The organism is Actinoplanes sp. NPDC089786 (genome assembly GCF_040684855.1).
Lineage (GTDB): Bacteria > Actinomycetota > Actinomycetes > Mycobacteriales > Micromonosporaceae > Actinoplanes.
Genome location: NZ_JBFBGU010000009.1, coordinates 230,687 through 284,515 on the forward strand (window position 1 = coordinate 230,687; position 53,829 = coordinate 284,515).

Below are 53,829 nucleotides of genomic sequence, written 5' to 3' on the forward strand. Positions count from 1 at the left end.
GGGCCGACACCTGCGACGATCTCGTCACACAGGGTGGCCAGGCGGGCGGATAGCGGTCCGGTCACGACGACTCGTCAGCCGAGCACACTGTCAGCAACAATGGCACAACTGTGGCGGGGGTGGTCCACACGCTCAACCGATCGCCTTTCTTACAGGAGTGGCCGGCGGCAGGGCGGGAACGCCCTGACCGCAGCACAGCCTACGAGGGGCGGCGAGCCGGGGGATCCCGTGTTCGTGCCACGACGGGGGAGGAGACAGGGTTGGCGGACCCTCAGGACCTGGCGGGCGACGCCGTCGCCGGTCTGCGCGCACCCGGCCTGGTGATCATCGCCGGGCCGCCGGGGGCGGGCCGCACCACCCACCTGCGCGCGGCCGCGGCGACCATGCCCGGGCCGGTGTTCGCCGGGGGCGGCCTGGCCATGCTGCGGACCGTGCCGGCCCTCGCGCTGTCCCGCGCCGTCCGCGCCCGCCTGCCCGGGCATGACGTGCACCTGCTGGCCGAGGCGGTCCGGTCCCGGGTCAAGGGCGGCCTGCTGGTGCTCGACGACCTGCAGTACGCCGACCCGGCCACCCTGGCCGCGCTGCCGCTGATCGCCCGGCACTGCCGGGTCCTGGCCGCTCTGCGCACCCCCCACCGCGTCGACCCGGCCGTGCTCGCGTCCGCGACCCGGCTCGACGTGCCACCCCTGGACCGGGCGGCCGCCACCGACCTGGCCCGCCGCGCCGGGGGGCAGCTCGACGAGCCGGCCCTGGCCGCGGTGGTCGACCGGGCCGGCGGCAACCCCCTCGCGATCTCGGCGCTGGCCCGGCAGGCCGGCGCGGGCCGCGGCGCGCCGGCGGCCGACATCGACCAGGTGGCGTACGCGATCGCGACCGCCCTGGCCGACCTGCCCCGGCCCGCCCGCACCGCCCTGGCCGCGCTCGGCCTGCTCGGCCGCCCCGCGCCGGCCGCCCTGCTCGGGCCCGGCGCGTCCGACCTGGTCACCGCCGGCCTGGTCGGGGACGCCGGCGACGGTCTGGTACCCACCTCCACCTACGTGGCCGAGACCGCGGCCGGGCTGCTCGACGCCGAGGCCCGCACCGACCTGCACCGCCGCCTGGCCGAACTCACCCCGCCGGCCGAGGCCGCCCGCCACCTGGCCGCCGCCGGCGACCCGGCCGGCGCGTTCCGGCGGGCCCTCGCCGCGGCCGACGCGACCGCCGGGGGCGACCGGGCCGAACTGCTGCTGTTCGCCTGCGACCTGCCGGTCGCCATCGATCCGCGGGTACGGGTGGCCGCCGCCGACGCCGCGCTCACCGCCGGCCGGCCCCGCGCCGCGGCCGCCGTGCTCGACACCGGCGAACCCCTCGGGGTCGACGCCGACGCGCTCCGCGGCGAGGCCCTGCTCCAGGCCGGGCTGCCCGCCCGGGCCCGCGACGCCGTCCGGCGGATCCCCGACGACGCCCCCGCCGGGGTGCTCGCCGCCCGCGACCGGGTGCTGCTGCTGGCCGACCTCGCCCTCGACCCGCCCGCCGCCCTCGACCGCGCCGGAGCCCTGGCCGCCACCGCGTCTCCGGGCCTGGCCGCCGCGGTCGCCGCCGTGCACGCCGTGCACCGCACCGACGGGTGGGCCACCGCGCTGGCCGCCGCCGCGGCCGACCTCGCCGACCGGCCCGCCGCCCGCGCCGCCGCGTGGCAGCTGGTGGAAACGCTCGCCGCCGACGGGCGGCTCACCGAGTCGGCGGCCGCCGCCCGCACCGCCGCCCAGACCTGCCGGGCCGACCTGGCCTACGGCTGGGAGACCCGGTTCCTGGCCGCCGCCGACTGGGCCCTGGCGTTGCACGGCGCGCCTCCGCTCGGCCCTGGGAACGCTCCCGGTGACCCCGACGAGGTGCAGCGCCGCGCCGCCAACCTCGCCGACCGGTCCCTGCCCGACGACGCCCGCGCCTACGCCACCGCCGCGGTGGCCCTGGTCGAGGCCGACACCGGCCTGCTCGCCGCGGCCCGCGCCCGCCTCGGCGACGCCCTCGACCATCCGGCCACCGGCTGGGTGTCCCGGGAGGCCGCCTGGCTCGACGGGCAACCCGACCGGGCCACGGCCGGCCCCGGCGGTCAGGGCCTGCTGGGCGGGCTGGCCGCGATCACGTCCCGCTGGGCCGGGCACGACCTCGGCGCCCGCGACGCCCCGCCCATCCCCGAACACGTGCCCGCCGCGGCCCGCCGCACCCTGCTCGCCTGGGCCACCGGCACCGGGTTCGCCGCCGCCGCCGACGCCTGGACCCCGACCGCCCTGCGCGAACAGATCCGCTGCCTGCTCGCCGCCGGCCTGCACGAGACCACCCCCGGCCGGGCCGTCGACGCGCTGCTGACCGCCGAGAAACTCGCCGACGCGGCCGGGCTGACCATCCTCGCCGGCCGGGCCCGCCGCGGCCTGCGCCGGCACAACGTGCAACGCGACGTGCGCAGCCCCCGCTCCGGCAGCAAACTCACCAACCGCGAGGCCGACGTGCTGCGCCTGGTCGCGGCGGGCGAACCGACCCGCCGGATAGCCGGGCAGCTGGGCATCTCGGCCGAGACCGTCGACACCCACATCCGCGCCGGCATGCGCAAGCTGGGCGCCCGGACCCGTACCGAAGCGGCCGCTCTCGCCTTCGCGAACGACCTAGGGGAGGTCAGCAGGTGACGCGACAGCCCGACGCGCCCCGCCACGTGGTGGCCTCCGGGGCCGACGCCGACGCCGTGCTGCGGCGCATGGTCCGCGACGGCTGGCAGGCCCAGGAGGGGTTCGCCCTGCCGCAACAGGCGTGGGACGCCCCCGACCGGCTCATCCTGCACGGCCGGATCACCGACCAGGACACCCTGCAACTCTGTGTGCTCGCCGCCGCCCGCGGCGCCGGCATCGTCGCGATCTGCGACGGCGAATCCCCCCTGGGCCGGGCCCTGGTCGACGACCTCACCCGGCTCGGCCCCGTGCAGCACGGCCCCGGCCCCGAACCCGGCGACGCGATCGCCGACCTCGTACCCGAACAACGCGCCCTGCTCGACCGCCTGGCCGCCGGCGACACCATCGCCGCGGCCGCCGCCGCCGAATACCTCAGCCTGCGCACCGCCAACCGCCGCATCGCCGAGGCCCGCGCCCTGTTCGGGGTCCGCACCACCCGCGAGGCCGTCCTGGCCTACCTGCGCCAGCGCGCCCAGCAGCGATGACGCCCGGTGCCTGACCGCGCCGGCTTCACCGAGGCCACCGAGCCGTTCCGGCGAGAGCTGTTCGCCCACTGCTACCGCATGCTCGGCTCCATCCAGGACGCCGAGGACGTGGTCCAGGAGACGTACCTGCGGGCCTGGCGGTCCTACGGCGGGTTCGCGGGGCGGTCGTCGGTCCGTACCTGGCTGCACCAGATCGCGACCAACCGCTGCCTGACCGAGCTGACCCGGCCGGCCCGGCGGGTGCTGCCGTCCGGCCTCGGCGGCCCCGAACCCGATCCCGACGCGGCCCTGCGGGCCGGCGGGACCGACGTGAGGTGGCTGGAGCCGGTTCCCGACGCGATGGTGCTGCCGGACCGGGCCGACCCCGCAACCATCGTCGCGGCACGGGCCACGGTGCGGCTGGCACTGGTCGCCAGCCTGCAACACCTCCCGCCGCGGCAGCGGGCGGTGCTGCTCCTGCGTGACGTCCTGAAGTTCCCCGCCGGCGACGTCGCGGTCATGCTCGGCACCACGACGGCCTCGGTCAAGAGCGCGCTGCAACGCGCCCGGGCCCGTCTCGGCGACCTCGCGCTGACCGACGGGCAGATCACCGAACCGGCGGCGCCGCGCGCCCGGGAAATCCTCGACCGGTACATCGCGGCGTTCGAGAACGCCGACGCCGCCGCGCTGGAGGAGCTCCTGCTGCGCGACGCCACCCTGGAGGCGACGCCGCTGCGCACCTGGTTCGCCGGCCGCGGCGTCTGCGTCCCGTTCCTGCGCCGCCACCTGCTGGGCTCGCCCGGCGACTGGCGGATGCTGCCGACCAGCGCCAACGGGCAGCCGGCCGCCGCCGTGCACCGCCGCGACCAGCACGGCGACCTCCGGGCGTACGGAATCTGCGTGCTCACCGTCACCGGCGCGGGCATCCAGAAGATCACCTCCTTCGGTGATCCGGCCCTGGTCGATTCCTTTCCCGCGCTCGCCGGGTCTTCCTGGGTGTAACACTCACCCAGCCGAAGGAAACGATCCGTCATGACCCACCCCGCCACCATGCGCGCCCTGCGGCAGACGTCCCTGAACGGCCCCCAGGGCCTGCACCTGACCACCGACGCCCCGGTTCCGTGCCCGGGCCCCGGCCAGATCCTGATCCGGGTGACCGCGGCCGGGATCAACTTCGCCGACCTCCAGCAGGCCACCGGCGTCTTCGGCGGCGGCCCGACACCGCCGTACGTGGCGGGCATCGAAGGCGCCGGCGAGATCGTCTCCGCCGGCGCCGGGGTGACCGGCCTGCACCCCGGCGCCCACGTCATCGGGGCCGGCATCGGTGGTGGCGCCTTCGCCGAGTACATGGTGCTGCCCGCGGCCTCGGCCGTGCCCGTGCCGGCGGGCTGGGCCGACGAGCAGGCGCTGGGCCTGGTCGTGAGCTGGCCGACCGCGCTGGCCGCGCTCAGACCGCTGGGCCGGGTCGACGCCGGGCAGACGGTGCTGATCCACGCCGCGGCCGGTGGGACCGGCCAGGTCGCGGTCACGATGGCCAAGCACTACGGCGCGACGGTGATCGCCGCGGCCTCGCCGGAGAAGCACGACCTGGTCCGCGGCCTGGGCGCCGACCACGTTGTCGACTCCCGCGGCGCCGACCTGGCCGGCGAGGTGCGGCGGCTGACCGGCGGCGAGGGCGCCGACCTGGTCCTGGAGTCGGCCGGCGGACCCACCCTGACGGCCAGCCTGGCGTCGGCCAAGCGGGTCACCGGCCGGGTCGTGGTCTACGGGCTGGCCGGCGGGGAAGCGCCGGTCACCAACGCCGACCTGGTCTACCGGCACCAGGTGCACCTCATCGGCCTGAACATCGGCACCCTGATCCAGGCCGCGCCGTCGATCTTCGGTGCGGTGATGGGTGAGCTGTCCGGCCTCCTCGCGGCCGGGGTGCTGGGCCCCGGCCGGCCCACCACGTATCCGCTCGCCGACGGCCGCGAGGCGCTGAGCGCCCTGGCCGCGCGGTCCACGGTCGGCAAGCTGGCCCTGCGGCCCTGACCGGCGGCGCTCACCCGGCCGACGCGATCCCGGCGAAACGGGCGGCCAGCCGGGCGAACGCGGCGGCCAGGCTGGGCCACGACCAGGAACCGTCGGTGAGCCGGCACCGCCCGTCGTCGAGCGCCTCGACGATGCCGTCACGGGTGTAGCGGGCCACCTCGGCGGCGGGCCGGTCCAGGATCACCGTGCCCCGGCACGGCCACCGGCCCGACCCGTCCGGTGAGCCACGGAAGACGCCGGTGACGAAGGTGGCCACGTCGCCGCCGGGCAGCTCCCGCGGGGCGAAACGCGGCCCGTTCGGGGTGCGCAGGGCCATCCGGTCGGCGCGGAACGTCCGCCAGCCGGCCTGGTCGAGATCCCAGGCGACCACGTACCAGCGGCCGTCCCAGGTCACCACGTGATGGGGCTCGGCCCGGCGGGGCGGGCGATCCGGGCCGGCGCCGTAGCCGAACCGCAGAACCTCACGGGCGTGCACGGCGGCGCTGACCGCCAGCAGCACCTCACCGTCGACACCGGCCGCCGCCGCCGGGCCGCGGGGCCGTTCGACCGCCGTGACCTGAAGGGCGTTCACCCGGTGCCGCAACCGCGACGGCATCACCTGCCGCACCGTGTGCAGCGCCCGCGCCGCCGCCTCCCCGGTCCCGTTGCCCGGGGTGGTGGCCGCGATCTGCAACGCCACGGTCAGCGCGACGGCCTGCTCGTCGTCGAACAGCAACGGCGGCAGCTCGGTGCCCGCGCCGAGCCGGTAACCGCCGTCCGGGCCCTTCACCGCGTTGATGGGGTAGCCCAGCTCCCGCAGCCGATCCACATCCCGCCGCACCGTGCGGAGGCTGATGCCGAGCCGCTCGGCGAGCAGCATCCCCGGCCAGTCCCGCCGCGTCTGCAGCAACGACAACAGCGCCAGCAGTCGGGCGGAAGTCTTCGGCACGACCCGATCCTGCCCCACGAAGGTGTCAGTCCCTGGCACCTACCGCCGACCGGAGCAGATCACGGTGATCGCGGGTCCAGTCGTGGGCGGCACGGACCACGTCCACCGTCCCCAGCTCACGGAGCCGGACCATCGCGGGCTCCCCGGCCCCGGCCGCGGCCTCGATGCCACGCCAGCACCGGTCCTGCCACCACAGCACCGTGTCGATCAGGGCGGACCGGTCGGCCAGGCCGTAGGCGTCGGCGATGACCCGCACCAGCCGGCCCGCCGCCGCGGCGTCCGCGACACCGGGACCCAGCCCCACGTACTGCCAGCACACGTGGGCCACGTCGTGGATCCGCTCGCCCGGCCCGGCGATGTCCCAGTCGATGAACGCCACCGGGAACAGCCGCCCGCCCGTCTCCCGGTAGACCGTGTTCCTCGGCGACAGGTCGTTGTGGCACACCACCTCGTGACGGCCGGCGAGCTCCGTGCCCGCGGTCAGGTCGTGGAACCGGCGCACCAGCCTGGCCACCGCGGCCAGGCCCCGTTCCGACCGGATCGACGGCGGCTCGTCGTTCGGGCGCCACGGCACGACCCCGTCGACGAAACCGAGCACCTCGCGGCCCCGGTCATCGGTTCCCAGGAACCGCGGCGCGCCGTCCCACCCGTGCTCCTCGAAGTGGCGCAGCAGCCCGCGGACGAACTCCGGATCGCGCGGCGGCGGCTTGCGCACCGTGCCGCCGGCCAGCACCGCGTCGCTGACAAAACCCCCGGGCAACGGCTGTTCCGACTCGTACGGCTGCGGCACCCGGACACCGTACCGCCGGGCCCGGCCCCGGAAAATCCGATGGACGCCGATCACTATGATTCGGCCCCGTGGAAGCTCTGCTGATCAACGGCACCGTGGGGTCGGGCAAGACGTCCACGGCCGACGCGCTCGGTGACCTGCTGGCCGGCGACGAGGTGCCACACGCGGTCATCGACATGGACTGGCTCCGGCGGGCGTGGCCCAGCCCGCCCGGCGACCCGTTCCGCAGCGACCTGGCGCTGCGGAACCTGGCCGCCGTCGCCGCGAACTTCCGCGAGGCCGGAGCACGACGCCTCGTGGTGGCGGGCGTCATCGAGGAGCGGGACGAACGCGACGACTACCAGGCGGCGCTGGGCCTGCCGCTGCGGGTGTGCCGGCTGCGGGTCGACCTGGCCACCGTCCGCGACCGGCTGATCCGCCGGCACACCGGCGACGACGCGGGGCTGCGCTGGCACCTGGACCGGTCGGGAGAGCTCGACGCGATTCTCGAACGGGCCGGCACCGAGGACTTCGTCGTCGACGCCGGTGACCGCCCGGTCGCCGGCGTCGCGGCGGCGATCAGGAAGGCGGCGGGCTGGTGACCATGGACTGGGTCGAGGAGTTCTACTCGCGGACCGGCGCCTGGTGGGGCGGGGCGGAAGCCGTGGTCAGCGACGACGACCGGGAACGCGCCGGCCGCATCCGCGCCCACACCGGCGACGGGCCACGCAAGGTGCTCGAGCTCGGATCGGGCTACGGCGGCGCGGCCGTCGCCACCGCCCTGGCCGGGCACGACGTCACCGCGGTCGAGCTCGGCGCCCGCGCCGACCACACCCCGCGCCTGGCCGGCGAGAACGGGGTCCGGGTGACGCTGGTGCGCGGCGACTTCTACACCACCGACCCGGGCGGCCCGTTCGACGTCGTCGCCTACTGGGACGGCTTCGGCGTCGGCGCCGACGACGACCAGCGGCGCCTGCTCACCCGCATCGCCGGCTGGCTGACACCCGGCGGCGTCGCCCTGATCGACGTCTACAACCCGTTCGACTGGGCCGCCCAGCACGGCGTCCGCGAGCACCGCGACGCCCGGCCCGGCGACGGCTACCCGCACGAGCTGGACCGGCTGTTCACCTTCGACCAGCGCGCCTGCGTCGCCACCGACACCTGGTGGGAGACCGCCCGCCCGGACCGGCGTTACAGCCAGCGGCTGCGCTGCTACACCCGGGCCGACCTGGCCCTGCTGCTCACCGGCACCGGACTGACCCTGCACGGCACCCACCACGACGACGATGACAGCTGGAGCTACCTGGCCGTCATGGGCGCCGCCGCACCCTAGTCATGTCCACCGGCCGGGTCCGGTCCACGAACGCCGGCGTCCGCATCTCACCGGCCCGCAACGGCGCCAGCGCCGCGTCGATGCCCTCCACGATCAGCCGCGTCGCCCGCTGCACCTGAGCCCCCGACGGGCCGGACACCCCGGACAGGTCGACCGGCTCCCCGAACCGCACCTGAACCACCGGGCGACGCGTCACCGCGTACGCCAAAGAACGCAGCAGGCGGCGCGGAGCCACATACGGCATCACGGCGTGGGTGCCCCACTGCGCCACCGGCACCACCGGCGCCCCGGACAACGCCGCCATCCGCGCCACCCCGGTCTTCCCACGCTCCGGCCACATCCACGGATCCAGCCCGATGCGCCCCTCCGGATACACCAGCACCGTCGAGTTCGCCTTCAACGCCGCCGCGGCCGCCGGCAACGCCTCGGCCACCCGCGCCGTACGCCGATCGACCCGGATGTGCCCGCACGCCCGCATGATCGACCCCAGCACCGGCGCCCGGAACACCCCACCGGTCGCCATGAACCGCGGCGCCACGCCCGCCCGCGCACACGCCGCCATCATCACCACCGGGTCGATCGGGCTCACATGATTGACCGCCAGGATCACCGGACCCACCGGCGCCGGCCCCGACACCCGCAACCGGCACAACGGAAACACCAGCGCCCGCGCGAAATGCAGCAGGAACCGCCACAACAGCGGCGCCCGCCAGACCGGCTCGCTCACCCCGCGTCGCGCAGCTCCGCGAGCCGCGACTCGATCTCGGCCAGCTGCGCCCGCAACCGGTCCGCCTCCTGCTCGGCCTCCTTACGCTCGGCGGACACGATCAGCTCGACCGCCTCCTGCACACCCGGCACATCCACCAGCGACACCATCCGCATCGCCTCAACCGGCTTGATCACATAAGGCTTCGCCAGCACCTTCGCCCCCTGCGCGGCCGACACCAGCCACTCACCCTCGGCGTACGCCAACGTCACCGTCAGACCCGCCGGGGCCTTCGCCTTGGCCGCCCGCGTCGCCTTCCGCGGAGCCGGAACCGTCTCAGTCACCACCTCAGCTTCCCGCGCCGGAGCGGGCGGGTCGGGCCGACGCGCGGGCGCCTCCTGCAGAATCGGCGGCCCCTGCGGGCCGGCCGGCTCGGGAGCCTTCTTCCGCGGCGCCGGCGTCGCACCCTTCGGCGCGATCCCCAGATCGGCGGGGGAGAACGGCAACTCGTCGCGCCCGAACTTCACCACCACATAGTCATCCGACTCCGCCGGATCGGTCAGCCCCACCACCTGACCCAGCTGACCCGCGATCTGCCCCGCCGACTCGGTGAACACCACCTTCGGCTTCCGGCCCGCCGCCAGCCCCTCACGGACCACCCGGACATCGTCCTCCGACAGACCCATACCGCCTCCAGTTTCGTACGCCTGTTCCAACGCGCTATGTTCTACCACCCGGCTACGACAAACCCGGGGACCGGGCCGTCACGCAGTACTCGCGCCCCGCCGGATCCCGCAACGTCGTCCACTGACCGGGCACCCGCCGCACCACCGAAGCGCCCAGCCCCACATGCCGCGCCACCGTCGCCGCCACATCCTCGGCGGCGAAATCCAGATGCATACCGGCCGCCGGCCCGCCCGTACGCTGCATCAACACCCGAAGCGCAAGCCCCTCACCGCGCTCCAGCACCTCGAACTCCGGCAAATCGGACGGCCGCCGCGTGAAGCCGGTCAGCGACGCCCAGAACTCCGCCTCACGCTCGAACAACGCCTCAGGGACGTCGAGACACATCTGATCCACCAGCGCCCCGCCAACCGGCCCCGGCCGCACAAACCGCTCACTGGCCGGCACCACACAGAACGGCAACCCGGCAGGGGAGCGGTACACCGACAGATCCCCCTCGGCCAACACCAGCCGGCCACCCGGCGGCACCACCGGCGACCCGTGCAGATCCAGATGACACGACGCCGGCCCGGGGGAGGAGGTCACCTGCACCCGCAGATAAGCATCCCCATCAGCCGGAACCAGCGTCGCGAACCGCCCACCACCGCGCCGCGCCGACAACGACGACCCGGTCACCGCACACCAGAAATCCTCCGCCGACCGATCCTGCGCATCGAGAAACCCGGTCAGCCACCGCACCCCGCCCATGCCACCCTCTCCGTCGTGAAGATGCACGCCGGACAAGCCGACATCCCCGCCACCACCGTCGCCGCGCTCGTCGCCCACCAGCTCCCGCACTGGCGCGACCGGCCCATCACCCCGGTCACCTCACACGGCACCGTCAACGCCCTCTACCGCCTCGGCGACGACATCGTCCTCCGCTTCCCCCTGCAGCCCGTCACCCACCCCGAACCGCTGCGCCGCGAACAGGACCACGCCCGCCGCCTGCAACCCCACGTCCCGGTCGCCCTCCCCACGCCACTCGCGCTCGGCGAGCCAGGGGAGGGGTACGAAGGCTACTGGACCGCGTACACCTGGATCGACGGACGCACCGCGACCACCCACGACATCGACCCCACCCACCTGGCCGAGGTCGTCCGAGCGATCCACCGCGTCGACACCAAGGGGGAGACCTGGAACGGCCACTCCCGCGGCGGCCCGCTCCACGACCAGGACGAATGGGTACGCCACAGCCTCGACCAGAGCCGCCACCTCACCGACACCGCCCGCCTCGCCGACATCTGGCGGACCAGCCTGGCCGCCGCCGCCCACCCCGGACCCGACGTCTGGATCCACGCCGACCTGATGCCCGGCAACCTGATCGTCCGCGACCACCACCTGCACGCCGTCATCGACCTCGGCGCCGTCTGCGCCGGCGACCCCGCCGTCGACCACATGCCCGCCTGGAACCTCTTCGACCACGCCGAACGCCGAACCTTCCGCGACGCGCTCGGCGCCGACGACGACGCCTGGCACCGCGGCCGCGGCTGGGCCCTGGTCCAGGCCATCGGCGCCCTCTGGTACTACGCCGACACGAACCCCGTCATGGCCGCCACCAGCCGTACCACCCTGAACGCGCTCCTGGAGCGGTAAAAGATCGACCATCCTCCAGGTCGATAATCTATATTATGTCAACCTGCTCCCGGGAGCGGCCCCCTGAGGCACACTGACCGCATGGCGATCGATCACGAAGCGGCCGAACGCGGCGACAAACGCCTGGAGGCCCTGGCCGACCCCTACCTGCAGCGCCCCGGCGTCGACTGGGGCCGCATGTTCTCCACCACCGGCCTGCGCGTCCGCGGCAAGATCTTCGGCCTCGTCAACCACGCCGGCAACCTCATGGTCAAGATCCCCGCCACCCGAGCCGACACCCTCGAATCCACCGGCGCCGCCACCCGCATGACCATGGCCGGCAAGATCATGCGCGAATGGGTCGAAATGCCCTACGACGCCGGCGAGGAAGCCTGGCGCACCCTCCTCGACGAGGCCTACACCTACCTGGAAGAGATAACACCGAGGTCGTAGCCGGGCGGTCGGTACAGACCGCAGCTCCCGCCGAGGGTCGGCTCGCCTCCGGCGACGCCGTGCCCACTCACCCTCCCGCGCGATCCCACCCCGTCCCGCCGCCGGTGTCATACCGCCTCGCTACCACCCCGACCGGCCGCCGGCCCTGGGACCCCGCTGACGGCCGAACCGGGTCAGCCGGCCGCCTGGATCAACCTCGACCACCCGTGGGAGAACTGCTTTCCCCGACGACCAGCCCCGCATCCGCCAGCACGCGCAGTGGCTCGCCACATCCGAACGACCACCACGCTCCCGCGACCGACTCACCTGAACCGGCCCGGCGGGCAACCGCCACCACACTCGCGCGATTGACCCGCCTGACCCGCACGCTCGCGCCGAACTCACCTGACCGGCAAGGCGGGCGCCGACCAGAGGCTGCCCCAGAACGCTCGCTACGCCTCGGCTTATCTGATCCAAGGCCCGTCGGCCCCCAGTGCCGACAAACCCAGGATGCCGAACGGGCCGCCGCGTGCAGAACGGCCGCCGTGGTGAACGCGCGCGCAGTCGACGACGAGCCGAAGTCGATCTTGATTTCCGCGCGCGCACCGCCACCGCCCCCACCCCTCTGGGTGGGCGTGACTGTAGCCCGCAAATGTGACGTTCTCGATCGTTATCCACAGGCGCGCACAAGCGCCACCTCACTTGACGCAAAGTAACCACCCGACGACAAGACAAATTCGAGCGCCAGTACTGGCAGTAAAGCGCACAAATAGTGCATAATATGTCTTATGCAGCAGGAACCGGTCATCACGCTTGTCGAGGAGTTCCTAGCCGCCCGCGCGGTCCGCAAGCCGTCCGTGCACACGCTTCAGGCGTACCGCCGCGATCTCACCCTGGTCCTCGCCCACCTGCCGAACGTGAATCGGATTGACGACCTCTCCCCCCGCCTGCTGCGTTCGGGTTTCGCGAAGTTCGCCGCCACCCGCGCCCCCGCTTCCGTCTACCGGGCCTGGTCGAGCTGGAACGCGTTCTTCACATTCCTGGTGACCGAGGGCGTGGTGGCGGGCAACCCGATGTCGGCGGTCGACAAGCCGCGGGTGGCGCTGCCCTCCCCCAAGCCGTTGCGTGGCGAGGACACCCCGGAGCAGTTGCTCACCGCGGTGGCCGTCCCCGATCAGCGTCAGCGCAACCCGTGGCCGGAGCGGGACCTGGTGGTGATCGCGCTGGCGTTGTGTGCGGGGCTGCGGTTGTCCGAGCTGCTGGGGCTGCGGACGGGAAGCTTCGTGGGGCGCCCGGGTGAGCGGCGGGTCGAGGTGGCCGGTAAGGGTGGCCGGCCGCGTACGGTGCCGATCGAGCCGGAGCTGGACGCGGTGATCGAGGCGTACCTGGCGAGCCGCGCCTTGAGGGCCACCCGCACCGAGAAAGCCCTGTTGGTGGACCACGAGGGCGAGGCGCTGAAGCGGGGCGGGTTGCAGTATCTGGTGTCGTCGGCCTACCGGCGGGCGGGTGTCAACGATCGGGTCCCCCGTGGTGCTCAGCTGCATGCTTTGCGTCATACGTTCGCGACGCGGCTGGCTGAGGACGGGGCGAACGCGTCGGAGATCATGCGGTTGCTGGGGCACGCGTCCTTGACCACGTCGCAGAACTACATCGAGGTGACGGCGGCGCAGCAGCGCGCGGCCGTCCGGGCGAACCGGACGAACCGCGCGCTGAACGGGCTGACCGGAAAAGCAACGGGCTGACCGGAAAAGCAACAGGCTGACTGGTTTAGCGATGGGCTGACCGGTAAGAGCAGGGCCCTGAGCTACGCGACCGCGAGCTTGACCTCGATGTTGCCGCGGGTGGCGTTGCTGTAGGGGCAGACCTGGTGGGCCTGCTCGAGCAGTTCCTGGGCCTTGGCCGGGTCGACGTTGGGCAGTTCGGCCTCGATGGCGGCGTTGAGGATGAAGCCGGGGGTGCCGTCGGGCTTGGGGCCGATGCCGACGTCGACGGTGATGGCGGTGTCGGTGAGGTCGACGTTGTGCTTGCGCGCGACGAGTTTGAGGGCGCCGTGGAAGCAGGCGGCGTAGCCGGCGGCGAAGAGCTGTTCGGGGTTGGTGAGAGCGCCGCCGGGTCCGCCCATCTCCTTGGGCACGGCCAGGTCGAGGTCGAGGACGCCGTCGCTGGATCGGGTGTGTCCGGAGCGGCCGTCGCCGGTGGCGGTGGCGGATGCGGTGTAGAGCGCGGACATGGGTGCCCCTTTCAGATGGTGAGGGTGCGTGCGGAACTGCTGATGCGGCTCAGCAGGTGGTGCAGCAGGGTGGCTTCGTCGAGGGTGATGCCGAGGTCGCCGAGGGCGCAGGCCAGCCGGTGCGGAAGGTCGCGGGCGCGTTCCTTCAACGAGTCGCCGAGTGAGGTGCTGGTGATGGTCACGGTGCGTTCGTCGGTGGTGCCGCGGGTGCGGGTGACCAGGCCGGCGGTTTCGAGGCGCTTGAGGAGGGGCGAGAGGGTGCCGCTGTCGAGGCGCAGGGCGTCGCCGAGGTCGCGGACGGTGACGCTCCCCCGCTTCCAGATGACGACCAGGGCGATGAACTGGGGGTAGGTGAGGCCGAGGTCGTCGAGGGCCGGACGGTAGGCCGAGGTGATGGCGCGGGAGGCGTTGTAGAGCTCGAAGCAGAGCATCTGTTCCAGTCCGGTGTCGGCCACGCCGGAAACGATAGCCCACAATCAAGTTGTGCACAACCAAAGAGCGATTTGGGTACGGCGGCCACTCCGTGTGATCATGCCTTGGTGCCAGAAGTACGTTTTGTGCAGCTCTCCCCCGCTGCCATGACCGCCCTGATCCACGGTGACCTGGTGGCCGCCGGCGCCGCCGCCGGAACGCCGCTGTCGCAGTTCCTGGCCGACGAGGCCTGGCTGTGGCGGGTGCGGCGCGACGACATCAGCAAGAACCCGGCGGCCGCCGAATGGGTGGCGCGGGCGGCGCTGGACGCGGAGACCGGCCAGGTGGTCGGGCACGGCGGCTTCCACGGTCCGCCGGACGAGAACGGGACCGTGGAGATCGCGTACTCGGTGGATCCGGCCTTCTGGCGGCGGGGTTACGCGACCGCGATGGCCCGGTCGCTGATCGCCCGGGCCGCGCGCGACGATCGGGTACGTGCGGTGCGGGCCAGCGTCCGCCCGGACAACCGGGGCTCCCTGGCGACGATCGCGAAGTTCGGCTTCCGCAAGATCGGTGAGCAGTGGGACCCGGAGGACGGCCTGGAGCATGTCTTCCTGAAGACCCTGGACGACTAGGGACCAGGTCTCAGAGGCAGGCGTCAGAGGCCGGGCTGCCGCACGTTGACCAGCAGCGGGCGGTGGTCGGAGATGCCGGCGTGCGGGTTGCGCACGTCGACGACCTCGCCGAGCCGGCCGCCGCCGCGCGGGTCGAGCAGGATGTGGTCGAGCTGCGCCTTCGGCGAGGGGCTGGGGTACGTGGGGAGCTTGGCCAGGCTCCGCCAGCCGGTGAACGCTCGGACCGGCCCGCCGGGCATGTTCAGGTCGCCGATCAGCAGCCGGGGCGCGGGTAGCGCGCGCAGGGCGCGGACGGCGTGGCGGAGCTGGCGGACGTTCCAGCCGGGCACGAACGACAGGTGGGTGTTGCCGACGGTGAGCGGGCCGGCGGGGGTGTCGATGACGGCGGCGATCAGCACCCGGGGCTCGTCCTTGAGCAGGATGGGGCCGCGGCCGGGGATCCAGACCGGGGAGCGGACCGGGGCGCCGGGCAGCCGGGTGATCTGCCATTGGCTCACCGGCCAGCGGCTGATCAGGGCGATGCCGTAGAGGGGGTGGGCGTCGTCCTCCTCGCTGCGCCAGGGCCGCCAGGTCTCCCCCGGGGTGCCGGCGACCGCGGCGGCGAAGCGGTGGGTGGGTGCGCCGAGGGCCTCGGCGGCGATGGCGGTGAGGTCGAGCAGGCCGCTGCGGGGCTGGGCGCGGTCGACCTCCTGGAGGGCGAGGATGTCGGCGTCGAGGTCGGCGACCGAGGCGGCGACGCGTTCGGCGTGCACCTCGCCGTCGCTGAGGGATCGCCCGTTCAGCAGGTTGAAGGTCGCGACGCGCACGGGTGCGACCCTATCGGCGGCGGTGATCGCGAAGATCACGGGTGGTATGAATGCCCCATGAGCGACGACCTGAGCGGCCTGATCGCCCGGCTGGAGGAGCAGGAGCAGCGGCTCGTCCTGCCCCGCTTCGAGCACGCGGACGCGTGGTCGCTGGGCTCGCTGCTGGTGGAGCTGGCGACCGGGCGGGGGCTGCCGGTGACGATCGACATCCGGCGGGGTCGTCAGCAGCTGTTCCACGCGGCGCTGGCCGGGACGGTGGCCGACAACGACGAGTGGATCGCCCGGAAGGTGCGGGTGGTGGAGCGCTACGGGGCGTCGTCGTTCCTGGTCGGCCGGCGGCTGGCCGCCAAGGGTCAGGACCTGGACGCCGGGATGGGTGTTGATCCGGCCGAGTACGCCGCGCATGGTGGCGCGTTCCCGGTGCGGGTGCCCGGTGCGGGGGTGGTGGGTGTGGTGACGGTGTCGGGTCTGCCTCAGGCCGACGACCACGCGCTGGTGGTCGAGGCGTTCGAGGAGTGGCTCAGGCGGCGCGGGTGATCTGCACGCCGGTGATGTCGGTGACGGCCAGGCGCGAGGCCATGGTGCTGCGGCCGGCGATCTGGGCGGCGTAGGCGGCGCGGCGGCGGGCGACCACGCCGTCCTTGCCGGTGGCGTGTTCCTGCTGCTCCATGTGCGTGGCCAGGCCGTTCTTGAGCAGGGCGAGGGCTTCGGTACGCAGCTGCGAGACGCGTGACTCGGTGACGCCCAGCTCGGCGGCGACCTCGGACAACGGCCGCTCCTGCAGGAACGACGCCTCGACGACGAAGCGCAGGCGCTCCGGCAGCACGGCGACGGCGTCGTGCAGGTAGCCGATGCGCTCGCGGTGCAGCAGCATCTCCTCGGGGTTGAGGGACGACTCGGTGACCATGTCCTCGGCGGTGCCGGTGGTGAAGCCCTGCAGGGACAGCACGGCGGCGCGCTGCACGTCGTCGTCGGCGGCGACGAGCTCGCTGACACCGACGCCGAGCAGTTCGGCCAGCTCGGGCTGGGTCGGGGTGCGGCCGAGCTTGGCGCTCAGCTCCTGGCGGGCGGTCTCGGCGCGGCGGGCGCGGGAGCGGACCGAGCGGGTGGCCCAGTCCATCGAGCGCAGCTCGTCGAGCATGGCGCCGCGGACGCGCATGGCGGCGAAGCGGCCGAACGGGATGCCCCGGGTCTGGTCGAAGCCCTGGGCGGCGGTGACCAGCGCGGCGTAGCCGGCCGAGGCGAGGTCGTCGCGGTGCACGTGGGCGGGCACCTTGAAGAGCATCTCGCGGACCATGTGCCCGACCAGCGCCATGTTGTCGCGGATCAGGCTCTCCTGGGCGCGGGTGACGGTGTTGGCTGCGGTCATGGCTGGTTCCCCCTCGTCGTCGTCGCCGCTTACCGGCTGACGGGAGGGAACTTTTCGTTGCGGAGGGTGCAGCTAGTGGTCACTCACGGTTGCTGACTGGTTGTAACCAAAAAAGCGGGTCAGAACTTCTTCAGCTGAGCAACCAGCCGTTATCGAGGGCCAGGCGGACGGCTTCGGCGCGGGTCCGGGCGCCGGTCTTGCCGATCGCCGACGACAGGTGGTTGCGCACCGTGCCCTCGGACAGCGACAGGTCCCGGGCGATGTCGGCCACCGTGCCGCCGTCGCGGGCCGCGCGCAGCACGTCGGTCTCCCGCTCGGTCAGCGGCGAGTCGCCCTGGGCCAGGGACTGGGCGGCCAGCGCGGGGTCGACCACCCGCAGGCCCTCGTGGACCCGGCGCACCGCGTCGGCCAGCTGCCGGGCCGGGGTGTCCTTCACGATGAACCCGCTGGCCCCGGCGGCCATCGCCTGTCTCAGGTAGCCGGCCCGCCCGAACGTGGTCACCATCAGCACCCGGCAGCCCGGGGCGGCGGTGCGCAGGGCCCGGGCCGCGGCCACGCCGTCCAGGCCGGGCATCTCCACGTCCAGCAGCGCCACGTCGGCGCCCTGGGCCAGCGCGGCGTCGACCACCTCGTCGCCGCGGCCGACCTCGGCCACCACCTTCAGGTCGGGCTCCATGTCCAGCAGAGCCGCCATCGCGCCCCGGACCAGGGCCTGATCGTCGGCGAGGAGCAGACGGATCATGAGGGCACCTCCACCCGTACCCGGAAGCCGGGTCTGTCCTCGCGGGCGCCCACGGTGAGCGTCCCGCCCAGCTGTTCGGCCCGCCGGCGCAGGCCGGGAAGGCCCTGCCCGTCGGACGCGGGATGGACCGGGCCCACCCCGTCGTCGAGGATCTCCACGCTGTCCGGGCCGAGCCGCACCTCGGCCCGGGTGGCCTTGGCGTGCCGGACGATGTTGGTGACCGCCTCCCGGATCGTCCAGGCGAACAGCTCCCGCACCCGGGTCGGCACCTCGTCGGCCGCACCCGGCAGCGCGGCGTCGACGTTGGCGGCGGCCAGGGCCTCCCGGGCGGCGGCGATCTCCCCGGGCAGCGAGATGCCGCGTACCCCCAGGGCGGTGGAGCGGACGTCGGCGAGCGCGTCGCGGGCCAGGCTCTCCAGGTCGCGCAGCTCGGAGCGGGCCTTGTCCAGGTCGACGTCGAGCAGCCGCTGGGCCAGCTCGGCCTTCACGGTCACCACGGTCAGCGAGTGGCCCAGGATGTCGTGCAGGTCGCGGGCGATGCGGTTGCGTTCGTTCTGCACGGCCAGCTCGGCCAGTTCCTCCTGGGTGGCGGCCAGCCGGCGCTGCCGTTCGGCCGCCAGCCGGATCCCGAAGCTGGCCAGGCCGCCGAGCAGCGCGGCCAGCCCGTACCCGTTGTCCTCCCAGCCGGTGGTCAGCCGGGCCAGCAGTTCCGTGCCGACCACCAGGACCACGACGAACGGCCCGCCCTGGGCGATCGGCAGGGCCATCGCCGCGGTGGCGGCGATGTAGGTGACGCAGGGCAGGGCGTGGAAGCCGGCGGCCGGGATCTGCAGCGCGAACAGCGCCAGCATGGCCAGCAGCACCAGCCAGGCCCGGGTCGTGACCCGCCGGCCGCCGGCCCAGACCGCGCCGGTGCTGTCGTGCTCGCTCAGGCGCAGCCGGCGCAGCAGGGAGACGCCGCCCAGGTAGGCCGCCGCGAACCCGGCCAGGGCGGCCAGGCCCAGGTCACGGGCCCAGCCGTCCGGGCTTCGCCACAACGCGGTGAGGTTCTCGTTGAGGTAGAACAACCACGCGGCCGCGAAGATCCAGCCGTGCCGCCAAGGCCTCATGGATGTGAACCTAGTACCCGATCAGACCCGGGCGGTGTCGCGGCGGAACCGCCAGATCGCGCCGCCGGCGAACACCGCGGTCCAGGCGATCACGTTGAGCGCGGCGATCCACAGGTTCCCGTCGTGCACGAGCGGGTAGCGGGCGATCTCGCCGACGCCGTACACCGGGGTGAACTTGGCGATCGTGGCGAAGGTGTGGCCGAAGGTGTCGACCGGGGCGAACAGCCCGCCCGCGAAGGACAGCACGGCCAGGGCCGGCCCGAGGATCTGCATGACGTTCTCGCTGGGCAGCAGGTATCCCATGAACAACCCGAACGCCCCGAACACCAGGGAGCACACCCAGGCCAGCAGGCCGCACTCGATCCAGGCGTGCAGGGGCAGCTCGGCGCCGGCGAAGGCGCCGACCACCATGGCGACGGTCACCGAGATCGCGCCGATGACCATCGCCAGGCTCAGCTTGGTGGCGATGTAGGCGATCGGCTTGAGCGGGGTCAGCCGCAGCTGCCGCGACCAGCCGGCCGCGCGTTCCAGCGACACCATCGCGCCGCCGCTGGTGGCGGCCAGCATGGCGCCGTACACGGCCATGCTGACCAGGATGTACCCGGTGACGTTGCCCTCGCCGGCGCGCTGGGTCCTCAGGTCGCCGCTGGTGCCGAAGAGCAGGAAGAACACCGCCGGCAGGATCAGCGTGAAGATCACCGTGCGGCGGTTGCGGGCCATCCGGCGCAGCTCGAGCGCCAGCAGCCGGGGCGAGAAGCCGCCCAGGGCGGGCAGCGAACGCTCTTGCACAACAGTCATGACGACGCCTCCTCGGAGGTCAGGGTGAGGAACGCCTCTTCCAGGTTGCGGGAGGTGATCTCCAGGTCCCGGGCGGCGGTCTCGGTCAGCAGGTGCCGCGCGACCGGGTCGGTGTCCTTGGCCTGCACGTGGATCTGGTCGCCGCGCACCTCGGCGGTCTCCACCCCGGGCAGCGCCAGCAGCTGCTCGCGGGTCGCGCCGGGCAGGGTCGCGCGCAGCGTGCGCCCGGCGGCCAGGGCTTTCACCTCGGCCGCGGTGCCGTCGGCAACCACCCGGCCGCGGCGGACGAAGACGATCCGGTCGGCGTACGCGTCGGCCTCGTCCAGGTAGTGGGTGGCGAAGATGACGGTTCGCCCGCCGCTCGCGTCCTGGCGGATGGCCTGCCAGAAGTCGTGCCGGCCGGAGACGTCCATGCCGGTGGTCGGCTCGTCCAGGATCAGCAGCTCGGGGTCGGGCAGCAGGGCCATCGCGAACCGCAGGCGCTGCTGCTCGCCGCCGGAGCACTTGCCGACCAGCCGCTTGCCGATCTCGGTCAGGCCGGCGCGGTCCAGCGCGGCGTCGACGTCGGCGCGGCCCCGGCCGAACAGCACCGCGGTCAGCCGTACCGTCTCCTCGACGGTGTAGTCCTTGAGCAGGCCGCCGGTCTGCATGACGGCGGAGACGAGACCGAGCGCCACCGCGTCCTGCGGCGCGCGCCCGTAGACGCTGACCCGGCCCGAGTCCGGGCGGGACAGGCCGAGCAGCATGTCGATGGTGGTCGTCTTGCCGGCCCCGTTCGGTCCGAGCAGCGCCACCACCTCACCGGGGCGGATGGTCAGGTTCACCCCGTCGACCGCGGTGACCGCCCCGTATCGTTTGACGACGCCGTCCATGTCGACGGCCCGAGCAACCGGTGTTGCCGTAATGGTCATGCCCTCACTGTGGAGCGTGACGCGCGCCCGGAAGAGGGTCACGCGTCACGTCCCACCCATGACAAATGTCAGTTCTGCTCGTCGACCTTGTCCGGGCCCCGCACGCCGAGGGTGTGCAGCGGCCCGTCGTCGGTCTCCTCGGCCAGCAGCGCCAGCACCAGGTGGCCGGAGCCGACGCCCTCCTGGCCCAGCCGCAGCGCCTCCCGGAACGACAGCTCCAGGACCTTCTTGGCGTGCGCGTCGAACGGGATGAGCGCGGGCAGGTCGTCCACCCGGCCGGGCACGGTGATCTGCTCGCGGCTGACGCCGGCCGCGGCCAGCAGCCCGCCGCCCTGCGAACCCGGGTCGGCCAGCAGCGCGAGGATGAGGTGGGCGGGCACGATTTCGGCGTGCCCGCCCTTCCGGGCCTCCTCCTGCGCGCCGACCACGGCGCGGCGGGCCGCGTCGGAGTACCGGCTGAACTGCTGGGCCGGGTCGACGTCCTTGGCGACGAACCGTTTCTGCGCCGCCTGCTTGGACACGCCCATGCTGGCGCCGATCTCGGTCCAGGACGCGCCGGAGCGGCGGGCCTGGTCGACGAAGTGCCCGATCAGATGGTCGGCCAGGTCGCCGAGGTGGTCGCCGAGGATGACGGCGCCGGACAGCCGCTCCAGCGGCGATTCGTGGTTGGTGCTGACGGCCGTGATCAGGTCGTCCAGCCGTACCGGAGGATGGGTCTGGGTCATGCCGTCAACCATAGGTTGACGAAACATCGGCGTCAACCCGAAGTTGACGGCGCCCAGTGGTCGAACGACGCCTCCACCACGCCCTCACCACGGGTCACCCCCGGCACCAGCCGGCGCAGGTCGACCACCCGGGCCGCCGGCACGTGGGCCGACACCACACAGATCGGCCCCTCGAACGACGTCGCCAGCGGCACCCCGCGCACCTGGCCCACCACCGGCAGCACCGCGGTCAGCGTGTCCGCCGGGATCTCCAGCCGCACCGCGTCCACCGGCTCACACACCCGCGTCCCCGCGTCCCGCAACGCCGCCGCCAGCACCAGCGGCGTCAGGTTGCGGAAGTCGCCGGCCGTGCTCGACATGCTCTTGTCGAACGTGGCGTGGCTGTGCGACTGCCGCGCCCAGTAACCCGCGTGCGTCATGAAGATCGCCACGTCGGTCACCGCCCAGCCGTGCGGCCCCCGTTCCAGGGCCTTCGGGATCGTCTCCTCGACCGCGCGGAAGAACGAGTACGGCATCGACCCCAGCTCCACCTCCAGCCCGAACGTCACCCCGGCCCCGGGCGGCAACGGCTCCACCCGCAGGCCCACGGTGGCCAGATACGGATTCGGGTCAACGGCGATCATCCGGTACGCCGCTCCGCTCCCGGCCGGCCGCTCGATGCAGATCGTCGAGGTGTCCCGGAAGGTGACCGCGATCCCGTACTCCTCGGCCAGGGTCGCCTCGATCACCTCCTTCTGCACCTCGCCGTAGAGCGACACCGTGTCGTCGGCCCGCAACCCGATCAGCGGATCCTGCTCGGCCAGCTGGGCCAGCGCCTGGTGCAACGCCGTCCGGTCCCGGTCGTCGACCGGCTCGACCACCGCGGACAACGTGGGCGGAGAGAACGAACGTTCCTTCTCTCCGCCGGGAAGGGGAACGACGCCGACCGGGTCGCCGATCCGCGCCCGGGACAGGCCTCTGGCCACCGCGATCTGCCCGGCCCCGACCTCAGCCGCGCCGTTTACGCCGAACACGTCCAGGCCGGTGACCCGGTCCTCGCCGACCCGCTCCCGCACCCGCAGGACACCGCCGAACATCCGGACGTAGGCGAGTTTCTCCCCGGACGGGCCGCGCTCCACCTTGAACACCGTCCCCGACCGCGCCCCGCCCGGGTCACCGCCGGCCGCGGGCAGCAGCGTGACGATGCCGTCGATCAGCTCATCGACGCCGGCGCCGGTGATCGCCGAGCCGAAGAAGACCGGGTGCACGGCGCCGGCCCGGGTCTGCTCGCACAGAGCCGGCCACAGATCCGGGGCGGCGCCGCCGTTCACGAACGCTTCCAGCAGGGCGTCGTCGTGCTCGGCGAGCACGTCCAGCGGCGGGTCGATCGCGGTCACGCTCGCTTCCCGCGTACCCAACGCCTTGACCGCCGTGACCGGCACCCCGGCCGGAGTGAGCCGCTGAGCGATCTCCCGCAGCAGATCGTCGTCGCGCGCGCCGCGCCGGTCGACCTTGTTCACGAAGATCAGGTACGGCAGGCCGAGACGGTGCAGCGTGCGGGCCAGCACCCGGGTCTGCGCCTGCACCCCCTCGACGGCCGACACCACCAGCACCACACCGTCGAGCACGCCGAGAACCCGCTCCACCTCGGCGATGAAGTCGGGGTGACCGGGCGTGTCGATCAGGTTGACGCTCGTGTCGCCAAGGCGGAACGACACCACCGCGGCCTTGATGGTGATGCCGCGGCGACGTTCCAGGGCGAGCGAGTCGGTGCGGGTGCTGCCCGCGTCGACGCTGCCGATCTCGTCGATGACACCGGCGGCGTGCAGCAGCCGCTCGGTGAGGCTGGTCTTACCGGCGTCGACGTGCGCGAGGATGCCGAGGTTGAGCGAAGTCAAGCGAACAGTCCCTGTCGTAGGCGGAGATACCTTCCGGGGTAGACAGAGAAGTCGCTCGCATGACAGCGATGGTTGCCCGGCCACCATCGGCCGGGCAACCCATTTACGCGCCGCGCTCGGCCGCGGAGCGCTCCACGCAGAACTCGTTGCCGGCCGGGTCGGTCAACGTCACCCATCCGGTGCCGTCCGGCTTGCGGTGGTCCTCGAACAGCTTGGCGCCCAGCGCGATCAGCCGGTCCACCTCCTCGTCGCGGGTGCCACCCGGCTGCACGTCCAGGTGGACCCGGTTCTTGATGGTCTTGGCCTCGGGCACCCGGACGAACAGCAGCCCCGGCGCGCCCTCGACCATCGCCTCGTCGTCGCCGGGCTCGTCGTCGGCGCCCAGCGGCGACCCCACCACCTGGCTCCAGAACCGCGCCAGCTCGTACGGCTCGTAGGGCGGCGCGACGTCGATCGTGATGTGACGAACCACAGAAGTCATACCGGCCATTGTGTCGCCGGACGGTTCAGCGGATGAACCGGACCTCGGGAAACGCCGGGCTGGGCCGCTCGAGCAGCCGCTGCCGGCGGCCACGCAGGTGCAGATCGAAGAACGCGAGGGGGTACGCCTGCTGGATGCGCGTGGCGTGGCCCGCGTCGAGAGTGCCGATCCACTCGATCAGCTCCTCGTCGCTCATCCCGGTGATCCTCGCCAGCTGCGTGAGCAGCGTCGGATTGTCACAGTAGGAACCGTGCGCCGCCCCGCACGCGTGCATGGTCAGCCGCCACCCGCGCAGCAGCGACCACAGGGTGTCGACCGGCTCCGTGCCGCGGACGGACTCCGCGGTCATCAGCATGAACGGCCGGTCGATGGCCGTGGGCCGCGGCTGCGACTCCATCGGGCCGTCCAGGCTGAGCCCCGCCCGTACCCGCCGGTCGATGTTCATCACCAGCGCGGCCGAGGTCCCGCCCTTCGACCAGCCGGCGATGCCGACCCGGCGCAGATCCAGCGCCGCGGCCGAGACCGGGCCGAGGGCCAGGTCCTCGACGCGGTCGAGCACGAGCACCATGTCGTGGGCCGAGTCCCACGGCGTGAACGACCCCTCGTCCGGCACGGAGAGCCGGCCGCCGGGGAACTCGGTGTAGGCGTCGCCGGTGTGATCCACCGTGACCACCACATAGCCGTGGCTGACCAGCTCCTGCACCATGGTCGTGGCCTCACCGCGGTGACCGTCGTTGCCGTGCGAGTAGAGGATCACCGGGTGCCGGCCGGCCGCGACCGGAGCACCGAGCCGGCCGGCCGTGACCGGCGCCAGCGCGACATCCGGGTCGAACCCGACGGCTCCCAGCAGGGCCCGGGTCGGCGCCGGGAGCAGCCACTCGGCCCGCCGCCGATGCGAGACCCGGGCCGGATACCAGACACTGGCCATCAGCTCACGGGCGCCGGTCAGGTGCCACGGCACGACGCCGATCGGGTGCGGCCCGGTCGGCCGGGGCAGCCGGAGCCGCGGCGGCGCGGCCAGCGCGGGCCCGGCGCCCAGCGGCACCGCCGCCCCGGCGGCCAGCGCGGCGGCAAGCAGGCTTCGACGGGTGATCATCGGTCCTCCCGGGTGGTCTCGACACGTGCGATCAGTTGCTTGAGCTGGCCGATCTCCTCGGCCAGGGCGGCGTCGCCGGCGCCGGTCAGGGTGATCCAGGTGCGGCCGCGTCTGCCCTCGTAACCCTTCTCCAGGTTCACCAGGCCGGCCGCCTCCAGCACGCTCAGGTGCTTCGACAGGTTCCCGGCGGTCAGGTCGAGCTGCGTACGCAGATAGCCGAACTCCACCTTACGAGCCTCGTGCGCGATGGTCAGGATGCCCAGCCGCACCCGCTGGTGCACCACCTCGTCGAGGCCGTTGGCCGGGTGGGCGTCGGACGCCGGGGTCGGCGCGGTCATCGCCGCCGCCGGGCGACCGCGAACCCGATCCCGCCGAGCAGCAGGACGGTGCCGTTGATGATCTGCTGAGGCAGGAACTCGGTGCGGATGTTCGAGTGCATCTGCCAGCCGAAGTCGACCGGCACCAGCGCCACCGCCAGGTAGGCGAGCGTGAACACCAGCAGGGCCACGTTGCGTTCCAGCCAGGCCAGCACCAGCAGCGCCAGCCCGATGACGCCCCACGGCGCGATCAGCCGGTCGAGGAACAGCACCCAGCCCGGCGTCGGGTCCAGCGACACGGGCGGGTCGGGCAGGTTGGCCCGCACCACGAACCACGTCACCGTGAACAGCACGGTCAGGACCGCGCCGGTGATCACGTACGGCATGACGCGAGCGCCCACCCCCCGCGTGCGGGCGACCCGGACATAAAGAAGGGCGATGATCGCGTACGCGATCAGCAGCGCCACCGGCCAGAAGAACAGCACGCCCTGGCGGTCGAACGAGCACGACCCGCTCGGGTCGTTGTTGACGCAGTCCACCTTCATGCCGAACACGTCGAAGGGGATCGCCAGGAACGTCACGCCCGCCAGCACCAGCAACGCGACCCAGGTCACGCGCTGATCGAGACGGACCTTGCGCGCGAGGTCGCGCGTGTCAGCCAGCAGCCGGCGGGGATCCCCGCCGGCCGGAACCGAATCAGTGGTCATGCCAATAGGTTTCCACAGCAAACCGATTGGCGCTAGTGCGGCCCGTAAACTGGATCGCATGTCGTGGACCGCGGACCAGCTCGACCTGATCGGCCGCAGCGACGAGCTGGAGATCCTCACCCGCCGCTGGACCCCGATCTGGGCGGTCACCACCGCCGGCCAGGTCTACGTGCGCACCTGGCACGCCCGCGACACCGGCTGGTACGGCCACGCCGTGCGCACCGGCCGGGCCCGCATCCGGGTCCCCGGCCTGGAGACCGACGTGACGGTGGCGGCCACGACCGAACGCCGCGCCGAGATCGACGGCGCCTACCGCGACAAGTACGCCCGCTACGGCACCGGCGCCGTCGGCCCGATGGTGGCCGACGCGGCCGCCGCCTCGACGCTGCTCCTGAGTCCCGCCGGCGCGGCCGGCGCGAGGTGACGCGCCGGCGTGCCGGAAAATCGACCCGTGACGACGACTCCTTCCCCCTCCCTGCACTACTACGTGGTCCACGACCGGGCCGGCGAACCGGACGGGTTGCTGGCCGAGGAGTTTCTGCTCGCCGTCGACCACTCCTCCGCGGGGCTGTTGAGCGGTTTCTGGAGCCGGCGAGAGAGCGGCTGGCGCGACGGCGCGGACACCAGCCGGCGCCTGCGCCTCGACGCCGACCTGCGGGCCCGGGCGGTCACGGTCGGCCGGGAGGCGGCGGCGGAGCTCCATCGAAGCGTGTGTGGTGTCGATCTGCCGGATGAGGCCGCGTTGCGGGCGTGCTTCGGCGACCTTCCTGCTCCGTCGCCGCCCCCTCTGCGTCTGAGCGGGCCGGAAGCCACCCCGGGATTCCGCGAGACCCGCGTCTATCGGATCCTGTTCGTCAACGAGCTGACCGGCGACGGCCTTGAGGCGCTCAGCAGCGCGTGGCAGATGCCGGTCACCGGTGACCTTGCCGATCCCGAGGTTCGAGTCCTGGGCGCGGTGCGTCGCCAGGTGGCCGGTGACGCCTTCCGCTGGGATCTGCGCCGAGTCGCCGCCGGCGCCGCCTGGGGCCTGGACGTGACCTGCGATCTGGCGGGCGAACGCGACGAGGCGGTCGGCGTGCTGCTGTCCGGCCTGACGTCGCAGATGCGGCAGCAGGGGCTGATCCCCGTCACCATCGACCGATTCCGCTGAGGCGTTCAGCCCACCGCGTCCCCCGCACTCACGCGAGACACGCGTCACGGCCCGGGGAATCGCCTGGCTCGCGGGCCGCCACGCCGTCCCGGTGTCGCGGTTGGGGACCACGTCGCTCGTACCCAACGAATCAAGGGTGATCGCTGTCCAGGCCCGATGTCAGCGGTCGGCGAGCTCCCGCCCGGCGGTCACGGCGGCCTCGTGCGCGGCCTTCTTGAGCAGCTCGGCGGCCTCCAGGAACGGATCCATGGCCGGGGTGACGCCGGCCAGGGTCAGCTCCCGCTCGATCAGCGTCAGCTCGGCGCCCCACACGTCCTCGACGATGCGGCGCAGGTACGCGGTGTTGTGGTCCCAGCCCTCACGGGGCGTGCCCGGGCCGTAGCCTCCGCCCCTGGTGGTCAGCACGATCGCCGGGCGGCCGTCGAGCAGCCGCTCGCTGGGCGACTCGGCGCCGGCCAGGACCAGGTCGACCCAGGTCTTCACGTGCTGCGAGACGCCCCAGTTGTAGAGCGGCAGGGCGAGGATCGCGGCGTCGGCGTCGCGCAGCTCGGCGGCCACCGTACGGGCCAGGTTCTGCGCCGTGCGCTGCTCGTCGGTCTTCGACTCATCGGGGGTGAAGTTGGCGCCGATCGCGGTGGCCCAGGCGTCGGACGGCAGCGGCTCGGTGCCCAGGTGGCGGCGGACGAAGGTGGTGTCCGCCCGGACGGCGGTGAACTCGGCCTCGGCGAGGTCGGCGAGCTCGCTGCTGGCCGAGCGGGGACCCTGGATGCTGGCGTCGATACGCAGAACGGACATCGGTGGTTACTCCCACGGATAGGGGGCTTGAATGTTCAATCCCAGAGTGCTCCTGTCTGCGTTGAATGTTCAAGTCCCCCGTAGAATGACCTCTGTGACGAGTCCCACCCAGCGGGTCGAATGGCTGACCGACGACGAACGCCACGCCTGGATGATGCTGGCGGGCGTCCTGATGAACCTGCCCCCGGCGATCGACGCCCAGCTCAAACGCGACTCCGGGCTCAACTTCTTCGAGTACTCGATCCTGGTCGCGCTGTCCCGCCCGATGAACCGCACCCTGCAGATGTCGATGCTGGCCCAGACCGCCGGCGGCTCCCTGTCCCGGCTGTCGCACGCGGTCAGCCGGATGGAGAAGCAGGGCTGGGTCCGCCGCCGGGTGAACAACGACGCCGAGGTCCGCTGCGTCGAGGCCGTGCTCACCGACGAGGGCATGGAACTGCTGCGCTCGGCCGCGCCCGGGCACGTCACCGAGGCCCGCCGCCTGGTCTTCGACGCGCTCAGCCCCGAGCAGGTCGGCCAGCTCTTCGAGATCGGCCGGGCCCTGCTCGGCCAGGCCAACCCGGACGGCTGCGGGGCGATGGAACGAGTGATCGCCGAAGGTTACTGAGCAAGCATGTCGAGATCGCGTGGACAGCTTCGTCCCTGGGGTGTCAGACCGAGAGATCGAGAGGACCACGACATGAAGTACCTGCTGATCGTCGACTACCGGCCCGGCGTCGACGACACCCCGATGGAGCAGTGGAAACCGGCCGAGGTGCAGGCGCACATGGACTACTACCAGGCGCTGAACAAGCAACTGCTGGAGAACGGCGAGCTCGTCGGCGGCTTCGCCCTGCGGCCGCCGGACACCGCGAAGACCGTCACCTCCGACGGCCGGACGCCCGACGTGGTCACCGACGGCATCTACCCCGAGACCAAGGAGATCCTGGCCGGCTTCCAGACCGTCGACGTGGAGTCCGAGGAACGCGCGATCGAGATCGCCAAGCTCGTCTCCCAGGTCCCCGGCCCCGGCGGCGTCCCGCTCGGCCAGCCGATCGTCGTGCGCCAGGTGATGCACGAGTTCGCCGAGGAATGAGCGACGCCACGATCGAGGACCTGCTGCGTACGAACGCGCCGCAGGTCCTCGCGGTCCTCGCCCGCCGCTACGGCGACTTCGCGGCCGCCGAGGACGCCACCCAGGAAGCGCTGATCGCCGCCGCGAAACACTGGCCGGCCGACGGCGTGCCGGACAACCCGCGCGGCTGGCTCATCCAGACCGGCGCCCGCAAGCTGCTCGACCAGATCCGCAACGAGCAGGCCCGCCGCCGCCGCGAAGACCTGGCCGCTGTCAACGACCTGCCCGGCGTTCCCGTCCAGCACGACGACACGCTGGCACTGCTGCTCATGTGCTGCCACCCCGCGCTCACCCCGGCGTCGGCGATCGCGCTGACCCTGCGCGCGGTCGGCGGGCTGAGCACGGCCGAGATCGCCCGCGCGTTCCTCGTCCCCGAGACCACCATGGGCCAGCGCATCAGCCGCGCCAAACAACGGGTCAAGGACACCGGCGCGGTCTTCGCCGAACCCGCGGCCGAGGAGCGGGAGGCCCGGCTGCGGCAGGTCCGGCACGTGCTCTACCTGATCTTCAACGAGGGGTACGCGGCCAGCACCGGAACCGCCGTCCACCGCGCCGACCTCGCCGCCGAGGCCATCCGCCTGGCCCGCCTGCTCCCGCCCGACGCCGAATCGGGCGGCCTGCTCGCCCTCATGCTGCTCACCGACGCCCGCCGCCCGGCCCGCACCGACGCCTCCGGCGGCCTGGTCCCGCTCGACGAACAGGACCGCAGCCGCTGGGACCGGGCCCGCATCGCCGAGGGCACCGCGCTGCTCAACCGCGTCGCCGGCACCGCCGCCCCGGGCGAATACCAGGTCCAGGCCGCCATCGCCGCCCTGCACGACCGCGCCCCCACCGCCGAGGACACCGACTGGCCCCAGATCGAGGCCCTGTACTCGATGCTCGACGACACCAACCCGGTCGTCGCCCTCAACCGGGCCATCGCCGCCGCCATGATCCACGGCCCGCAGCATGGCCTCGACCTGATCGCGGGCCTGACCCTGCCCGGCCACCGCCTCGCCGCCGCCCGCGCCCACCTGCACGAACGGGCCGGGCACCGGGACGCCGCCCTGTCCCACTACAAGCAGGCGGCCGAGCTGACGACCAGCATCGCCGAGCGCGACTACCTGATCCTGCGCGCGTCCCGCCTGCGCCACCAGAACTAGCAGCGCAGCCGCGGCCAGGCACCCATCGGGCCCACCGTAATCAACCACGCTCGATAAAGTCGCCCCATGCCGACCTACACCGGCGCCGACGGGGCGCACCTGCACTTCGACGACACCCAGCCCGGCTCGGCCGAACCGGTCATCGTGCTGGCCGGCGGCGCCGCGCTCGACCCCGGCTACCTCGGCGACCTGGGCGGGCTCTCGGTCCGGCTGATCATCCCCCACCTGCGCGGCACGGGCTCGTCACCGCTCTCCGGCGACGCCTCCTTCTGGGGCCAGGCTTCGGATGTCGAGGCCCTGCGGGTGCGGCTCGGGCTCCAGCGGGTGGTCCTGCTGGGCCATTCGGCGGGTACGCGGCTCGCGCTCGCCTACGCCGTGCAGTACCCCGACCGGGTCAGCGCCCTGGTGCTGGTCACACCACCGGCCTGGCACCTGGTCGACGTACCCGAAGACATGCCCGGCCTGATCGCCGCCCGCGCCGGCGACGACGTGTTCGCCGCGGCGCTCGCCCACCGCGAAGCCGGGCCCCGCTCGCCGGAGGACTTCCAGGACTGGACGCTGCGCACCGCGCCGGTCGCCTACGCCGCATGGGGGCCGGCCGAGCAGGCCCACGCCGCCGGCATGATCGCGAACTACCCCGCCAACCGGGCCTACTTCAGCGTCGACGCGCCCGACGACTGGGCCACCAGGCTCGCCGCCGTGACCGCGCCGGTGCTGGTCGTGGCTGGCGCCCACGACTGCTCGACGGGCGCGGCCCAGCCGGTGGCCCTGGCCGACCTGTTCCCCCACGGCGAAGCCGTGACCATCGACAAGTCCGGCCACTTCCCGTGGGTCGAACAGCCCGCCTCGTTCCGGGCCGCCGTCGACCCGTGGCTGCAACGCGCCGTCACCGCGTCCTGGTACTGGGACTTCGGCGTCCGCCAGGCCCGCGGCGAATCGCCCACCTACGAGCGGCTGTCCTACGCCGTGGCCGCCGACCCGACGGTGCTCGACCTGCTCACCTCGCTGCCCGAACCCAAACGGCAACCCAACCTGCTGTACGGCGTGGTCCGCCTGCTCGGCGGCCCGGTCGACGAGGTGGCCGAATTCCGCGACTTCGTGGTCACCCACTGGGACAAGATCGCCGCCGAGATGCGTACCCGGGCGACCCAGACCAACGAGGCCGGCCGCACCGCCCTGCTGCTGCCCCTGCTCGCCGCGCTGCCCCAGCCGATCGCCCTGATCGAGGTCGGCGCCTCCGCCGGCCTCAACCTCTACCCCGACCGGTACGCCTACCAGTACAACGACGAACCCGTCATCGGCGCCGGCGCCCCACTGCTCACCTGCGCCGCCACCGGCCTGACCCCGCCCACCACCCGGCCCGACGTGGTCTGGCGCGCCGGCCTCGACCTCAACCCCCTCGACGTCACCGACCCCGCCGACGTGGCCTGGCTCGACGCCCTGATCTGGCCCGAACACGCCGACCGCCGCGCCCGCCTGCACGCCGCCGTCGAGGTGGCCCGGGCCGACCCACCCCATCTGACAAGAGGCGACCTGCTCACCGACCTGCCCGCCCTGGTGTCCCAAGCTCCCGCCGGCGCCACCGTGGTCGTCCTCCACTCGGCGGTGCTCTACCAGGTCCCCCAGCCGGCCCGCGACCGTTTCCTGGCCCTGGTCCGCTCGCTGCCCGTCCGCTGGATCTCCATCGAGTCCACCGGCACCCTGCCCTTCGACGACCTGCCCGCCGGCCCCGACAACCTGGCCTACAACGTGCTCGCCCTCGACGGCCACGCCGTCGCATGGACCCACGGCCACGGCCGCGCGCTCACCTGGTTCGGTCCCGCCCCCGAGGTCATCGCAGCCGCGGCAGCACCGCCGGCCGGCCCGCCGGCCGCTCCCGCACCACGGGGTCGCTGACCAGCTCCACCGCCCACATGGAGAGCTCGGCGCGGTCGGCGGGTTCGTGCCGGCGCGCGGACCATGGTCGACGCGAGCGGGCGCGGTCACCGCGGCAAGATCGGCAGCGAGGTCGTCACCGCACTCTCCAGAACCTCCAACAAGAAGAGCCACGCCCTGGTGTCCGGAACCCGCTCATCGGCCCACCGCCGCCGCGTCGCCTCGTCCCCGGGCAGCAGCAGGGTCCCGATCGCCGTCCGCGCCTCCTCGACGTCCACCGTTCTCCCCGCCTGTGGATAGTTCACAACCCCGCCACATCCAAGCGCTACATTCCCGACCCACCCATCCGGGGCGGGGGTGGCGGCGGACACGCGTGTCGATCTTGAAATTTCGCCACGCCGATGACACTGCCGACGCGCTGGTCACGGCCGTCGTCGAGTGCCTCGGCCGGCTCGGTGTCACTCCGGCGATCCGCCAGACGCCGCGGCAGCCGGAGCACCCAGGCAGAGCTGGTGATTACCGTCGGGCGCGGAGACATCCCGGCCGTACCCTCGACGACGGGGCCCTGAGCCAAACTGGCCGGGCGGTCGGCGGCTGGTGGAACCGCGAGGACGATGCCGGCCCCGGCCGCCCGGGGCCGCCCGGGCCGGCATCGACGCCAAGGTCACCACCAAGAACAGCTGACCGCTAGAGTGCGGCGTCATGGCCGAGGGGCAGATCAATCCGGGCAGCGGCCGGCGGGTACGGGCGACGTACATCGTCATCGGCGCCGGCACGCTGATCGCGACGGCGTTCATGTTCTCGCTCCCGGTCTACTTCTCCGCCACCGATCCCGCCGACGCGTCACCGTCCATTGTGGCTCTGGGCATCGCGGCCGCCTCGGTCACGCTGGCGTTCCTGCTGGCGGCGGTGGTCCAGGGCGTGCTGGCGGTCGGGAACGACCGGGTGGACCTGCCGCGGGTACGCGCCTCGGCCCGGATCGCCCGGATCGGCGGCTACATCGGCTGGTGTGGCGCGCCGACGCCTCTGGTGCTGGGCACGCTTCTGTACTTCGTCGCCGACGACGGTTTCGGTGTCATGCTCGGCCTGATCTGCACCGTCTGCTGCCTGATCCCGGCCTGGGTCAGCGGCACCACGTTCCGCCTGGCGACCCGTCTGTCACACGCCCGCCCGACATGACCAGCACCCGGTCGGCGATGCGGATCGTGGACGGCCGGTGGGCGATGATCAGGGCGGTACGCCCGGCCAGCACGGTCCGCATGGCGTCGTGGATCTGCCGCTCGGCCGGGATGTCGAGCGAGGACGTCGCCTCGTCGAGGATCACCACCGACGGGTCGGCGACCAGCACCCGGGCCAGCGCGAGCAGCTGCCGTTGCCCGGCCGACAGGCGACCGCCGCCCCCGGCCAGGCGGGTGTCGTAGCCGTCGGGCAGGCCGGTGACGAACCGGTCGGCGCCGACGGCGGTCGCGGCCGCCTCGACGCCGGCCCGGCCGACCCCGGGACGGCCGAGGGCGATGTTCTCGGCCACGGTCGCGGTGAACAGGAACGCCTCCTGGGGCATCATCACCACGTTGCCGCGGAGGTCGCCGGTGGCCAGGTCGCGCAGATCGGCCTCGTCCAGCAGGACCCGGCCGCCGGTCGGGTCGTAGAGCCGGGCCACCAGCTTGACCAGCGTGGACTTGCCGGATCCGGTGGCGCCGACGAGCGCGACGATCTGCCCGGCCGGAATCACCAGGTCGAGCCCGGGCAGCACGGCCGGGCCGTCGCGGTAGCCGAAGCGGACCCGGTCGAAGCGCACCGTGCGACCCCGCTGCCCGGCGGGACGTTCCGGCAACCGGGCCGGGTGGATGGGGTCCTGGACGGTGGGTCGCCGGTCCAGGATGCCGGCGATCGCGCGCAGGGACGCCGAGGCCGACTGGTACGCGTCCAGCACCCCGCCGAGCCGGAGCGGTTCGTCGTAGAGACGGCGCAGGTTCAGCACCACCGCGGCGAACACGCCCAGCTCGACTCCGCCGGCGGCGACCCGGTAGGCGCCCCACAGCACCAGTCCGGCGACGGCGACGTTGGCGACCAGCCGGGAGGCGGTGACGTAGCGGGCCATCTCCAGGCCGGCCCTGCCGTTGAGGCGCTCGTGGTCGCCGTTGAGGCCGGCGAAGGCCGTACCGTTGGCCCTCTCCTGTCGCAGGGCCTGGACGGCGCGGATCCCGGCGAACGTCTCGGCGGCCTTGGCGGTGACCGCGGCGAGGGCCTCCGACCGGCGGGTGTAGACCGGCGCCGAGCGACGCCGGAAGGTACGCATCGTCGCGTACAGCGGCACGATGACGGCCAGCGCCGCCGCGCCCACCGGCGCGTCCAGGTAGAGCAGGGTGGCGGTGATGGTCACGGTGGACAGGCCCGCCGTCACGATCTGCCCCGCGCTGCCGTCCAGCAGCTCGCGCAGGGCGTCGACGTCGCTGGTGGCGCGTGAGGTGAGCCGCCCCGAGGTGTAGCGCTCGTGAAAATCAAGATCAAGATCCTGCGCGTGTACGAAGATCAGGCACCGGAGGTCGGCCAGCACATCCTGGCCGACGCGGGCCGAGAGCCGGACGAACCCGTACTGGGCGGCCCCGGACACCGCCGCACACAACAGGTACCCGGCCGCGACGGCGACCAGCGGGCCGGCGTCATGCGCGCGCAGGGCCGGCACGGCCCGATCGAAGGCGTACGCCACCAGCAACGGCCCGGCCAGCAGCGCGCCCTGCCGCATCAGCAGGACGGCCGCGGCCACCCCGACGCGCCGGGCGTGCGGCCTCAGCAGGGACCCGAGCAGCGCCCGCGCCGTCACCGCCCCGCCACCGGCGTCATCAGGGCCGCGTACTCGGCGTTGGTCCTCAGCAGCTCGGCATGACTTCCGGTGGCGGCGATCCGGCCGCCGGACAGCAGCGCCACCCGGTCGGCGAGCAGCACGGTCGACGGCCGGTGGGCCACGATCAGGGCCGTCGTGGTGGCCAGCACCCGGCGGAGCGCGGCCTCGATCAGCGCCTCGGTGCCGAGGTCGAGGGCCGAGAGCGGATCGTCGAGGACGAGCAGACGAGGCCGGGCGGCGACCGCGCGGGCCAGGGCCAGCCGTTGCCGCTGCCCGCCCGACAGGGTCAGTCCCTGTTCGCCGAGCCGGGTGTCGGCGCCATCCGGCAACGCGTGCACGAACTCGTCGGCCCGAGCGATGCGCAGCGCCCGCTCGAGCTCGGCCCGGTCGGGTGTGCCCGTACCCATCAGAACGTTGTCGGCGACGGTGCCCGTGAACAGGGTGGGTTCCTGGAACGCGACGGCGACCAGCCCGCGCAGCCGGTCGCGGGGCATGGTGGCGATGTCGGTCCCGTCGAGGGTGATCCGCCCCGAGTCCGGCTCGAACAGGCGCGGCACCAGCGCCACCACGGTGCTCTTGCCGCTGCCCGTGGCACCGGCCAGGGCCACGCTCTCGCCCGGCTCGATCCGCAGGCTGAACCCGTCGAGCGTGGCCGGACCGCCGGCGTGGCGGAACCCGATCCGGTCGAACACCAGCCCCGCCGGCGACCGGTCCTCCCGGTGCGAAGGCCCGTCCCGTGGTGGGTCGGCGGCCGCGGGCGTGTCCATGACCTCCAGGTAGCGATCGGCCGCGGCGGCCGCCTCGGCGCCGGCCGCGAGCAGCCCGCCGGTGGAGTCCACCGACGGTTTCACCGCCAGGGCGATGGCCACGACCGCCAGCAGCGTCCCCGCCGACACCGTGCCCTCGGCCACCCGCACCACGCCCAGCACCAGCGCCGCTGCCATGGCGACGTCGGGCAGCACGGACAACAGCATCGACACCAGCGCCAGCCGACGAGCCTGGCCCAGCTCGGTCTCCCGGAGCCGGTCGGCCAGCCGCCGGAACCGGCGCGCCTGCTCACGGTGGAGCCCCAGCCCTTTGACGACCCGAATCCCCAGAATCGACTCCCGCACGGCGGTGGCCACCTCACCACCCTGGTCCTGCGCCCGCCGAGCCTCCGCGGCATAGCGGGCCTCCAGCCGGGCGCCCACCACCAGCAGCACCGGGACCGGCGCCAGCAGCACCAGACCCAGCAGCCAGTGCTGAGCCGGCAGAAGCACCGCCCCGACCACCAGCGTCACCGCGTCGACCACCAGGAACGGCAACGCCCCGGCCAGAAACCCGTGCAGCAGCCGCAGGTCGGTCGTGGCCCGCGACAACAGCTGCCCGGACGACCACTTCTCGTGTACGCCCACCGGCAACCGCTGCACCCGCCGATACAGCGCCTGCCGCATCTCCGCTTCCACTCCGGCCAGCGGACGTGCCACCGCCGCACCCCGAAGATCCCGGCCTCGGCCACCCCGAGCACCAGCAGCACCCCACCGCCCAGCCACACCCCGCGCGGTTCCCGGTGCGCCACCGGCCCGTCCGCGATCCACTTCAGCACCAGCGGCATGACCAGCCCCAGAACCGACGCGACCGCGGACAGAACAGTCGCCGCGCCCAGGCGCCCACCAACCGGCCGCACCCACGGCCACAGCCGCCCCAGCGACCGCACCACCGACCGAGCACCCATGATCCGCATCAGCCGCACACGCTAGAAGCCGCCGCCCTCCGGCACACCCCAATAACGTCGTAGCCGGCTCGTAGCGTGGACTCATGCAGGAGACCAAGCTCTGCCCCCGCTGCCGGAAACAGCGTGACCTGAAGGACTTCGCCGGGAAGGCCGGCCTGCTCAAGTCCTGTCGCCCATGCCTGGATCTCGCCGTGACAACCAACCGCCGACGCCGGGAACGGATCGGCGCCGTCGGTGTCCGCGCCGCCAATCTGAGGGACAAGTACGGCATCACGGCCGAGGACTACGACGCCCTGCGGCTGGCCCAGGGATATCGGTGTGCGATCTGTGGACGGCACGAGGACGAGATCCCGGCCAGCGGCGCCGGCCGGCCTCGCCGCGACGGTCAACCCGCCGCGCCGGCGTTCAGATTGGTGGTTGACCACTGCCACGCGACGCGCCGGGTTCGCGGCCTTCTCTGTGCCGGCTGCAACGCCGCGATCGGGCACTTCCGCGACAGCGAAGTCACCCTGCTCGCTGCGATCGCCTATCTGCGCAACTCCTGAACCATTTCCTACCTACTCGTGGGGAAACCACATAGCGGTCATTATGGTGCGTGGGCGTTATGTCGGTTTCTGGGATTAACGGATTACTAGTAATAGCAATCCAGCAATCCGGGCGTGTCAGCAATCGGCCTGGGTCTTGTGTGGAGGAACGCCGCGCGGATGGCTCGGATCGCTTATGACGGACAGGACGCCGCCGCGTTCGCGGACACCCGGCATCTGGCCGCGGCCGCCCTTGACTCGTGGCTCGCCGCGGATCAAGCGGATCAACAAGGTCCGGCTGTACCGGCCGGCCGCCGGTGACCCCGATGCGTACCCGCGGCTCGGCCCGGCGTTGTCGCGGCCGATCCGGTGGGACATCATCGCCGAGCAATACGACCAGATGATCAAGTACGCGACCGCGATCCGGGCTGGCACCGCGAGCACGGAAGCGATCCTGCGCCGCTTCACCCGCGTCAACGCGATCCACCCCACCTACCAGGCGATGATCGAGGTGGGCCGGGCGCAGCGCACCATCTTCGTTGCCCGTTACCTGCGCGACCGCGACCTGCAACGCGAGATCAACGAGGGCCTCAACGTCGTCGAGTCCTGGAACCGGGCCAACAGCGTCATCTCCTACGGCAAGGGCGGCGACATCGCCACCAACCGCCGCGACGAGCAGGAACTGTCGGTGCTGTGTCTGCGGGTGCTGCAGGCCGCCTTGGTCTATATCAACACCCTGATGGTCCAGGATGTCCTCGCCGACGACGAATGGGCTGCCCAGCTCACCGACGCCGACCGGCGCGGATTGACCCCGTTGTTTTGGACGCATGTCACCCCGTACGGGGAGGTGAAGCTGGACATGAGTAGCCGTCTGTCGCTGCGTATCTGACGAGTAACGCCGATGGCCTCGGTGGGGTGCACCCGGTCCTCTTCCACTTCGGTGTTGGAGGTGTCGGGCAAGGTGATGGCCGGTCGGTGGTGCTTACGCCGTACGGGTGGCGGTGAAGGGGATCGTCATCATCGCCGCTTTCGCTTTGCCGGACATGGTGTTGTTCTCCACCGTGGCCGTGCACTTGATCTTCAGTTTGAAGGGCGAGGTGAGGTGGGCGGTGTAGGTGAGTTCGCCGTTGTCGATGCGGCCGTCCTGGATCGGGGTGCCGTCGTAGGTGCCGGTGACCGCGGTCCCGTCGGTGGTCAGGATCAGGGGCGCGGTGCGTTCGCCGCTGCCGGTGGTGAAGGTCATGGTCCAGGTGCCGTCGATGGTGTTCATGTCGGTGGTGCCTTCCTCGGTGCGGTTGGGGCCGGGGATCTGGTCGACGGTGGCGACCCACTGGGTCAGCGCGTCGGTCAGCGTCGTGGGCGTGAAGGGGGTCGCGGTCGGCTTGATCCAGGCGATGTAGCCGTCGGGGCGCACGAGGGCGGCTTCGAAGGGTGGGATGTCGCCGAAGACGGGGACGTGCCAGAGGCCGCCGCGTTCGTCGGGCGCGTACTCGGCGGTCACGTGTTTGATCCGGCCGGCCCAGGGGGCGAGGGTGTCGGCGATGCCGTCGACGCCAAGATCGATCAGGACCGGGCGCGCGTCGTGCAGCAGGGTGAAGATGTCGGTGCCGCCGGTGAGGGTCAGATCGGGTATGCGTCGCCCGAGCAGGGGGTGGTACTCGCCGAGCGGGTAGCGCAGCGTCAGGCCGCTGAGCCCACCGGCGAGTTGCAGGGTGGCCTCCGGTGCCGCGAACAGGTCGCTGAAGATCTCCCGTACGGCTTCGCGGCGGCGGCCGGGTTTGAGGACTTCGGTCTGCGCCATCGACCACTTGAGGGCGTTGGCGCCGGCCGGGTGCCGTTCGTCGTGGTAGGTGTCGAGCAGGCTGTCGGGTGCGTCGCCGCGCAGGACGGCGGCAAGCTTCCAGCCGAGGTTCACCGCGTCCTGGATGCCGAGGTTCAGTCCCTGGCCGCCGACGGGGGTGTGGATGTGGGCGGCGTCGCCGGCGAGGAAGACCCGGTTGTCCCGGTACGTGGCGGCGTGGCGGTAGCCGTCGGACCAGCGCGACATCCAGCGCGCCCCCCGCAGGCCGTAGTCGGTGCCGAAGGCGTAGATCATCGCCTTACGGATTTCGTCGAGGGTGGTCGGCTGGTCGGGGTGCTGCGGCGGTGTCTGGCGCATCACCGACAGCCGGATCCAGTCCGGTTCGGTGCGCGAGATCTGGTAGAAGCCGACCCGGTCGTTGTAGCCGAACCCCTGGTCCGGCGGGCGGACGAGGTCCAGGTCGCCGACCACCCACCAGGTCTCGCCGGGCAGGCCGGGAAAGTCGATGCCGCTGCTCTTACGGACGGTGCTGCGTCCGCCGTCGCAGCCGATCAGGTAGGCCGTGTGGATCTGTTCGTGTCGGCCCGCCGAGAGCAGCTGCACCTCGACGCCGTCCTGGTCCTGCTTGATGCCGGTCACCTCGGTGGACCACTGGATCCGCGTGCCGAGTTCGACGGCGCGCTCGGCGAGGATCCGCTCAGTCTGGTGCTGAGGCAGGATCAAGGCGTCCGGCCAGTCCGGGTCGATGCTCTGCGGGTCGAGCAGGATGCCGGAGAACATGACGCCGGACAGCGGCTTGCCCACGGCGCGGAACGTGTCGGCCAGGCCCCGTTGGGCGAGGACCTCCATGCTGCGCGCGTTGATACCGGGGGCGCGTGACTCACCGACCGTGCCGGCCGGCCGTCGTTCCACGACGAGCACTTCAATGCCACCGAGCCGCAGTTCGGCGGCGAGCATCAGTCCGACCGGACCGGCGCCGGCGATGACCACCTGGGCAGTGTTGTTCATATCGGTCACCCTTCGATTGCCGTTCAACTTCATAGGATCCAATGTAAACATAACAAGCATAGGATGCGATGTAAAGTCAGGGCATGACTTCACCTACGCCCAAGGCGTCGCCGAGCCTGTCCCAGTCGATGAACCGGGTGGCCCGTGCGCTGGCCCGGCACGGCGACGCGGCCCTGCGGCCCCTGGGGCTGCGATTCGCCCAGATCCCGGTGTTCGTGCTGCTGAAGACGCGGACGGAAATGACCCAGAAGGCGCTGGCCGACGCGGCCGGCATCGAGCAGCCGTCGATGGCCCAGCTGCTGGCGCGGATGGAACGCGACGGGCTGATCGCCTATCGGCCGCACCCGACGGACGCGCGCAGCCGCACGATCATCCTCACCGACCCCGGCGACCACCGGATCGGCGAGGGAAGCGAGCGGCTGAAGGAGCTCGAACGCCGGGCCGTCGAGGGGCTCAGCGAGCGGGAGGTCAAAACCCTCAAGGGGTTGCTCGCCCGGGTGCTGGAGAACCTGGAACGCTGACTCGGTGGTTACATAGGATCCGATGCTTATTAACATCGGATCCTATGCAGTTACACCGTGAGTCAGTAGAGGACGGCGGCCATGAACGCTAAGACTTCCACCATCGACGGCACCTGGGCGATCACCTTCGCCATCCCCAGAGGGGAACGCTCGCTCCTGCTGACCGTCGCCACCGACGGCGAGACGGCCGCCGGCACCCACGACGGCGTTCCCATCCTCGACGGACGCGTCGTCGGGAACGAGCTCACCTACACCGCCCGGCTCACCCAGCCCTTCGCAATCGAGATCAGCGCCAGGGCGACAGTCACAGGCGACACCATGACCGGCGAAGCGCAGGCACCCCGCGGATCAGTCACTTTCAGCGCAACTCGGACGGCGTAGTCATGTCCAACTACGTCATCGTCCGCAAGTAACCCCTACCGATCGAGGAAGTGCGGGAGAAGGTAACGACGAACCCGAGAATGTTCTGCGGTGGACGGTCATTGGCTGAGGCGCCGACCAGACACTACGTGCCTGGAGTCGTCGTCATCCTCAAGAAACCAACGTTTCTTGAAGATCGTCAAGCGGACCGCCAAACCCGCCGCCGAATCGTCAAAAACTCCTTCAAAAAATCGGCGATTCAACAACGTTCTCACCACCGTTTTCTGACACGATTCCGGCGTGACGACGCTCGACTCCGCCGACCTGCTCCCGCCAGCACCGGAACACCCGACCGAAATCCGCATCGGCTACGCCCGGGTCTCCACCGGCGGGCAGAAGCTCGAGCGACAGCTTGACGCCCTACGCGCGGCCGGGTGCCGGCGGATCTTCGCCGAGAAGCAATCGGGACGTGACACCGACCGCCCGGAGCTGACCGCGTGCCTGGCATTCCTCACGGTCGGCGACACCCTAGTGGTCCCGTCCTTGGACCGACTGTCGCGCTCGCTGGCTGACCTGATCACCACCATTGGGGAGCTGCGCCGCCGCGACGTCGAGTTCACCTCCCTGCACGAGAACCTCGATACAACCACCCCCGGTGGGCGGCTGGTCTTCCACGTCTTCGCTGCGCTGGCCGAGTTCATCCGCGAGCTGATCGTCTCGGGCACCCGAGAGGGCCTAGCCGCCGCGCGGGCACGCGGGCGCGTCGGCGGGCGTCCCAGTGTCGTCAACGCCGAGATCATCCGGGCCGCCCGGGACATGCTGCCGAACCCGGACGCCAGCGTGACCGCGATCGCGAAGCTGCTCGGCGTCAGCCCCGGCACCCTCTACAACCACATCCCCGACCTACGCGAACTCCGCGCCGCCGGCCGCGCCCGCACACAACTGCCCACGACACGAACCGCCTCGCGGTAGTTCACCGCCGTTTGCGGCTGGTGACACGTTTCTTACCGGCACCCCCGATCCGTAGACATCGTCGCCCGGCCCGGCCGCGCCGGCACCGTCGTGGGAGGTTCAGGCCATGGCCGAGCAGGGAATTTGGTGGCGGTGGTGGCCAGTGTTGGCGAGGCGGCGTACGGCGGTGATGAGTTCGTCGCTGGTGAACGGTTTGAGCAGGACACCGCAGACGTGGATATCGGCGGTACGCGGGTCGCCGGGTTGCAGGGCGCCGCTGAGGATGACCACCGGGGTGTCGGCGAGGGTCGGGTCCTCGCGGATGGCCTGGCATAGCTGCAGGCCGTTGAGGTGTGGCATGTCCAGGTCGGTGAGGATCACATCAGGCCGGTTCTGGCGGGCAGTGTCCAGGGCGGCGTGGCCGTCAGGGGCGGTGAGGACGTGGAATCCGGCGCGGTCGAACAGCCGCTGCAGGACGGCGCGGACGTCGTCGTTGTCCTCGGCGATGAGGATCGTGGTCATCATGGGGCCTTCCTGCGGTGACGCCCCGGGACGGGCATGTCCGTCTCAGCGTTCACCGGTGGGCGCCGGCGCACGGGTACAGCAACCGAAAGACACCCGATCGGCACCCTCTGTCCTGCTCGGCACCAGGTGACGAGTGGCCGTGTCGAGGTCACCATCAACCGCGATGCTGAGCACTTCGTTGACTCGAGCGCAGATACGCACCAGGCAGGGCACCGGCGTACCCGTCGCATCGTCTCTCGGTGTAGCGATCGTCATGGCGACGTGTGCCTGTACGAATGCATCGTGGCCCACAGCACCTTCCCGTCCCGGGTGGACATGGCTCCCCAGGCCGCGGACAGCGTGCCGACGATCAGCAGCCCATCCCCGCCCCCGCCGTGTGGCGGGACTGAAGTGGAAGGCCGAAGGTGCCGCAGTTGTGAACTGCCGTCCCGGACCGAAATGTGCAGTCCGCTGCGGCGTCGCCAAACGGTGACGGTCAGGTCTGTACCAGCGTGCTGCACGGCGTTGGTCACCAGTTCTGAGATGACCAACCGGCTCGGGTGCCGCAACTCCGGAAAGCTCCACGCCTCACACGCGACATCGATCAGGTCGCGTGCCGATCTCGCGGCGCCCGGCCCTGGCGAAAGCCGGGTCAACTGCAACCGGTCGGTCAGCGGGCGCCGGCTGACGACAGCCGTGTAGGCCTCGCTCATGGCCGTGTACAGGGGGACTGTGCGAGGCAGTCCGAGCCTGTGCAGCCGCCGCGGCAGTGGTCCTGACCCGGGGATAACGAGGGCGATCTGCACGGGCGGTTGCATGCTCGCAGCTGCCTTGTCGGCGACCAGCCACAGCGCAGCGCTGTCGGCGTGACGATCGTCCAACCTGTGCAAGCTCACGATGACGGCCGAGGGGTGCTCGACGAGACACTTCTGCAGGACGATGTAGGTGTCCGAGGCCAAACGCCTGGTCCATTGGCCGAACACGACCATCTCGGTCACTGCGGTATCGACGTTGTACGTGACGAACACGCCCGAGCCGGCCGCCTCCGCGCCGTTGTCAAGCAGGTACGGAGGATGCACCTCCATCGCAGTCCTTCTCCCGAATCGGCTCCCGTCGTCGCTGGGCCCTCTGGGAGTGTGGATTGTCCGCAGCAGCGGGTCAACGCTGTCACATCGTCGGTCGGTGACAACCACCCGATCGAGTCCCGGCGGCCGGTCGCAAGATCGTTAACAACGCCCCCGGTCGGCCGGCATCTCCCCCGGCCCACGGCAAGCGCCTGCTCGACCTGGGCTCGGGCACCGGCGCGTGGGCCAGAGCCTTCGCCGACTCGTACGCCGTGACAGCCGTCCGAGGCGATGCGGGCCCGCTCCGAGCACCCGCACGTGCTGGCCGGCGACGCCGAGCACATCCCGCTCGCGGACGGCTCGGTGGACGCGGTGTGGCTGTCCACCGTCGTGCATCACGTGCCCGATCTGGTCCGCGCCGCCCGCGAGATCCGGCGGGTGCTGCGGCCGGGCGGGCCGGTGCTGATCCGGTCGGCGTTCGCGGGGCGGCACGACACGATCACCCTGTTCCGCTACTTCACCGAGGCGATCCGCGTCCTCTACAGTTTCCCCAGCGTGCCCGAGGTGCAGGAGGCGTTCGGCGCGGCCGGTTTCGGGGTGGCGGCGATCGAGCAGGTTCCGCAATGTACGGCCGTCTCGCTGCGTGACTTCGCCACCCGCCTGCGCCGCGCGGCGCACACCCCCGCTCCAGCTGATCTCCGACGACGAGTACGCCATCGGCCTGGCCCGCCTCCACGCCGCCGCCGACCACGTCGACGGCCCGGTCGTCGACGCCCTCGGCCTCCTCGTCCTCCGCTAGCCGAGGCGCAGGCACAAGCGGGAGGCGCAGGCACAAGCCGGAAGCGCCGGCACGAGTGGGGAAAGGTCAGAGATCCGGCGCGGCCGAAATCCTGAGAGAAGGCTTCTGGGAGAAGGCGGAGAAGGCGGAGAGGTACGCGTCCAGGGCGGCGGCCCCGGTGAGCATGGCCCGGCCGCGGGCGGACAGGCGGGAACGCCAGTCGTCGAGCATGGATTCGACCGGCTCGATGCCGCCGGCCGTGCGGACCTGGTGGACCAGCGGGGCAATCTGCTCGAGCCGGTAGCCGCCACGCCGGAGCTGGTGGACCAGGTGCGCGTCGCGGACGTCGGCGGCCCCGTACACGCGGTAGCCCGTCTGCCGGTCGCGGCGCGGTTGGAGCAGCCCGGCCCGTTCCCACTTGCGCAGCGTGGCGGGTCGCAACCCGAGCTTGCGCGACAGCGGCCCGACGAACGTGTCACCGGGTGACGCGGGCGCCGCCGGCACCAGGTCGTTCAGGGCCGCGGCCACGGCCTGCAACGTTCGGCGGTCGTCGAGCAACTGGGCGTGGCTCTCGTCGATGATGCGCAGCGCGTCGGAGGCCGCGTCACGGTTGACCGCCCGCATGATCGCCGCCGCGGTCGGGTGGCCGTGACCGGGGATCAAGGCGAGAAAGGCGCTCAGCGCGTACGCGTGGACGGGCTCGTAGATCCGGTATCCGGCGGCCGTCCGGTTGGCGGCGGGAAGGATGCCCTCGGCCTCGTAGTTGCGGACCGCCTGGGCGGACAGGCCATGCGCGCGGGCCAGATCGACCGGCTTCAGGCGTACCCCAGCTTGAAGGTTGCGACCTGCCATCTCCTGCTCACACCGCGCGAAAGCTTCAACCGAAGGTTCAACGATAGCGTTGAGGGGGTGACGATGAACATCAGCGCTACGAATGTCATGAAGCTGATCGGGGCGAAACCGCGGCTGCTGGGGCTGGGCGAGCCCACGCACGGCGAGGACGTGCTGCTGGAGGTGCGCAACGACCTGTTCCGGGAGCTGGTCGAGCAGGAGGGCTTCCGGGCGATCGCGATCGAGAGCGACTGCCTGGCCGGAACCGTGGTCGACGACTACGTCACCCTGGGCGAGGGCACGCTCGACGACGTGATGGCGCGCGGTTTCAGCCACGGGCTCGGGGTTTCGCGGGCAAACCGCGAGCTGGTGCGGTGGATGCGTGACCACAATGACGGGCGGCCGGCGGGTGAGCGGCTGCGGTTCGCCGGCGCGGACGGGCCGCTGGAGATCACCGGGCCGGACAGCCCGCGGGACGTGGTGATCGCGCTGCACGGCTACCTCGCGCGGTGGCTCGACCCGCGGCTGCTCCCCTGCACCACGGAAACGCTCGGCGACCTGCTGGGCGACGACGGCCGGTGGACCAACCCGGACACCATGATGGACCCGGCGCAGTCGATCGGGCAGAGCGCCGAGGCCCGCGAGTTGCGGGTGCTCGCCGACGACCTGGCGGCGCTGGTGGAGGCCGAGGCGCCCCACCTGATCGCCGCGTCGTCGCGGGAGGGGTGGGACCGCGGGCGGCTCTACGCGCGTACGGCCACGGGGTTGTTGCGCTACCACTTCTGGATGGCCGACCCGGGGCCGTTGCGGGTGGACCGGCTGCTCGGCGTACGCGACGCGATGATGGCCGCGAACCTCCTGGCCGCCGCCGAATGGGGTCCGGTGCTGGTCTACACCCACAACGCGCACCTGCAACGGCACCGCAGCAGCCTGACCATGTGGGGCGACCTCAGGCCGGAGTGGTGGAGCGCCGGCGCGCTGGTCGACGCGCGGCTGGGCGACGGCTTCCGCCACCTGGCGATGGCGGTGGGCACCATCCGCCACCACGGGGTGGACACGCCGCCGCCGGACACCATCGAGGGCCGGTTGTACGCCGAGCCGGCCGGCCTCCTCCTCGCTGATTCGCACGGGCTGACCGGCCGGGCCGCTCGCGTGTCGACCTGGTTCGGCTACTCGGCCCTGGATCCGGCGTTCGTCAGCGGCCTCGACGGCGTCGTGTTCGTCAAGGACTGCCCGGCGCCCTGACGGAGCAGCGGCAGGGCGGTGGCCGCCGTGACCGCGATGATCACCGCGGTGAAGCCGGTGAGCGCGGCCGGCAGGCTGACCGACAGGGTGGCCACGCCGAGGCCGACCACCGGCACGGTGAGCCCGATGTAGCCGCTGAGGAAGATGCCGGCGAGCACCTCACCGCGGTGGGCGGCGTCGGCCAGCGACCCGCCGACGGCCAGCGCCGCCTTGAACAGCAGGCCCGCCCCGGCGCCGCTGAGCACGCCACCGGCGAAGAACCAGCCGAGCGACCCCACCTGCACCACCACGACCGTGAGCGCCGTGATGCCGGTGACGAGCAGCCCCGCACCCCACCCGATCTGGGTACGCAGCGCGAGCGGCCGGGCGGCGATCTGCGCGACCACGGCCGCGGCGAAGGCGGCGAACACCACGAACCCGGCCACGGCCCTGGAGGTGATGTGCAACTCGCCGGAGACGAAGCCGGGCACCAGCGACGTGAACAGCCCCAGCACCGCGAACGCGGCGAACGCGATCCCGCCGGCCCGGAAGAACCGTCCCCGCGCGTGGTCGGGGACGCGGACGCGTTGCGGGCGGTAGGCCGGGCGTACCGCGGGAGGGTTGGCCGTCTCGGGGACGAGGGCCACGCCGACGAGAGTCAGGGTGAGCAGCACGAGGAAGACGATGTACGGGGTGACCAGCGGCGCGGTGACGTACTGGGCCAGCAGCCCGGAGGTGAGGGCGCCGACGCCGAAGCCGCCGAGGTTCGCCGCCGCGGACACGATCTGGCCGCGGGTCGCGTCGGCCCCGGGACGCGACGAAAGGTGCAGGTCGAGGATGTGGGCGGTGATCGTGGCGGTCAGCATGCCGATGCCCAGCCCCGAGACGACCCGGGCCACGATCAGCCCGGCCAGGTCGGTGCGCAGCAGGAAGATGACGGCCGAGACGATCTCGAGCCCGATCGCGGGCAGCAGGACGCGGCGCCGGCCGTGGGTGTCGCCCAGGTGCCCGGCGAGGAACAGGCTGATCACCACCCCGATCGCGTACGCGGCGAACGCGATCGTGACCGCGAAGGTCGAGAAGCCGTCGCGTTGCTGGTAGAGCGACCAGAGCGGGGTGGGCACGGTGCTGTACGCCATGACGACCAGGAACGCGGCCGCGGCGATCCAGAACCCGGTTTTGCGAGTGCGCATGAGACAAGGATCGGCCGGGACTTTGATCGCGTCCAACAATAAGATCTGATGCGATTGACCGTCATCGGAGATGAATCGTGGATAAACGGCAGCTGGAAGTGTTCGTGGCGGTGGCTCGTGTGGGCAGCTTCACCCGCGCGGCCGCCGAGTTGCATCTGGTGCAGTCGGCCGTCTCGGCCACGGTCGCCGCCCTGGAGGCCGATCTGGGGCAGCGGCTGTTCGACCGGACCACCCGGCGGGTCCGGCCCACCGCGGCCGGTCAGGCGCTGCTGCCCCGCGCGACCGCGATCCTGGACGCGTTCCAGGCCGCCCGGGACGCCGTCGACGAGGTGCGCGGCGGCCTGTCCGGCTCGATCCGGATCGGCTACATGACCAACGTGACCCTGTTCGACATCCCGCGCCTGCTGGGCCGGTTCAACGCCGGCCACCCGGGCGTCACCATGCGCCTGGCGCCGGCCGCCACCGGCACCGCCGGTCTGGCCGAGGGCCTGCGCCGCGGCGACCTCGATCTGGCGTTCCTGGCCGCCCGGCCGGCCGACTACCCCGACCTGCACGTCGACGTGCTGGCCACCACGGCGCTGGGTCTGGGCGTGGCGGCCGGGCATCCGCTGGCCGGGCGGTCGTCGATCAGCCTGGCCGAGGCCGCGACGCTGCGGTTCGTCGACTTCCGTGAGGGCTTCGGCAACCGCACCCTGGTCGACGCCGAGTTCCGGCGGCGCGGCCTGTGGCGTGACATCCAGATCGAGACGTCGGACACCAACGACACCGCGGCGCTCGTCCGCAACGGGCTGGGGGTGGGCTTCCTGCCGCGCTACCTGATCACCGGCGACGACGGGATCCACTGGATCGAGATCGCGGACGCGACGTTGGAGATGAGCGTGAGCGTGGCCACGCTGCGCGGGCGCACGCTGAGCGCGGCGGCCTCCCGCCTGGCCGAGCTGGCCCGTGACCAGGCCGGACCCTAGGAGGCCAGCCGCGCCCCGGCGTCCGTACGGTTGATCTCGGCCCAGACGGCGTCGAGGGACAGGCCGAGCACGTCGGCGATGGCGGCGATGGTCGGGAAGGCGGGGGTGGCCACCCGGCCGGACTCGATCTTGCGGAGGGTCTCCGGCGAGACGCCCGCCTCCAGCGCGGTCATCAGCATCGAGCGGTCTCCCCGGGCGCGACGCAGCAGGGCGCCGAGGCGCTGCCCGCGCTCGACCTCTTCGGGACTGAGTGGCAACCTGACCATGGTCCCGATTCTAGTACCGGGATAACATTGCCGGGATACTTATTGGGTCGACGAACAGGGCTTCACATGATCGAGTTCTTCAGCCCCGCCGAGCTGCCCCGGGCCCGGGAGACCGGCGCCCTGGTGGCCGGCATCCTGCAGAGCCTGAAGGGCCGCAGCGTGGCCGGCGCCAACCTGCTGGACATCGACCGGTGGGCCCAGGCCATGATCGTCGAGGCCGGGGCGCAGTCCAGCTACGTCGACTACGAGCCGTCGTTTGGTCGCGGCCCGTTCGGTCACTACATCTGCACGTCGGTCAACGACGCGGTGCTGCACGGCAAGCCGTACGACTACACCCTGGCCGACGGCGACCTGCTGAGCCTCGACCTGGCCGTCTCCCTGGCCGGGGTGGTCGCCGACTCGGCCGTCAGCTTCGTCGTGGGCGGGGCGGACCAGCCGGAGAGCCTCGCCATGATCGACGCCACCGAGCGCGCCCTGGCCGCCGGGATCGCCGCGGCCCGGCCCGGCGCCCGCATCGGCGACCTCTCGCACGCCATCGGCGAGGTCCTCACCGAGGCCGGCTACCCGATCAGCACCGAGTTCGGCGGCCACGGCGTGGGCTCGACCATGCACCAGGACCCGCACATCCCGAACACCGGCCGCCCCGGCCGCGGCTACACCCTGCGCCCCGGCCTGCTGCTGGCCCTGGAACCGTGGATCATGGCCGACACCGCCACCCTGGTCACCGACGCCGACGGCTGGACCCTGCGAAGCGCCACCGGCTGCCGCACCGCCCACAGCGAACACACCATCGCCATCACCGACGACGGCGCCGAGATCCTGACCCGGGCCCGTCCGTGACGACGTCCGGCGGGGTCGGCGCGGCCGTCGACGAGATGACGCGGGTGCTGACCCCGCGGGTGGGCGCCGACTGGGGTGTCCGGGCCGGCTCGCTCGACTGGTCGTGCTGGGCGACCGCCGCCCACGTGGCCCACGACCTGACCGCCTACGCCATGCAGCTGGCCGCCCGGCCCGACGACGCCTACCTGCCCCTGGACCTGGTGGTCCGGCCGGGCGCCGACCCGGCCCGCCTGCTGCGGATCGTGCGTGGCGCCGGCCGCCTGCTGAGCACGGCGATCGACACCGCGGGACCGCGGGCGCGGGCCTGGCACTGGGGGCCGACCGATCCGGCCGGTTTCGCCGCCCTGGGCATGAACGAGATCCTCGTGCACACCTACGACATCGCGCAGGGCCTGGGCCTCGACTGGTTGCCGCCGGCCGGGCCGGCCCGGACCGTCCTGACCCGCCTGTTCCCCGAGGCGCCCGCCGGCGACGACCCCGCGGACGCTCTGCTGCGCTGCACCGGCCGCCGCGGCGACACCGGCCCCGACTGGAAGCTCAGGGCCGCCCTGGGATAATCAGTGCCGTTTCCGGGGCCATGTCGGCGATGCTGGGGCCCATGTATGACAAGATCGCCGCGGTCGGTGGGGTTGTCGGGGTGGTGCTGGGCGGGAGCCGGGCCCGGGGCACACATCGGCCGGATTCCGACCACGACATCGGCATCTACTACCGGGGCGCGCTCGACGTCGAGGCGTTGCAGGCGCTGGCCGACGAGGTGGCCGACGAGCGGGCCGAGATGACGCCGGTCGGTGGGTGGGGACCGTGGGTCAACGGCGGCGGGTGGCTGCGCGTGAACCAGGAGAAGGTCGACTGGATCTACCGTGACCTCGACCGGGTGCGGGCGATCTGGGCCGACTGCCGACAGGGCCGGTACGAGGTCGGGTTCCAGGTGGGGCATCCGCTGGGCTTCCACTCGTACGCGTACGCCGGCGAGCTGGCGTACGCGAAGATCCTGGCCGACCCGACCGGTGAGCTGACCGCCCTGCGGCAGGAGACGCTGGTCTTCCCGCCGCGCCTGGCCGAGGCGCTGACCGACCGGCTGTGGGAGGCGGAGTTCCTGTTCGCGCAGGCCCGCAAGGGCTACGACCCGACGTACGCGGCCGGCTGCCTGTTCCGGGCGATCGGCGTGATGTACCACGCCCGGTATGCCCAGCAGGGCCGCTGGTTGATCAACGAGAAGGGCATGACGGGCCTGCCGGAGATCCTGGGCGACATCGGCCGCACCCCCGAGCAGGTCGAGCGCACGATCGTCCGGGCGGAGGAGATGCTCGCTCAGATCCGGGCGACGCCGCGGTGAGATCAAAAAGCGTTGCGGGTACGCGCGGCGGAACAGCGCTCGTCATCCGGGCCCGGCGCCGGCGCGGGGAGACCTCCCCGCGCCCGGTTCCGGGTTGTCCCGGTGGGTCGCGCCGGAGACCGCCCGGGCCAGCAGAGGCCTTTCCAGCACGTCGGTGCTGTCCACAAAACTGTCGATCGCCCCGGGCGTCCACGCTGGATGTAGTGCCGCCGCGAACCGCCCGGCGTCGATGACCGGGAACGGCCGGTCGAAGTACAAGCGGCGGGTGGCGTCGACGGGCGGCGTGAGGCCCAACGCGTTCTGCCGCCGCCCGGCGTGCTCGTACGCCGTACACAACGCCTCCTGCCGCACCGAGGCCGAACTCGCGCCGACCGCTGTTCGCAAGGCCGACGCGACCGGTGCGACGTCCGGCAGCGAGGCGAACGCCGACCCGAGCCACTTGCTGTAGGGCGGGTAGCGCCGCGCGAGCAGCAGGCACAGCCGCATCACGTCGCGGGCCAGCCGCGCCGCGACGATCCGGCTGCCCAGGTCGTCCCCGGCCTCGGCGGCCCGCCCGACGAACGCCTCCTCCTGCGCGATCCGGGTCCACTGGGCGGCCAGCACGATCCGCCACACGTGGCCGGGATACCAGGCGAGCCGCTCCCGCACGGCCGTCAGTTCCCCGGAAGGATCGTGGTAGACCGCCCCGCCGACCACCTCGGCCAGCCGTTGCGCGGGCGTGGCCAGCCAGTCCGCGTCGCTCACCCCGGCCGTGGCATCGAACCCCAAACGCGAAGAGAGCCACGAAGGCAGGGTGGCGAAGAGCACCCGATGCGCGACCGGTCCCGTGGTGACGGCCATGGTGGCGACCCGGGCCCCGGCCGGTTCGAACGAGGTCGGGTAGCCCCGGAACGTGGTGGGCAGCCGCTCGGCCAGCTTCGAGCTCAGCGCCGCGGCCTGCGACAGGTCGGGGAGGAACACGTCGACCCGCGGCCCCCAGTCGTGGTCGGCCGACCGCGGCGAGTCGAAGCCGAGCACCTCGGATCCCGGCCCGATCCGCGCCGCCGTATGCGGGACGTCGAGCAGCGGCGCCACGGCTTGCCGGTAGAAGTCGCCGCAGAGATCGAGGCCCGGAACGAACATCGTCACCTTCCCGGATGTGGGATAGCATCCCGGATATGGGAGATGCCGTGGAGGACCGACTGGCCGCCCGCCTCGCATCCTTGCGGGGCGAGCGCGGCTGGTCGCTGGAATTTCTCGCCGACCGGTCCGGGGTGAGCCGCTCGACGCTGTCCCGGCTCGAGCGTGGCGAGGTCAGCCCGACCACCGCCCTGCTGGGCCGGGTCTGCGCCGCCTACGGGATGACCCAGTCGCGCCTGCTGGCCGAGGTGGAGTCCGAGCCCGCCGCGGCCCTGATCAGAGCGGCCGACCAGCCGGTGTGGCGGGACGAGGCCGCCGGCTTCACCCGCCGCGCCGTGTCACCGCCCCACGCGGGCCTGCGCGCCGAGATGATCGAGGGGGTGCTCGGCCCCGGCGCCGACGTGGCCTACGACCGGCCGACCGTCGAGGGTCTGGAGCAGCATGTGTGGATCCTCGACGGCACGTTGGAGCTGACCGACGGCGACACCACCTACGGACTTGCGACGGGTGACTGCCTGCGGTTCCGGCTGTGGTCGGCCACCCGGTTCCGGAACCTGACCGCGAGCCCGGTGCGGTACGCGATCGTGCAGGTGCTGCCATGATCGAGCGCCTGGACGCGGCCGGTTTCGAGGCTTGCCTGCCCGGCCTGGCCGTGCTGCTGGCCGACGCGGTCGAGGCCGGCGCGTCGGTCGGTTTCCTGGCCGGCCTCGACGTGTCCGCGGCGACGGCGTGGTGGCGTACCCGCAAGGCCGCGGTCGAAGCGGGCGCCCTCGCGGTGTGGGTGGCCCGTGCGGGGGACCGGATCGTCGGCACCGTCTCGCTGGCGTACTCGGACAAGCCCAGCCAGAAGCACCGTGCCGACGTGGTGAAGCTGATGGTGTCGACCGCCCGGCGCGGCCGTGGCCTGGGCCGGCGGCTCCTGAGCACCGCCGAGCAGGCGGCCGCGGCGAGCGGCGTGACGCTGCTGATGCTGGACACCGAGACCGGCAGCGCCGCCGAGCGCCTCTACGAGGAGGCGGGCTGGCACCGCTACGGGATCGTGCCGGCGATGGCCGCCGATCCGTCCGGGGTCCGGCGCGACTGCAGCTTCTTCTACCGCACCGTGGCTTTGTAAGCGCTTGCACCAGCCGTCCGGTTGGGCCGGTTCTGCCGGAAACACCAGATCATGAAACGGCGCTGGGCTCGGGTTTCGGCCGCGTGTCGTCAGGGTTACGTTCGCGCCGTGGCAATGAAAGCGTTTACAAGGCCGAAGGCGGCGACCATCTACGAGGTCGCCCAGCGCGCCGGCGTGTCCATCGCCACCGTGTCGCGGGCGCTGCGCGGCTCCGAGCTGGTCACCGAGGAGACGCGGGCCCGGGTGCGGGCGGCCGCGGCCGAGCTGCGGTTCACCCCGAACCGGTCCGGGCGTTCGCTGGCCGAGGGCCGGCACGCGGCCAACGGCATCGTGTTCCCGGATCTGGTCGGTCCGTACTACGCCGAGGTGGTCCTCGGGTACGAGGAGACCGCCGCCGGGTTCGGCAGCAGCGTGCTGATCCTGACCGCGAACGGCCGCGCCGACGCCGCCGAGGCGGTCCGTGAGCTGGCCGGGCGGGTCGACGGGCTGGCGCTGATCAGCCACACGGTCGGCGACGACGTGGTCGACGAGATCGCCGCCACCGGGCTGCCGCTGGTGCTGGTGGCCCGCGACCCGGTGGCGGGGGTGGACACCATCCGCACCCGCAACGAGGGCACGGCCGCGTCGCTGACCGAACACCTGCTGGCCCACGGGCACCGCAGCTTCGTGTTCCTCGGCGACCCGGAAGGCGCCCCCGACGTGGCCGGCCGGTATGCGGGGCTGTCGGCCGCGCTGGCCGCGCACGGGCTGGACGCGCCGGCGCCCGTACCCTGCGCCCTCGATCTGGAATCCGGCCGCGAGGCCGCCGCCGGGCTGCTGCGCGAGCCGCCGGACGCCATCGTGTGCGCCAACGACGAGATCGCGCTGGGTGTGCACCTGGCCGCCGAGCAGCTGAACGTCAGCATTCCCGGCGACGTGGCC

The 53,829-nt window shown here is 72.3% G+C and carries 61 protein-coding genes and 3 pseudogenes (2 of these 64 only partly in view); 33 read left to right on the top strand and 31 right to left on the bottom strand.

All coding sequences use genetic code 11. The features are described from left to right. A protein-coding gene (locus AB0O15_RS25770) for a dynamin family protein (protein WP_364323114.1) crosses the window boundary here: on the bottom strand, positions 1 to 65 show its 5' end (the start). 1,426 nt of this gene lie to the left of the window's left edge; the window shows 65 of its 1,491 coding nt (coding positions 1–65); the start codon lies at positions 63 to 65; its stop codon lies beyond the left edge, outside the window. Positions 66 to 260: 195 nt separating this feature from the next. Here AB0O15_RS25770 and AB0O15_RS25775 point away from each other — a divergent pair, with 195 nt between their 5' ends. From AB0O15_RS25775 to AB0O15_RS25790, 4 genes are read left to right on the top strand one after another with little or no spacing between them, the layout of a single operon-like run. Beyond that, a complete protein-coding gene (locus tag AB0O15_RS25775; protein WP_364323116.1) occupies positions 261 to 2,663 on the top strand; it encodes a LuxR C-terminal-related transcriptional regulator in 2,403 nt (800 codons plus the stop codon). Further along, positions 2,660 to 3,187 carry a LuxR family transcriptional regulator gene (locus AB0O15_RS25780; protein ID WP_364323117.1) on the top strand — a complete coding sequence of 176 codons (528 nt, stop codon included), beginning with the start codon at positions 2,660 to 2,662 and terminating at the stop codon, positions 3,185 to 3,187. Before AB0O15_RS25775 ends, AB0O15_RS25780 begins: the two co-directional genes overlap by 4 nt. Positions 3,188 to 3,193: 6 nt before the next feature. Further along, on the top strand, positions 3,194 to 4,168 hold the full coding sequence (locus AB0O15_RS25785; protein ID WP_364323119.1) for an RNA polymerase subunit sigma-70: 975 nt from the start codon (positions 3,194 to 3,196) through the stop codon (positions 4,166 to 4,168). Between the two features lie 30 nt (positions 4,169 to 4,198). Continuing rightward, positions 4,199 to 5,197, top strand: a complete 999-nt coding sequence (locus AB0O15_RS25790; RefSeq protein ID WP_364323121.1) for an NADPH:quinone oxidoreductase family protein — start codon at positions 4,199 to 4,201, stop codon at positions 5,195 to 5,197. A gap of 10 nt (positions 5,198 to 5,207) precedes the next feature. On the opposite strand, the gene AB0O15_RS25795 is transcribed toward AB0O15_RS25790, so the two are convergent. Then, the gene (locus AB0O15_RS25795; RefSeq protein ID WP_364323124.1) at positions 5,208 to 6,125 is read right to left on the bottom strand and encodes a WYL domain-containing protein; all 918 of its coding nucleotides are present in this window, start codon (positions 6,123 to 6,125) and stop codon (positions 5,208 to 5,210) included. A 25-nt stretch (positions 6,126 to 6,150) separates the two neighbouring features. Next, positions 6,151 to 6,915, bottom strand: coding sequence for a phosphotransferase (locus AB0O15_RS25800; RefSeq protein ID WP_364323126.1), 765 nt, complete (start codon positions 6,913 to 6,915; stop codon positions 6,151 to 6,153). Positions 6,916 to 6,983: 68 nt separating this feature from the next. Between AB0O15_RS25800 and AB0O15_RS25805 the strand changes: the two genes are divergently transcribed. After that, complete coding sequence (locus tag AB0O15_RS25805) at positions 6,984 to 7,496, top strand: hypothetical protein (RefSeq protein WP_364323128.1); 513 nt, start codon at positions 6,984 to 6,986, stop codon at positions 7,494 to 7,496. A 2-nt stretch (positions 7,497 to 7,498) separates the two neighbouring features. Then, on the top strand, positions 7,499 to 8,227 hold the full coding sequence (locus AB0O15_RS25810) for a class I SAM-dependent methyltransferase (protein ID WP_364323267.1): 729 nt from the start codon (positions 7,499 to 7,501) through the stop codon (positions 8,225 to 8,227). On the opposite strand, the gene AB0O15_RS25815 is transcribed toward AB0O15_RS25810, so the two are convergent. The 3 genes from AB0O15_RS25815 to AB0O15_RS25825 are packed head-to-tail and all read right to left on the bottom strand — an operon-like array spanning position 8,205 to position 10,364. Beyond that, complete coding sequence (locus tag AB0O15_RS25815; protein WP_364323130.1) at positions 8,205 to 8,954, bottom strand: lysophospholipid acyltransferase family protein; 750 nt, start codon at positions 8,952 to 8,954, stop codon at positions 8,205 to 8,207. The genes AB0O15_RS25810 and AB0O15_RS25815 overlap by 23 nt on opposite strands. Beyond that, positions 8,951 to 9,619, bottom strand: a complete 669-nt coding sequence (locus AB0O15_RS25820) for a hypothetical protein (RefSeq protein ID WP_364323132.1) — start codon at positions 9,617 to 9,619, stop codon at positions 8,951 to 8,953. The genes AB0O15_RS25815 and AB0O15_RS25820 overlap by 4 nt, the downstream gene beginning before the upstream one ends. 52 nt (positions 9,620 to 9,671) lie before the next feature. After that, on the bottom strand, positions 9,672 to 10,364 hold the full coding sequence (locus AB0O15_RS25825; protein WP_364323134.1) for a VOC family protein: 693 nt from the start codon (positions 10,362 to 10,364) through the stop codon (positions 9,672 to 9,674). Between the two features lie 21 nt (positions 10,365 to 10,385). Between AB0O15_RS25825 and AB0O15_RS25830 the strand changes: the two genes are divergently transcribed. The 3 genes from AB0O15_RS25830 (at position 10,386) to AB0O15_RS25840 (ending at position 13,402) form a co-directional block, all read left to right on the top strand. Then, complete coding sequence (locus tag AB0O15_RS25830; RefSeq protein WP_364323269.1) at positions 10,386 to 11,249, top strand: aminoglycoside phosphotransferase family protein; 864 nt, start codon at positions 10,386 to 10,388, stop codon at positions 11,247 to 11,249. 81 nt (positions 11,250 to 11,330) lie between these two features. Continuing rightward, positions 11,331 to 11,681, top strand: a complete 351-nt coding sequence (locus AB0O15_RS25835) for a TfoX/Sxy family protein (RefSeq protein WP_364323136.1) — start codon at positions 11,331 to 11,333, stop codon at positions 11,679 to 11,681. Between the two features lie 767 nt (positions 11,682 to 12,448). Next, complete coding sequence (locus AB0O15_RS25840) at positions 12,449 to 13,402, top strand: tyrosine-type recombinase/integrase (protein ID WP_364323138.1); 954 nt, start codon at positions 12,449 to 12,451, stop codon at positions 13,400 to 13,402. 62 nt (positions 13,403 to 13,464) lie between these two features. Here AB0O15_RS25840 and AB0O15_RS25845 read toward each other — a convergent pair whose 3' ends face one another. Together AB0O15_RS25845 and AB0O15_RS25850 are read right to left on the bottom strand one after the other, a co-directional pair. Then, positions 13,465 to 13,890, bottom strand: coding sequence for an organic hydroperoxide resistance protein (locus tag AB0O15_RS25845; RefSeq protein ID WP_364323141.1), 426 nt, complete (start codon positions 13,888 to 13,890; stop codon positions 13,465 to 13,467). Between the two features lie 11 nt (positions 13,891 to 13,901). Beyond that, positions 13,902 to 14,345 (bottom strand): MarR family transcriptional regulator, encoded by a 444-nt coding sequence (locus AB0O15_RS25850; protein ID WP_364323143.1) that lies wholly within the window; start codon positions 14,343 to 14,345, stop codon positions 13,902 to 13,904. 84 nt (positions 14,346 to 14,429) lie between these two features. Between AB0O15_RS25850 and AB0O15_RS25855 the strand changes: the two genes are divergently transcribed. Further along, positions 14,430 to 14,936 carry a GNAT family protein gene (locus AB0O15_RS25855; RefSeq protein ID WP_364323145.1) on the top strand — a complete coding sequence of 169 codons (507 nt, stop codon included), beginning with the start codon at positions 14,430 to 14,432 and terminating at the stop codon, positions 14,934 to 14,936. Positions 14,937 to 14,959: 23 nt separating this feature from the next. Here AB0O15_RS25855 and AB0O15_RS25860 read toward each other — a convergent pair whose 3' ends face one another. Then, positions 14,960 to 15,742: an endonuclease/exonuclease/phosphatase family protein gene (locus AB0O15_RS25860; RefSeq protein WP_364323148.1), complete on the bottom strand. Its 783-nt coding sequence runs from the start codon at positions 15,740 to 15,742 to the stop codon at positions 14,960 to 14,962. Positions 15,743 to 15,799: 57 nt separating this feature from the next. Here AB0O15_RS25860 and AB0O15_RS25865 point away from each other — a divergent pair, with 57 nt between their 5' ends. After that, the gene (locus tag AB0O15_RS25865; RefSeq protein ID WP_364323150.1) at positions 15,800 to 16,279 is read left to right on the top strand and encodes a heme-degrading domain-containing protein; all 480 of its coding nucleotides are present in this window, start codon (positions 15,800 to 15,802) and stop codon (positions 16,277 to 16,279) included. Here the strand turns inward: AB0O15_RS25865 and AB0O15_RS25870 are convergent. From AB0O15_RS25870 to AB0O15_RS25920, 11 genes are all read right to left on the bottom strand, one after another. Beyond that, positions 16,263 to 17,111 (bottom strand): sigma-70 family RNA polymerase sigma factor, encoded by an 849-nt coding sequence (locus AB0O15_RS25870; protein WP_364323152.1) that lies wholly within the window; start codon positions 17,109 to 17,111, stop codon positions 16,263 to 16,265. The genes AB0O15_RS25865 and AB0O15_RS25870 overlap by 17 nt on opposite strands. Positions 17,112 to 17,241: 130 nt before the next feature. Continuing rightward, positions 17,242 to 17,853, bottom strand: coding sequence for a response regulator transcription factor (locus tag AB0O15_RS25875; RefSeq protein ID WP_364323154.1), 612 nt, complete (start codon positions 17,851 to 17,853; stop codon positions 17,242 to 17,244). After that, entirely contained in the window at positions 17,850 to 18,962 is a 1,113-nt protein-coding gene (locus AB0O15_RS25880) for a sensor histidine kinase (RefSeq protein ID WP_364323157.1), read from the bottom strand. Before AB0O15_RS25880 ends, AB0O15_RS25875 begins: the two co-directional genes overlap by 4 nt. A 21-nt stretch (positions 18,963 to 18,983) precedes the next feature. Continuing rightward, positions 18,984 to 19,760, bottom strand: coding sequence for an ABC transporter permease (locus AB0O15_RS25885; protein WP_364323159.1), 777 nt, complete (start codon positions 19,758 to 19,760; stop codon positions 18,984 to 18,986). Next, positions 19,757 to 20,671: an ABC transporter ATP-binding protein gene (locus AB0O15_RS25890; protein ID WP_364323161.1), complete on the bottom strand. Its 915-nt coding sequence runs from the start codon at positions 20,669 to 20,671 to the stop codon at positions 19,757 to 19,759. Before AB0O15_RS25890 ends, AB0O15_RS25885 begins: the two co-directional genes overlap by 4 nt. A 68-nt stretch (positions 20,672 to 20,739) precedes the next feature. Continuing rightward, the gene (locus AB0O15_RS25895; RefSeq protein WP_364323163.1) at positions 20,740 to 21,396 is read right to left on the bottom strand and encodes a Clp protease N-terminal domain-containing protein; all 657 of its coding nucleotides are present in this window, start codon (positions 21,394 to 21,396) and stop codon (positions 20,740 to 20,742) included. A 32-nt stretch (positions 21,397 to 21,428) separates the two neighbouring features. Continuing rightward, positions 21,429 to 23,273, bottom strand: coding sequence for a translation factor GTPase family protein (locus tag AB0O15_RS25900; protein WP_364323165.1), 1,845 nt, complete (start codon positions 23,271 to 23,273; stop codon positions 21,429 to 21,431). Positions 23,274 to 23,376: 103 nt separating this feature from the next. Further along, positions 23,377 to 23,754 carry a VOC family protein gene (locus AB0O15_RS25905; protein ID WP_364323167.1) on the bottom strand — a complete coding sequence of 126 codons (378 nt, stop codon included), beginning with the start codon at positions 23,752 to 23,754 and terminating at the stop codon, positions 23,377 to 23,379. Positions 23,755 to 23,779: 25 nt separating this feature from the next. Then, complete coding sequence (locus AB0O15_RS25910; RefSeq protein WP_364323169.1) at positions 23,780 to 24,850, bottom strand: acetylhydrolase; 1,071 nt, start codon at positions 24,848 to 24,850, stop codon at positions 23,780 to 23,782. Further along, entirely contained in the window at positions 24,847 to 25,188 is a 342-nt protein-coding gene (locus tag AB0O15_RS25915; protein WP_364323171.1) for a transcriptional regulator, read from the bottom strand. The genes AB0O15_RS25910 and AB0O15_RS25915 overlap by 4 nt, the downstream gene beginning before the upstream one ends. Next, positions 25,185 to 25,874 (bottom strand): hypothetical protein, encoded by a 690-nt coding sequence (locus AB0O15_RS25920; protein WP_364323173.1) that lies wholly within the window; start codon positions 25,872 to 25,874, stop codon positions 25,185 to 25,187. The genes AB0O15_RS25915 and AB0O15_RS25920 overlap by 4 nt, the downstream gene beginning before the upstream one ends. 58 nt (positions 25,875 to 25,932) lie before the next feature. Between AB0O15_RS25920 and AB0O15_RS25925 the strand changes: the two genes are divergently transcribed. Beyond that, complete coding sequence (locus AB0O15_RS25925; RefSeq protein ID WP_364323176.1) at positions 25,933 to 26,298, top strand: DUF2255 family protein; 366 nt, start codon at positions 25,933 to 25,935, stop codon at positions 26,296 to 26,298. A gap of 27 nt (positions 26,299 to 26,325) precedes the next feature. Further along, a complete protein-coding gene (locus AB0O15_RS25930; protein ID WP_364323178.1) occupies positions 26,326 to 27,024 on the top strand; it encodes a hypothetical protein in 699 nt (232 codons plus the stop codon). A gap of 159 nt (positions 27,025 to 27,183) precedes the next feature. Here the strand turns inward: AB0O15_RS25930 and AB0O15_RS25935 are convergent, their stop codons facing one another. Then, positions 27,184 to 27,819: an NAD(P)H-dependent oxidoreductase gene (locus AB0O15_RS25935; protein WP_364323180.1), complete on the bottom strand. Its 636-nt coding sequence runs from the start codon at positions 27,817 to 27,819 to the stop codon at positions 27,184 to 27,186. A 94-nt stretch (positions 27,820 to 27,913) separates the two neighbouring features. On the opposite strand from AB0O15_RS25935, the gene AB0O15_RS25940 reads away from it, so the two are divergent. From AB0O15_RS25940 to AB0O15_RS25960, 5 genes and pseudogenes are all read left to right on the top strand, one after another. Next, the gene (locus AB0O15_RS25940; protein WP_364323182.1) at positions 27,914 to 28,426 is read left to right on the top strand and encodes a MarR family transcriptional regulator; all 513 of its coding nucleotides are present in this window, start codon (positions 27,914 to 27,916) and stop codon (positions 28,424 to 28,426) included. Between the two features lie 72 nt (positions 28,427 to 28,498). Beyond that, entirely contained in the window at positions 28,499 to 28,894 is a 396-nt protein-coding gene (locus AB0O15_RS25945) for a YciI family protein (protein WP_364323184.1), read from the top strand. Continuing rightward, positions 28,891 to 30,075 carry a DUF6596 domain-containing protein gene (locus tag AB0O15_RS25950; RefSeq protein ID WP_364323186.1) on the top strand — a complete coding sequence of 395 codons (1,185 nt, stop codon included), beginning with the start codon at positions 28,891 to 28,893 and terminating at the stop codon, positions 30,073 to 30,075. The genes AB0O15_RS25945 and AB0O15_RS25950 overlap by 4 nt, the downstream gene beginning before the upstream one ends. 66 nt (positions 30,076 to 30,141) lie before the next feature. After that, a pseudogene (locus AB0O15_RS25955) lies at positions 30,142 to 30,921 on the top strand (alpha/beta hydrolase); the annotation flags it as partial. Positions 30,922 to 30,948: 27 nt separating this feature from the next. Beyond that, positions 30,949 to 31,893, top strand: a pseudogene (locus AB0O15_RS25960) (DUF2332 domain-containing protein); the annotation flags it as partial. A 164-nt stretch (positions 31,894 to 32,057) separates the two neighbouring features. Here the strand turns inward: AB0O15_RS25960 and AB0O15_RS25965 are convergent. Next, entirely contained in the window at positions 32,058 to 32,228 is a 171-nt protein-coding gene (locus AB0O15_RS25965; RefSeq protein ID WP_364323189.1) for a hypothetical protein, read from the bottom strand. A 424-nt stretch (positions 32,229 to 32,652) separates the two neighbouring features. On the opposite strand from AB0O15_RS25965, the gene AB0O15_RS25970 reads away from it, so the two are divergent. After that, positions 32,653 to 33,129, top strand: a complete 477-nt coding sequence (locus tag AB0O15_RS25970; protein WP_364323191.1) for a hypothetical protein — start codon at positions 32,653 to 32,655, stop codon at positions 33,127 to 33,129. On the opposite strand, the gene AB0O15_RS25975 is transcribed toward AB0O15_RS25970, so the two are convergent. Both AB0O15_RS25975 and AB0O15_RS25980 read right to left on the bottom strand, forming a co-directional pair. After that, on the bottom strand, positions 33,074 to 34,774 hold the full coding sequence (locus tag AB0O15_RS25975) for an ABC transporter ATP-binding protein (protein WP_364323194.1): 1,701 nt from the start codon (positions 34,772 to 34,774) through the stop codon (positions 33,074 to 33,076). The genes AB0O15_RS25970 and AB0O15_RS25975 overlap by 56 nt on opposite strands. Continuing rightward, the gene (locus AB0O15_RS25980; RefSeq protein ID WP_364323197.1) at positions 34,771 to 36,261 is read right to left on the bottom strand and encodes an ABC transporter ATP-binding protein; all 1,491 of its coding nucleotides are present in this window, start codon (positions 36,259 to 36,261) and stop codon (positions 34,771 to 34,773) included. The genes AB0O15_RS25975 and AB0O15_RS25980 overlap by 4 nt, the downstream gene beginning before the upstream one ends. A gap of 331 nt (positions 36,262 to 36,592) precedes the next feature. On the opposite strand from AB0O15_RS25980, the gene AB0O15_RS25985 reads away from it, so the two are divergent. Both AB0O15_RS25985 and AB0O15_RS25990 read left to right on the top strand, forming a co-directional pair. After that, complete coding sequence (locus AB0O15_RS25985; protein ID WP_364323199.1) at positions 36,593 to 37,054, top strand: endonuclease VII domain-containing protein; 462 nt, start codon at positions 36,593 to 36,595, stop codon at positions 37,052 to 37,054. 175 nt (positions 37,055 to 37,229) lie between these two features. Next, complete coding sequence (locus AB0O15_RS25990; protein WP_364323201.1) at positions 37,230 to 37,922, top strand: Tn3 family transposase; 693 nt, start codon at positions 37,230 to 37,232, stop codon at positions 37,920 to 37,922. Positions 37,923 to 38,015: 93 nt separating this feature from the next. Here the strand turns inward: AB0O15_RS25990 and AB0O15_RS25995 are convergent, their stop codons facing one another. Next, a complete protein-coding gene (locus AB0O15_RS25995) occupies positions 38,016 to 39,842 on the bottom strand; it encodes an FAD-dependent monooxygenase (RefSeq protein WP_364323203.1) in 1,827 nt (608 codons plus the stop codon). A gap of 83 nt (positions 39,843 to 39,925) precedes the next feature. Here AB0O15_RS25995 and AB0O15_RS26000 point away from each other — a divergent pair, with 83 nt between their 5' ends. The 3 genes from AB0O15_RS26000 to AB0O15_RS26010 all read left to right on the top strand — a co-directional run bounded on the left by AB0O15_RS26000 (position 39,926) and on the right by AB0O15_RS26010 (position 41,695). Continuing rightward, positions 39,926 to 40,363: a MarR family transcriptional regulator gene (locus AB0O15_RS26000; RefSeq protein ID WP_364323205.1), complete on the top strand. Its 438-nt coding sequence runs from the start codon at positions 39,926 to 39,928 to the stop codon at positions 40,361 to 40,363. A gap of 81 nt (positions 40,364 to 40,444) precedes the next feature. After that, positions 40,445 to 40,744 (top strand): hypothetical protein, encoded by a 300-nt coding sequence (locus tag AB0O15_RS26005; protein WP_364323208.1) that lies wholly within the window; start codon positions 40,445 to 40,447, stop codon positions 40,742 to 40,744. Between the two features lie 279 nt (positions 40,745 to 41,023). Beyond that, entirely contained in the window at positions 41,024 to 41,695 is a 672-nt protein-coding gene (locus AB0O15_RS26010) for a recombinase family protein (protein WP_364323210.1), read from the top strand. A 99-nt stretch (positions 41,696 to 41,794) separates the two neighbouring features. Here the strand turns inward: AB0O15_RS26010 and AB0O15_RS26015 are convergent, their stop codons facing one another. Next, positions 41,795 to 42,199, bottom strand: coding sequence for a response regulator (locus AB0O15_RS26015; RefSeq protein ID WP_364323212.1), 405 nt, complete (start codon positions 42,197 to 42,199; stop codon positions 41,795 to 41,797). A gap of 251 nt (positions 42,200 to 42,450) precedes the next feature. Continuing rightward, the gene (locus AB0O15_RS26020) at positions 42,451 to 43,263 is read right to left on the bottom strand and encodes an ATP-binding protein (RefSeq protein WP_364323214.1); all 813 of its coding nucleotides are present in this window, start codon (positions 43,261 to 43,263) and stop codon (positions 42,451 to 42,453) included. A gap of 111 nt (positions 43,264 to 43,374) precedes the next feature. On the opposite strand from AB0O15_RS26020, the pseudogene AB0O15_RS26025 reads away from it, so the two are divergent. Further along, positions 43,375 to 44,041 (top strand): annotated as a pseudogene (locus AB0O15_RS26025) (class I SAM-dependent methyltransferase). 66 nt (positions 44,042 to 44,107) lie between these two features. Here AB0O15_RS26025 and AB0O15_RS26030 read toward each other — a convergent pair. Beyond that, a complete protein-coding gene (locus AB0O15_RS26030) occupies positions 44,108 to 44,872 on the bottom strand; it encodes a TioE family transcriptional regulator (RefSeq protein WP_364323216.1) in 765 nt (254 codons plus the stop codon). A gap of 63 nt (positions 44,873 to 44,935) precedes the next feature. Between AB0O15_RS26030 and AB0O15_RS26035 the strand changes: the two genes are divergently transcribed. After that, positions 44,936 to 46,096, top strand: coding sequence for an erythromycin esterase family protein (locus AB0O15_RS26035; RefSeq protein WP_364323271.1), 1,161 nt, complete (start codon positions 44,936 to 44,938; stop codon positions 46,094 to 46,096). Here AB0O15_RS26035 and AB0O15_RS26040 read toward each other — a convergent pair. Beyond that, positions 46,021 to 47,268, bottom strand: coding sequence for an MFS transporter (locus AB0O15_RS26040; protein ID WP_364323218.1), 1,248 nt, complete (start codon positions 47,266 to 47,268; stop codon positions 46,021 to 46,023). The two genes, AB0O15_RS26035 and AB0O15_RS26040, sit on opposite strands and share 76 nt — an antisense overlap. 77 nt (positions 47,269 to 47,345) lie before the next feature. On the opposite strand from AB0O15_RS26040, the gene AB0O15_RS26045 reads away from it, so the two are divergent. Next, complete coding sequence (locus AB0O15_RS26045; RefSeq protein ID WP_364323220.1) at positions 47,346 to 48,233, top strand: LysR family transcriptional regulator; 888 nt, start codon at positions 47,346 to 47,348, stop codon at positions 48,231 to 48,233. Here the strand turns inward: AB0O15_RS26045 and AB0O15_RS26050 are convergent. After that, positions 48,230 to 48,499: a helix-turn-helix transcriptional regulator gene (locus AB0O15_RS26050; protein WP_364323222.1), complete on the bottom strand. Its 270-nt coding sequence runs from the start codon at positions 48,497 to 48,499 to the stop codon at positions 48,230 to 48,232. The genes AB0O15_RS26045 and AB0O15_RS26050 overlap by 4 nt on opposite strands. A 66-nt stretch (positions 48,500 to 48,565) precedes the next feature. On the opposite strand from AB0O15_RS26050, the gene map reads away from it, so the two are divergent. The 3 genes from map to AB0O15_RS26065 are packed head-to-tail and all read left to right on the top strand — an operon-like array spanning position 48,566 to position 50,675. Continuing rightward, positions 48,566 to 49,339 (top strand): type I methionyl aminopeptidase, encoded by a 774-nt coding sequence (map, locus tag AB0O15_RS26055; protein WP_364323224.1) that lies wholly within the window; start codon positions 48,566 to 48,568, stop codon positions 49,337 to 49,339. Beyond that, a complete protein-coding gene (locus AB0O15_RS26060) occupies positions 49,336 to 49,896 on the top strand; it encodes a maleylpyruvate isomerase N-terminal domain-containing protein (RefSeq protein WP_364323226.1) in 561 nt (186 codons plus the stop codon). The genes map and AB0O15_RS26060 overlap by 4 nt, the downstream gene beginning before the upstream one ends. A 41-nt stretch (positions 49,897 to 49,937) precedes the next feature. Then, the gene (locus AB0O15_RS26065; RefSeq protein WP_364323228.1) at positions 49,938 to 50,675 is read left to right on the top strand and encodes a nucleotidyltransferase domain-containing protein; all 738 of its coding nucleotides are present in this window, start codon (positions 49,938 to 49,940) and stop codon (positions 50,673 to 50,675) included. Between the two features lie 42 nt (positions 50,676 to 50,717). Here the strand turns inward: AB0O15_RS26065 and AB0O15_RS26070 are convergent, their stop codons facing one another. Continuing rightward, a complete protein-coding gene (locus AB0O15_RS26070) occupies positions 50,718 to 51,797 on the bottom strand; it encodes a DUF4037 domain-containing protein (protein WP_364323230.1) in 1,080 nt (359 codons plus the stop codon). Between the two features lie 47 nt (positions 51,798 to 51,844). Here AB0O15_RS26070 and AB0O15_RS26075 point away from each other — a divergent pair, with 47 nt between their 5' ends. The 3 genes from AB0O15_RS26075 to AB0O15_RS26085 all read left to right on the top strand — a co-directional run. Continuing rightward, the gene (locus tag AB0O15_RS26075) at positions 51,845 to 52,396 is read left to right on the top strand and encodes a helix-turn-helix domain-containing protein (RefSeq protein WP_364323232.1); all 552 of its coding nucleotides are present in this window, start codon (positions 51,845 to 51,847) and stop codon (positions 52,394 to 52,396) included. Next, on the top strand, positions 52,393 to 52,908 hold the full coding sequence (locus AB0O15_RS26080; protein ID WP_364323234.1) for a GNAT family N-acetyltransferase: 516 nt from the start codon (positions 52,393 to 52,395) through the stop codon (positions 52,906 to 52,908). Before AB0O15_RS26075 ends, AB0O15_RS26080 begins: the two co-directional genes overlap by 4 nt. A gap of 114 nt (positions 52,909 to 53,022) precedes the next feature. Next, positions 53,023 to 53,829: the 5' portion of a LacI family DNA-binding transcriptional regulator gene (locus tag AB0O15_RS26085; RefSeq protein WP_364323236.1), read on the top strand. It continues 216 nt past the right edge of the window; the window shows 807 of its 1,023 coding nt (coding positions 1–807); its start codon is at positions 53,023 to 53,025; the stop codon falls past the right edge of the window.

Coding starts and splice junctions, on each gene's coding strand:
- AB0O15_RS25790 (WP_364323121.1), top strand. CDS start 4,199: ATGACCCACCCCGCCACCATGCGCGCCCTGCGGCAGACGTCCCTGAAC.
- AB0O15_RS25810 (WP_364323267.1), top strand. CDS start 7,499: ATGGACTGGGTCGAGGAGTTCTACTCGCGGACCGGCGCCTGGTGGGGC.
- AB0O15_RS25820 (WP_364323132.1), bottom strand. CDS start 9,619: ATGGGTCTGTCGGAGGACGATGTCCGGGTGGTCCGTGAGGGGCTGGCG.
- AB0O15_RS25825 (WP_364323134.1), bottom strand. CDS start 10,364: ATGGGCGGGGTGCGGTGGCTGACCGGGTTTCTCGATGCGCAGGATCGG.
- AB0O15_RS25830 (WP_364323269.1), top strand. CDS start 10,386: ATGCACGCCGGACAAGCCGACATCCCCGCCACCACCGTCGCCGCGCTC.
- AB0O15_RS25835 (WP_364323136.1), top strand. CDS start 11,331: ATGGCGATCGATCACGAAGCGGCCGAACGCGGCGACAAACGCCTGGAG.
- AB0O15_RS25840 (WP_364323138.1), top strand. CDS start 12,449: ATGCAGCAGGAACCGGTCATCACGCTTGTCGAGGAGTTCCTAGCCGCC.
- AB0O15_RS25845 (WP_364323141.1), bottom strand. CDS start 13,890: ATGTCCGCGCTCTACACCGCATCCGCCACCGCCACCGGCGACGGCCGC.
- AB0O15_RS25865 (WP_364323150.1), top strand. CDS start 15,800: ATGAGCGACGACCTGAGCGGCCTGATCGCCCGGCTGGAGGAGCAGGAG.
- AB0O15_RS25870 (WP_364323152.1), bottom strand. CDS start 17,111: ATGACCGCAGCCAACACCGTCACCCGCGCCCAGGAGAGCCTGATCCGC.
- AB0O15_RS25875 (WP_364323154.1), bottom strand. CDS start 17,853: ATGATCCGTCTGCTCCTCGCCGACGATCAGGCCCTGGTCCGGGGCGCG.
- AB0O15_RS25880 (WP_364323157.1), bottom strand. CDS start 18,962: ATGAGGCCTTGGCGGCACGGCTGGATCTTCGCGGCCGCGTGGTTGTTC.
- AB0O15_RS25885 (WP_364323159.1), bottom strand. CDS start 19,760: ATGACTGTTGTGCAAGAGCGTTCGCTGCCCGCCCTGGGCGGCTTCTCG.
- AB0O15_RS25890 (WP_364323161.1), bottom strand. CDS start 20,671: ATGACCATTACGGCAACACCGGTTGCTCGGGCCGTCGACATGGACGGC.
- AB0O15_RS25895 (WP_364323163.1), bottom strand. CDS start 21,396: ATGACCCAGACCCATCCTCCGGTACGGCTGGACGACCTGATCACGGCC.
- AB0O15_RS25905 (WP_364323167.1), bottom strand. CDS start 23,754: ATGACTTCTGTGGTTCGTCACATCACGATCGACGTCGCGCCGCCCTAC.
- AB0O15_RS25910 (WP_364323169.1), bottom strand. CDS start 24,850: ATGATCACCCGTCGAAGCCTGCTTGCCGCCGCGCTGGCCGCCGGGGCG.
- AB0O15_RS25915 (WP_364323171.1), bottom strand. CDS start 25,188: ATGACCGCGCCGACCCCGGCGTCCGACGCCCACCCGGCCAACGGCCTC.
- AB0O15_RS25920 (WP_364323173.1), bottom strand. CDS start 25,874: ATGACCACTGATTCGGTTCCGGCCGGCGGGGATCCCCGCCGGCTGCTG.
- AB0O15_RS25925 (WP_364323176.1), top strand. CDS start 25,933: ATGTCGTGGACCGCGGACCAGCTCGACCTGATCGGCCGCAGCGACGAG.
- AB0O15_RS25935 (WP_364323180.1), bottom strand. CDS start 27,819: ATGTCCGTTCTGCGTATCGACGCCAGCATCCAGGGTCCCCGCTCGGCC.
- AB0O15_RS25945 (WP_364323184.1), top strand. CDS start 28,499: ATGAAGTACCTGCTGATCGTCGACTACCGGCCCGGCGTCGACGACACC.
- AB0O15_RS25950 (WP_364323186.1), top strand. CDS start 28,891: ATGAGCGACGCCACGATCGAGGACCTGCTGCGTACGAACGCGCCGCAG.
- AB0O15_RS25970 (WP_364323191.1), top strand. CDS start 32,653: ATGGCCGAGGGGCAGATCAATCCGGGCAGCGGCCGGCGGGTACGGGCG.
- AB0O15_RS25985 (WP_364323199.1), top strand. CDS start 36,593: ATGCAGGAGACCAAGCTCTGCCCCCGCTGCCGGAAACAGCGTGACCTG.
- AB0O15_RS25990 (WP_364323201.1), top strand. CDS start 37,230: ATGACGGACAGGACGCCGCCGCGTTCGCGGACACCCGGCATCTGGCCG.
- AB0O15_RS25995 (WP_364323203.1), bottom strand. CDS start 39,842: ATGAACAACACTGCCCAGGTGGTCATCGCCGGCGCCGGTCCGGTCGGA.
- AB0O15_RS26000 (WP_364323205.1), top strand. CDS start 39,926: ATGACTTCACCTACGCCCAAGGCGTCGCCGAGCCTGTCCCAGTCGATG.
- AB0O15_RS26005 (WP_364323208.1), top strand. CDS start 40,445: ATGAACGCTAAGACTTCCACCATCGACGGCACCTGGGCGATCACCTTC.
- AB0O15_RS26015 (WP_364323212.1), bottom strand. CDS start 42,199: ATGATGACCACGATCCTCATCGCCGAGGACAACGACGACGTCCGCGCC.
- AB0O15_RS26020 (WP_364323214.1), bottom strand. CDS start 43,263: ATGGAGGTGCATCCTCCGTACCTGCTTGACAACGGCGCGGAGGCGGCC.
- AB0O15_RS26030 (WP_364323216.1), bottom strand. CDS start 44,872: ATGGCAGGTCGCAACCTTCAAGCTGGGGTACGCCTGAAGCCGGTCGAT.
- AB0O15_RS26035 (WP_364323271.1), top strand. CDS start 44,936: ATGAACATCAGCGCTACGAATGTCATGAAGCTGATCGGGGCGAAACCG.
- AB0O15_RS26040 (WP_364323218.1), bottom strand. CDS start 47,268: ATGCGCACTCGCAAAACCGGGTTCTGGATCGCCGCGGCCGCGTTCCTG.
- AB0O15_RS26050 (WP_364323222.1), bottom strand. CDS start 48,499: ATGGTCAGGTTGCCACTCAGTCCCGAAGAGGTCGAGCGCGGGCAGCGC.
- map (WP_364323224.1), top strand. CDS start 48,566: ATGATCGAGTTCTTCAGCCCCGCCGAGCTGCCCCGGGCCCGGGAGACC.
- AB0O15_RS26065 (WP_364323228.1), top strand. CDS start 49,938: ATGTATGACAAGATCGCCGCGGTCGGTGGGGTTGTCGGGGTGGTGCTG.
- AB0O15_RS26070 (WP_364323230.1), bottom strand. CDS start 51,797: ATGTTCGTTCCGGGCCTCGATCTCTGCGGCGACTTCTACCGGCAAGCC.
- AB0O15_RS26080 (WP_364323234.1), top strand. CDS start 52,393: ATGATCGAGCGCCTGGACGCGGCCGGTTTCGAGGCTTGCCTGCCCGGC.